The sequence below is a fragment of the Streptomyces sp. NPDC013317 genome, assembly GCF_055563155.1.
In genome coordinates, this window is record NZ_JBVHDX010000004.1 from 557,602 (window position 1) to 614,372 (window position 56,771).

The 56,771-nt window shown below is 71.9% G+C and carries 45 protein-coding genes, 8 tRNA genes, 2 pseudogenes and 1 riboswitch (2 of these 56 only partly in view); of the genes and pseudogenes, 34 read left to right on the plus strand and 21 right to left on the minus strand.

Going from position 1 to position 56,771, the window contains the following annotated elements; genetic code table 11:
- The 4 genes from ACZ3IJ_RS15300 to ACZ3IJ_RS15315 form a co-directional block, all read right to left on the minus strand.
- Positions 1 to 7, minus strand: partial view of an ABC transporter ATP-binding protein gene (locus tag ACZ3IJ_RS15300; protein WP_467468300.1) — the 5' end (the start) only. The gene continues 959 nt to the left of window position 1, outside the view; 7 of the gene's 966 nt are visible here — the first part of the coding sequence; the start codon lies at positions 5 to 7; its stop codon lies off the left edge, out of view.
- Between the two features lie 140 nt (positions 8 to 147).
- Positions 148 to 220: transfer RNA gene (locus tag ACZ3IJ_RS15305), tRNA-Gly, on the minus strand.
- A gap of 79 nt (positions 221 to 299) precedes the next feature.
- Positions 300 to 371: transfer RNA gene (locus ACZ3IJ_RS15310), tRNA-Gly, on the minus strand.
- Between the two features lie 112 nt (positions 372 to 483).
- Complete coding sequence (locus ACZ3IJ_RS15315) at positions 484 to 837, minus strand: histone-like nucleoid-structuring protein Lsr2 (RefSeq protein ID WP_352189735.1); 354 nt, start codon at positions 835 to 837, stop codon at positions 484 to 486.
- A gap of 324 nt (positions 838 to 1,161) precedes the next feature.
- Here ACZ3IJ_RS15315 and purS point away from each other — a divergent pair, with 324 nt between their 5' ends.
- The 4 genes and pseudogenes from purS to ACZ3IJ_RS15335 all read left to right on the plus strand — a co-directional run.
- The gene (gene purS, locus ACZ3IJ_RS15320) at positions 1,162 to 1,431 is read left to right on the plus strand and encodes a phosphoribosylformylglycinamidine synthase subunit PurS (RefSeq protein ID WP_352189734.1); all 270 of its coding nucleotides are present in this window, start codon (positions 1,162 to 1,164) and stop codon (positions 1,429 to 1,431) included.
- Positions 1,428 to 2,108 (plus strand): phosphoribosylformylglycinamidine synthase subunit PurQ, encoded by a 681-nt coding sequence (gene purQ, locus ACZ3IJ_RS15325; protein ID WP_467468304.1) that lies wholly within the window; start codon positions 1,428 to 1,430, stop codon positions 2,106 to 2,108. Before purS ends, purQ begins: the two co-directional genes overlap by 4 nt.
- Positions 2,108 to 4,357, plus strand: a complete 2,250-nt coding sequence (purL, locus tag ACZ3IJ_RS15330; protein ID WP_467468306.1) for a phosphoribosylformylglycinamidine synthase subunit PurL — start codon at positions 2,108 to 2,110, stop codon at positions 4,355 to 4,357. The genes purQ and purL overlap by 1 nt, the downstream gene beginning before the upstream one ends.
- 65 nt (positions 4,358 to 4,422) lie before the next feature.
- Positions 4,423 to 4,643, plus strand: a pseudogene (locus tag ACZ3IJ_RS15335) (peptidoglycan DD-metalloendopeptidase family protein); the annotation flags it as partial.
- Here ACZ3IJ_RS15335 and ACZ3IJ_RS15340 read toward each other — a convergent pair.
- The gene (locus ACZ3IJ_RS15340; protein ID WP_467468308.1) at positions 4,631 to 5,035 is read right to left on the minus strand and encodes a nuclear transport factor 2 family protein; all 405 of its coding nucleotides are present in this window, start codon (positions 5,033 to 5,035) and stop codon (positions 4,631 to 4,633) included. The pseudogene ACZ3IJ_RS15335 and the gene ACZ3IJ_RS15340 sit on opposite strands and share 13 nt — an antisense overlap.
- A gap of 86 nt (positions 5,036 to 5,121) precedes the next feature.
- Between ACZ3IJ_RS15340 and ACZ3IJ_RS15345 the strand changes: the two genes are divergently transcribed.
- The gene (locus tag ACZ3IJ_RS15345) at positions 5,122 to 5,910 is read left to right on the plus strand and encodes a maleylpyruvate isomerase family mycothiol-dependent enzyme (protein ID WP_467468310.1); all 789 of its coding nucleotides are present in this window, start codon (positions 5,122 to 5,124) and stop codon (positions 5,908 to 5,910) included.
- Between the two features lie 74 nt (positions 5,911 to 5,984).
- Entirely contained in the window at positions 5,985 to 6,815 is an 831-nt protein-coding gene (locus ACZ3IJ_RS15350) for an META domain-containing protein (RefSeq protein WP_467468312.1), read from the plus strand.
- A 19-nt stretch (positions 6,816 to 6,834) separates the two neighbouring features.
- Here the strand turns inward: ACZ3IJ_RS15350 and ACZ3IJ_RS15355 are convergent, their stop codons facing one another.
- Positions 6,835 to 8,295 (minus strand): sulfatase family protein, encoded by a 1,461-nt coding sequence (locus tag ACZ3IJ_RS15355; RefSeq protein WP_467468314.1) that lies wholly within the window; start codon positions 8,293 to 8,295, stop codon positions 6,835 to 6,837.
- A 214-nt stretch (positions 8,296 to 8,509) separates the two neighbouring features.
- A complete protein-coding gene (locus tag ACZ3IJ_RS15360; protein ID WP_352189727.1) occupies positions 8,510 to 8,602 on the minus strand; it encodes a putative leader peptide in 93 nt (30 codons plus the stop codon).
- Positions 8,603 to 8,911: 309 nt separating this feature from the next.
- Here ACZ3IJ_RS15360 and purF point away from each other — a divergent pair, with 309 nt between their 5' ends.
- Complete coding sequence (purF, locus tag ACZ3IJ_RS15365; protein WP_391799891.1) at positions 8,912 to 10,438, plus strand: amidophosphoribosyltransferase; 1,527 nt, start codon at positions 8,912 to 8,914, stop codon at positions 10,436 to 10,438.
- A 42-nt stretch (positions 10,439 to 10,480) separates the two neighbouring features.
- A complete protein-coding gene (gene purM / locus ACZ3IJ_RS15370; RefSeq protein ID WP_391799890.1) occupies positions 10,481 to 11,548 on the plus strand; it encodes a phosphoribosylformylglycinamidine cyclo-ligase in 1,068 nt (355 codons plus the stop codon).
- 114 nt (positions 11,549 to 11,662) lie between these two features.
- On the opposite strand, the gene ACZ3IJ_RS15375 is transcribed toward purM, so the two are convergent.
- Together ACZ3IJ_RS15375 and ACZ3IJ_RS15380 are read right to left on the minus strand one after the other, a co-directional pair.
- Complete coding sequence (locus tag ACZ3IJ_RS15375; protein ID WP_260230816.1) at positions 11,663 to 11,920, minus strand: DUF3073 domain-containing protein; 258 nt, start codon at positions 11,918 to 11,920, stop codon at positions 11,663 to 11,665.
- A 321-nt stretch (positions 11,921 to 12,241) separates the two neighbouring features.
- Complete coding sequence (locus ACZ3IJ_RS15380) at positions 12,242 to 13,336, minus strand: Leu/Phe/Val dehydrogenase (protein WP_467468318.1); 1,095 nt, start codon at positions 13,334 to 13,336, stop codon at positions 12,242 to 12,244.
- A 395-nt stretch (positions 13,337 to 13,731) separates the two neighbouring features.
- Here ACZ3IJ_RS15380 and ACZ3IJ_RS15385 point away from each other — a divergent pair, with 395 nt between their 5' ends.
- Positions 13,732 to 14,604 carry a DUF8083 family protein gene (locus ACZ3IJ_RS15385; protein WP_391799888.1) on the plus strand — a complete coding sequence of 291 codons (873 nt, stop codon included), beginning with the start codon at positions 13,732 to 13,734 and terminating at the stop codon, positions 14,602 to 14,604.
- A gap of 536 nt (positions 14,605 to 15,140) precedes the next feature.
- The gene (gene bldC, locus ACZ3IJ_RS15390; protein ID WP_003949541.1) at positions 15,141 to 15,347 is read left to right on the plus strand and encodes a developmental transcriptional regulator BldC; all 207 of its coding nucleotides are present in this window, start codon (positions 15,141 to 15,143) and stop codon (positions 15,345 to 15,347) included.
- Positions 15,348 to 15,671: 324 nt separating this feature from the next.
- Here the strand turns inward: bldC and ACZ3IJ_RS15395 are convergent.
- The 3 genes and pseudogenes from ACZ3IJ_RS15395 to hrpA form a co-directional block, all read right to left on the minus strand.
- A pseudogene (locus ACZ3IJ_RS15395) lies at positions 15,672 to 15,848 on the minus strand (DUF6274 family protein); the annotation flags it as partial.
- Positions 15,849 to 15,985: 137 nt separating this feature from the next.
- A tRNA-Asp gene (locus ACZ3IJ_RS15400) sits at positions 15,986 to 16,059 on the minus strand.
- Positions 16,060 to 16,146: 87 nt separating this feature from the next.
- The gene (gene hrpA / locus ACZ3IJ_RS15405; protein ID WP_467468320.1) at positions 16,147 to 20,085 is read right to left on the minus strand and encodes an ATP-dependent RNA helicase HrpA; all 3,939 of its coding nucleotides are present in this window, start codon (positions 20,083 to 20,085) and stop codon (positions 16,147 to 16,149) included.
- 100 nt (positions 20,086 to 20,185) lie between these two features.
- Here hrpA and ACZ3IJ_RS15410 point away from each other — a divergent pair, with 100 nt between their 5' ends.
- From ACZ3IJ_RS15410 to ACZ3IJ_RS15420, 3 genes are read left to right on the plus strand one after another with little or no spacing between them, the layout of a single operon-like run.
- A complete protein-coding gene (locus tag ACZ3IJ_RS15410) occupies positions 20,186 to 20,662 on the plus strand; it encodes a hypothetical protein (RefSeq protein ID WP_467468322.1) in 477 nt (158 codons plus the stop codon).
- A gap of 58 nt (positions 20,663 to 20,720) precedes the next feature.
- On the plus strand, positions 20,721 to 21,446 hold the full coding sequence (locus tag ACZ3IJ_RS15415) for a DsbA family protein (RefSeq protein ID WP_467468324.1): 726 nt from the start codon (positions 20,721 to 20,723) through the stop codon (positions 21,444 to 21,446).
- Positions 21,443 to 22,273 carry a cytochrome c biogenesis CcdA family protein gene (locus tag ACZ3IJ_RS15420; RefSeq protein WP_467468326.1) on the plus strand — a complete coding sequence of 277 codons (831 nt, stop codon included), beginning with the start codon at positions 21,443 to 21,445 and terminating at the stop codon, positions 22,271 to 22,273. Before ACZ3IJ_RS15415 ends, ACZ3IJ_RS15420 begins: the two co-directional genes overlap by 4 nt.
- A 159-nt stretch (positions 22,274 to 22,432) precedes the next feature.
- Here ACZ3IJ_RS15420 and ACZ3IJ_RS15425 read toward each other — a convergent pair.
- The 3 genes from ACZ3IJ_RS15425 to ACZ3IJ_RS15435 all read right to left on the minus strand — a co-directional run bounded on the left by ACZ3IJ_RS15425 (position 22,433) and on the right by ACZ3IJ_RS15435 (position 22,715).
- Positions 22,433 to 22,506 (minus strand) — tRNA-Phe (locus tag ACZ3IJ_RS15425).
- Positions 22,507 to 22,528: 22 nt separating this feature from the next.
- Positions 22,529 to 22,602 (minus strand) — tRNA-Asp (locus ACZ3IJ_RS15430).
- 40 nt (positions 22,603 to 22,642) lie between these two features.
- Positions 22,643 to 22,715, minus strand: a tRNA-Glu gene (locus ACZ3IJ_RS15435).
- 104 nt (positions 22,716 to 22,819) lie between these two features.
- Between ACZ3IJ_RS15435 and ACZ3IJ_RS15440 the strand changes: the two genes are divergently transcribed.
- The 14 genes from ACZ3IJ_RS15440 (at position 22,820) to ACZ3IJ_RS15505 (ending at position 40,586) form a co-directional block, all read left to right on the plus strand.
- Positions 22,820 to 23,170 carry a metallopeptidase family protein gene (locus ACZ3IJ_RS15440; protein WP_352189716.1) on the plus strand — a complete coding sequence of 117 codons (351 nt, stop codon included), beginning with the start codon at positions 22,820 to 22,822 and terminating at the stop codon, positions 23,168 to 23,170.
- 261 nt (positions 23,171 to 23,431) lie between these two features.
- Entirely contained in the window at positions 23,432 to 23,965 is a 534-nt protein-coding gene (locus ACZ3IJ_RS15445; RefSeq protein WP_467468328.1) for a hypothetical protein, read from the plus strand.
- 200 nt (positions 23,966 to 24,165) lie between these two features.
- Complete coding sequence (locus ACZ3IJ_RS15450; RefSeq protein WP_467468330.1) at positions 24,166 to 26,379, plus strand: DEAD/DEAH box helicase; 2,214 nt, start codon at positions 24,166 to 24,168, stop codon at positions 26,377 to 26,379.
- Between the two features lie 349 nt (positions 26,380 to 26,728).
- On the plus strand, positions 26,729 to 29,773 hold the full coding sequence (locus ACZ3IJ_RS15455) for an FG-GAP-like repeat-containing protein (protein WP_467468332.1): 3,045 nt from the start codon (positions 26,729 to 26,731) through the stop codon (positions 29,771 to 29,773).
- Between the two features lie 115 nt (positions 29,774 to 29,888).
- Positions 29,889 to 29,961 (plus strand) — tRNA-Lys (locus ACZ3IJ_RS15460).
- 709 nt (positions 29,962 to 30,670) lie between these two features.
- A complete protein-coding gene (locus ACZ3IJ_RS15465; protein ID WP_467468334.1) occupies positions 30,671 to 32,041 on the plus strand; it encodes a nitroreductase family protein in 1,371 nt (456 codons plus the stop codon).
- Positions 32,042 to 32,046: 5 nt separating this feature from the next.
- Positions 32,047 to 33,534: a class I adenylate-forming enzyme family protein gene (locus ACZ3IJ_RS15470; RefSeq protein WP_467468336.1), complete on the plus strand. Its 1,488-nt coding sequence runs from the start codon at positions 32,047 to 32,049 to the stop codon at positions 33,532 to 33,534.
- A gap of 28 nt (positions 33,535 to 33,562) precedes the next feature.
- On the plus strand, positions 33,563 to 33,826 hold the full coding sequence (locus tag ACZ3IJ_RS15475; RefSeq protein ID WP_391799878.1) for a phosphopantetheine-binding protein: 264 nt from the start codon (positions 33,563 to 33,565) through the stop codon (positions 33,824 to 33,826).
- Positions 33,819 to 34,535: a dihydrodipicolinate reductase C-terminal domain-containing protein gene (locus tag ACZ3IJ_RS15480; protein WP_467468339.1), complete on the plus strand. Its 717-nt coding sequence runs from the start codon at positions 33,819 to 33,821 to the stop codon at positions 34,533 to 34,535. Before ACZ3IJ_RS15475 ends, ACZ3IJ_RS15480 begins: the two co-directional genes overlap by 8 nt.
- Positions 34,532 to 35,281, plus strand: a complete 750-nt coding sequence (locus ACZ3IJ_RS15485) for a class II aldolase/adducin family protein (protein ID WP_467468341.1) — start codon at positions 34,532 to 34,534, stop codon at positions 35,279 to 35,281. The genes ACZ3IJ_RS15480 and ACZ3IJ_RS15485 overlap by 4 nt, the downstream gene beginning before the upstream one ends.
- Positions 35,282 to 35,455: 174 nt before the next feature.
- On the plus strand, positions 35,456 to 36,595 hold the full coding sequence (locus tag ACZ3IJ_RS15490) for an acyl-CoA dehydrogenase family protein (RefSeq protein ID WP_467468343.1): 1,140 nt from the start codon (positions 35,456 to 35,458) through the stop codon (positions 36,593 to 36,595).
- A gap of 167 nt (positions 36,596 to 36,762) precedes the next feature.
- A complete protein-coding gene (locus ACZ3IJ_RS15495) occupies positions 36,763 to 38,142 on the plus strand; it encodes a condensation domain-containing protein (protein WP_467468345.1) in 1,380 nt (459 codons plus the stop codon).
- Positions 38,139 to 39,194, plus strand: a complete 1,056-nt coding sequence (locus tag ACZ3IJ_RS15500) for a polysaccharide deacetylase family protein (protein ID WP_467468347.1) — start codon at positions 38,139 to 38,141, stop codon at positions 39,192 to 39,194. The genes ACZ3IJ_RS15495 and ACZ3IJ_RS15500 overlap by 4 nt, the downstream gene beginning before the upstream one ends.
- Before the next feature lie 102 nt (positions 39,195 to 39,296).
- A complete protein-coding gene (locus tag ACZ3IJ_RS15505; protein ID WP_467468349.1) occupies positions 39,297 to 40,586 on the plus strand; it encodes an MFS transporter in 1,290 nt (429 codons plus the stop codon).
- A gap of 57 nt (positions 40,587 to 40,643) precedes the next feature.
- Here the strand turns inward: ACZ3IJ_RS15505 and ACZ3IJ_RS15510 are convergent, their stop codons facing one another.
- Positions 40,644 to 41,312 (minus strand): 4'-phosphopantetheinyl transferase family protein, encoded by a 669-nt coding sequence (locus tag ACZ3IJ_RS15510; protein WP_467468351.1) that lies wholly within the window; start codon positions 41,310 to 41,312, stop codon positions 40,644 to 40,646.
- 48 nt (positions 41,313 to 41,360) lie between these two features.
- Positions 41,361 to 42,251, minus strand: coding sequence for an RNA polymerase sigma factor SigJ (gene sigJ / locus ACZ3IJ_RS15515; RefSeq protein WP_467468353.1), 891 nt, complete (start codon positions 42,249 to 42,251; stop codon positions 41,361 to 41,363).
- Between the two features lie 199 nt (positions 42,252 to 42,450).
- Here sigJ and ACZ3IJ_RS15520 point away from each other — a divergent pair, with 199 nt between their 5' ends.
- From ACZ3IJ_RS15520 to ACZ3IJ_RS15540, 5 genes are all read left to right on the plus strand, one after another.
- On the plus strand, positions 42,451 to 42,930 hold the full coding sequence (locus ACZ3IJ_RS15520) for a rhodanese-like domain-containing protein (protein ID WP_467468355.1): 480 nt from the start codon (positions 42,451 to 42,453) through the stop codon (positions 42,928 to 42,930).
- A 73-nt stretch (positions 42,931 to 43,003) separates the two neighbouring features.
- Positions 43,004 to 43,077: transfer RNA gene (locus tag ACZ3IJ_RS15525), tRNA-Met, on the plus strand.
- Between the two features lie 114 nt (positions 43,078 to 43,191).
- Positions 43,192 to 43,932 carry a MerR family transcriptional regulator gene (locus ACZ3IJ_RS15530; protein ID WP_391799868.1) on the plus strand — a complete coding sequence of 247 codons (741 nt, stop codon included), beginning with the start codon at positions 43,192 to 43,194 and terminating at the stop codon, positions 43,930 to 43,932.
- A gap of 452 nt (positions 43,933 to 44,384) precedes the next feature.
- The gene (locus ACZ3IJ_RS15535; RefSeq protein WP_467468357.1) at positions 44,385 to 45,437 is read left to right on the plus strand and encodes a PP2C family protein-serine/threonine phosphatase; all 1,053 of its coding nucleotides are present in this window, start codon (positions 44,385 to 44,387) and stop codon (positions 45,435 to 45,437) included.
- A 212-nt stretch (positions 45,438 to 45,649) separates the two neighbouring features.
- Positions 45,650 to 45,797: riboswitch (cyclic di-AMP (ydaO/yuaA leader) on the plus strand.
- Positions 45,798 to 45,808: 11 nt separating this feature from the next.
- A complete protein-coding gene (locus ACZ3IJ_RS15540; protein WP_467468359.1) occupies positions 45,809 to 46,894 on the plus strand; it encodes a M23 family metallopeptidase in 1,086 nt (361 codons plus the stop codon).
- A 183-nt stretch (positions 46,895 to 47,077) separates the two neighbouring features.
- Here the strand turns inward: ACZ3IJ_RS15540 and ACZ3IJ_RS15545 are convergent, their stop codons facing one another.
- The 4 genes from ACZ3IJ_RS15545 to ACZ3IJ_RS15560 form a co-directional block, all read right to left on the minus strand.
- Positions 47,078 to 48,394: a PrsW family intramembrane metalloprotease gene (locus ACZ3IJ_RS15545; protein ID WP_467468361.1), complete on the minus strand. Its 1,317-nt coding sequence runs from the start codon at positions 48,392 to 48,394 to the stop codon at positions 47,078 to 47,080.
- Positions 48,395 to 48,518: 124 nt separating this feature from the next.
- Entirely contained in the window at positions 48,519 to 49,301 is a 783-nt protein-coding gene (trmB, locus tag ACZ3IJ_RS15550) for a tRNA (guanosine(46)-N7)-methyltransferase TrmB (RefSeq protein ID WP_467468363.1), read from the minus strand.
- Between the two features lie 42 nt (positions 49,302 to 49,343).
- Entirely contained in the window at positions 49,344 to 50,540 is a 1,197-nt protein-coding gene (gene lhgO, locus ACZ3IJ_RS15555; RefSeq protein ID WP_467468365.1) for an L-2-hydroxyglutarate oxidase, read from the minus strand.
- A gap of 69 nt (positions 50,541 to 50,609) precedes the next feature.
- A complete protein-coding gene (locus tag ACZ3IJ_RS15560; RefSeq protein WP_467468367.1) occupies positions 50,610 to 52,052 on the minus strand; it encodes an MFS transporter in 1,443 nt (480 codons plus the stop codon).
- Between the two features lie 589 nt (positions 52,053 to 52,641).
- Between ACZ3IJ_RS15560 and ACZ3IJ_RS15565 the strand changes: the two genes are divergently transcribed.
- Positions 52,642 to 54,768, plus strand: a complete 2,127-nt coding sequence (locus ACZ3IJ_RS15565; RefSeq protein WP_467468369.1) for an asparagine synthase-related protein — start codon at positions 52,642 to 52,644, stop codon at positions 54,766 to 54,768.
- 87 nt (positions 54,769 to 54,855) lie between these two features.
- Positions 54,856 to 56,771: the 5' portion of a BTAD domain-containing putative transcriptional regulator gene (locus ACZ3IJ_RS15570; protein WP_467468371.1), read on the plus strand. Its footprint extends 1,828 nt past the window's final position; the window shows 1,916 of its 3,744 coding nt (coding positions 1-1,916); it begins with the start codon at positions 54,856 to 54,858; its stop codon lies beyond the right edge, outside the window.

A 56,771-nucleotide genomic window follows, 5' to 3' on the forward strand; every position in this document is an offset into this window, starting at 1 on the left:
TGGTCATGACCTCAGCCTCGCGGCGGACGGAGCCGGTCGGCAGTGCGCGCTGTCATCGCCGCGCATGACAAATGTCAGTACGGGGCCGCGGCATGGGCGGACATGCCGAAGGCCCCGGTTCCTGAGAACCGGGGCCTTCGCTTCCTGAGCGGACGACGAGATTCGAACTCGCGACCCTCACCTTGGCAAGGTGATGCTCTACCAACTGAGCCACGTCCGCATGCCTCCGACCAGCTCTCACTGGGCGGTGCGAGCACCACTCTACCTGATCCACAAGAGTGGTCGGTAATGCGATGCAGAGCGGGTGACAGGAATTGCACACTGCGCCTTCCCCCTGGAAGGGGGATGTTCTACTACTGAACTACACCCGCACGCTGCGTGAGGTCCGGACTTTCGGCCTCGCCCCTCGGCGTGATCCAGACTCTAGCCGATCAGCGGGGGTGCAGTGCAACTCCGTTCGTCGCGGCACGTCGGCCGACCCGGTCAACTGGCCTCGCGGAAGGCCTCGTAGACCCGCTTCGGGATCCGGCCCCGGGCCGGCACGTCCAGCTTGTTGGACTGCGCCCAGGCGCGGACCGCCGCCGGGTCGGGGGCGAGTGCGGTGTGCTTGTACGAAGCCACGGACGCGGGCGCGCCGCTCGCCCTCGCGGCGGCGGCCCGGCCGGTCAGCTTGCGGCCGGCCGCGAGGTAGGGCGCCAGCGCCTTGCGCAGTTTCTTTGCATTGGCGGGATTCAGGTCGATCTCGTACATCTTCCCGTCGAGGCCGAACGCCACCGTTTCCGCCGCTTCTCCGCCGTCGATGTCGTCGAAGAGAGTGACCACTACTCGCTGAGCCACGGATATCGGTCCTTTCGTGCGGTACCACCGTGGCCAGTTCGGCGCTTCGAGCGCCTCTGACGTGCGGCGACACCGGCTTTGCGGCTACTCCGGCGCAATGCTGCTTTCCTCTGTATTCCTTTGTACAGCGGTGGGCGTCGCATTGTGAAGCCCAGCCAATTGCATCCGCGTGTCCCGCCGCAATGGGTCGCGCAATATTTCACTTGAATTTTCCGTGGGGATCTTCGGGTGCGTTTGTAGGGTCCTCCAGTCCTCTACCCGCGTAGAATTTGGAGGCAGGTACGCTGAGGGAACCGCCCACGCAACACACCACCGGGAGTGCCAGTGGCACGCGTCGTAGTCGACGTCATGCTCAAGCCGGAGATCCTCGACCCTCAGGGGCAGGCGGTGCAGCGTGCACTGCCCCGCCTGGGATTCGACGGAATCGCCGACGTCCGCCAGGGAAAGCGCTTCGAGCTGGAGGTGGAGGGACCGGTCGACGAGGCCGCCCTCGCCCGCATCCATGAGATGGCCGAAACCTTCCTCGCCAACACCGTGATCGAGGACTTCACCGTCAAGGTCGAGTCCACGGAGACCGCCGGGGCCTCGTCGTGACCGCACGCATCGGCGTCGTCACCTTCCCCGGAACGCTCGACGACCAGGACGCGCTGCGCGCCGTCCGTCTCGCCGGAGCCGAGCCCGTCTCGCTCTGGCACCGCGACAAGGACCTCAAGCAGGTCGACGCCGTGGTCCTGGCCGGCGGCTTCTCCTACGGCGACTACCTGCGCGCCGGGGCCATCTCCCGGTTCTCGCCGGTGATGGAGCCGCTCATCGAGCAGGCCAGGGCGGGTATGCCCGTCCTCGGCATCTGCAACGGCTTCCAGATCCTCACCGAGGCCCATCTGCTGCCGGGCGCGATGCTGCGCAACAACCACCTGCACTTCATCTGCCGCGACCAGAAGCTGCGGGTGGAGAACGCGGACACCGCGTGGACGTCCGACTACGAGCAGGGCCAGGAGATCCAGGTCCCGCTCAAGAACATGGACGGCCGGTACGTCGCCGACGAGCGGACGCTCGACGAGCTGGAGGCCGAGGGGCGCGTGGCCTTCCGCTACGAGGACCTGAACCCCAACGGCTCGCTCCGCGACATCGCGGGCGTCACCAACGCCGCCGGGAACGTCGTCGGGCTCATGCCGCACCCCGAGCACGCCGTCGAGCCGCTGATCGGTACGGGCCGTACCGACGGCCTCGGTTTCTTCACCTCGATCCTCAAGAAGCTGGTCAACGCCTGATGAGCCTCGACACCGTCAAGCACGCCACCGAGACCCCGGACAGCGAGCAGCCCTGGAAGGAGCTCGGCCTCAAGGAGGACGAGTACGCGCGCATCCGCGAGATCCTCGGCCGCCGTCCCACCGGTGCCGAGCTCGCCATGTACTCCGTCATGTGGTCCGAGCACTGCTCGTACAAGAGCAGCAAGGTCCACCTGAAGCAGTTCGGCGAGAAGGTCCCGGCCAACGACGCCATGCTCGTCGGCATCGGCGAGAACGCGGGCGTCGTCGACGTCGGCCAGGGGTACGCGGTCACCTTCAAGGTCGAGTCGCACAACCACCCGTCGTACATCGAGCCCTACCAGGGCGCGGCCACCGGCGTCGGCGGCATCGTCCGCGACATCCTCGCCATGGGTGCCCGCCCGGTCGCCGTGGTCGACCCGCTGCGCTTCGGCGCGGCCGACCACCCCGACACCAAGCGCGTGCTCCCGGGAGTCGTCGCGGGCATCGGCGGCTACGGCAACTGCCTGGGCCTGCCGAACATCGGCGGCGAGGTCGTCTTCGACGAGTGCTACCAGGGCAACCCGCTGGTCAACGCAGGCTGCATCGGTGTCATGAAGCACGAGGACATCCACCTCGCCAAGGCTTCCGGCCCCGGCAACAAGGTGATCCTCTACGGCGCCCGCACGGGCGGCGACGGCATCGGCGGCGTCTCGGTCCTCGCGTCCGAGACCTTCGACGACACCAAGCCCACCAAGCGCCCCGCGGTCCAGGTCGGCGACCCCTTCCAGGAGAAGCTCCTCATCGAGTGCACCCTGGAGATCTTCAAGGAGAAGCTGGTCGCGGGCATCCAGGACCTGGGTGGCGCCGGACTCTCCTGCGCGACCTCCGAGCTGGCCTCCGCCGGCTCCGGCGGTATGCGGGTCGACCTCGACCGGGTCCACCTGCGCGACGCGACGCTCTCGCCCGAGGAGATCCTCATGAGCGAGTCGCAGGAGCGCATGTGCGCGATCGTCGAGCCCCAGCACGTCGACCGCTTCCTGGAGATCTGCGAGAAGTGGGACGTCATCGCGGTCGTCATCGGTGAGGTCACCGAGGGCGAGCGTCTGGAGATCTTCTGGCACGGCGAGCAGATCGTCGACGTGCCGCCGCGCACGGTCGCCCACGAGGGCCCGGTCTACCACCGGCCGTACGCCCGCCCGGAGTGGCAGGACGCGCTCCAGGCCGACGACGCGGGCAAGCTGCCCCGGCCGCAGAACGGCGAGGAGCTGAAGGACCAGGTCCTGAAGCTGGTCTCCTCCCCGAACCAGGCGTCGAAGTCCTGGATCACGGACCAGTACGACCGGTTCGTGCAGGGCAACACGGTCCTCGCGCAGCCCGAGGACGCGGGCATGGTCCGTATCGACGAGGAGACCAACCTCGGCGTGGCCATGGCCACCGACGGCAACGGCCGGTACGCGAAGCTCGACCCGTACACGGGCGCGCAGCTCGCGCTGGCCGAGGCGTACCGCAACGTCGCCGCCTCCGGTGCGAAGCCGCTGGCGATCTCGGACTGCCTGAACTTCGGTTCGCCCGAGGACCCGGCCGTGATGTGGCAGTTCGCCGAGGCCACCCGTGGTCTCGCGGACGGCTGCCTCCAGCTCGGCACCCCGGTGACCGGCGGCAACGTCTCGCTGTACAACCAGACCGGCGAGGTCGCCATCCACCCGACGCCGGTCGTGGCCGTGCTCGGTGTGATCGACGACGTCAACCGCCGCACGCCGATCGCCTTCGCGGAAGAGGGCCAGCTCCTCTACCTGCTGGGCGACACGCGTGAGGAGTTCGGCGGCTCGGCCTGGTCCGAGGTGATCCACAAGCACCTCGGCGGTCTGCCGCCGGCCGTGGACCTCGACCGGGAGAAGCTGCTCGGCGAGATCCTGATCTCGGCCTCCCGCGACGGCATGATCGACGCGGCGCACGACCTGTCCGACGGCGGTCTGGTCCAGGCGGTCGTCGAGTCCTGCCTGCGCGGCGGCACCGGCGCGCGTCTGGTCGTCCCGGACGGCCTGGACGCCTTCACCTTCCTCTTCAGCGAGTCGGCCGGCCGTGCGGTCGTCGCCGTCCCGCGCAGCGAGGAACTCCGCTTCACCGACATGTGCGGCGCCCGGGGTCTCCCGGCGACGCGGATCGGCGTCGTGGACGGCGAAGAGGTCGACGTGCAGGGCGAGTTCGCCATCTCCCTGGAGGAGCTGCGCGCCGCGCACGAGGCGACGATCCCGGGCCTGCTGGCCTGAGGCGGCGCCTGACACCTCGCACCACGGGAGCCCCCGTCCGGACCATCGGTTCCGGGCGGGGGCTCCGCGGTTCGCTCACCGTGCGGGCGGGCGACCGGGTGGCGGCGGGCCAGGAGCTGGCCCGGTGCGGCGACTTCGGCGACTCCACGGAGCCGCACGTGCACTTCCAGCTGATGGACGGCCCGGACCTGGACACGGCGCGGGCGTGCCGTTCACCTGGCGCGGGGTGGGCGTCCCCGGTAACGGGGAGACGTTCGAGGCGGAACCGGCGGGTTATCCGGCCTGACCCCAGAACGCGTCCGCCTCGTCGATGTCCTCGACGCACTCGTCGATGTCGGTGACCTTGCCGCCCATGATGGTGAAGAAGAGGCCGCCCCTCATCTCGATGCCCCGGTCGCCGCGGTCGCCGTGCCACTTGTGGACGGCCATCACATGACCCCGGCCGTCCGGGTACATGCCCTGCATCTCCACGGTGAACGTGTCGCCGGTCAGCTCCATGCACGTGGCGTACATGGCGAAGATGGCGTCACGGCCTTTGAAGTGGCCCGATATCTGGCTGTTTCCGGGCACGTGGTGCGTGCAGTCGGCGGTCATCATGCCGGCGAGCGCTTCCATGTCGCCTCTGGAGAACGCCTCGTAGCCCTTGCGTACGAGTGTCACATCAGGGTGTTCAGCCATGGTCCTTCGCCCCTCTCGGAAGCCCTCTTCCAGTCTCCGCCGGGGCCTACGGCCCTGCCACACGGCGACGGACTACCCTCGCCCCCATGCCACCGGCCAAGAAGCGCACCCGCAGCTACGACACCGCCAAGATCCGGGCCGCCGTGCTCGCCCAGTTCGGGAACGTGCGGGAGGCGGTGGAGGGGCTCACGCCCGAGCAGCTCGAGGGGCCGACCCGGCTGGGGGAGTGGACCGTACGGGAGCTGGCGGCGCATCTGACGATGGCGGTCGGCGCCGTCGCCCGCGGGCTCGGGGAGCCCGAGCCCGCCCGACAGGAAGTCGCCCTGCTGGACTGGCCGTCGGCGACGGCCACGGCCGCCGCGCGGATCGACGAGGACACCCGGGCGATCGACACGGCCGACCTGGCCGGCCTGTACGAGCGGACCGCCGCGCGGTACAAGGAGGCGATCGCGGGCGTCCCCGACGACCGGCTCGTCCCTATGCGCTTCGGCGCCATGCGCCTGGCCGACTTCCTGGTGACCCGCACCGTCGAACTCGTCGTCCACACCGACGACCTGAACCAGGCGACCGGCCTGGCCGTCCCGTACGACCGGCAGGCCCTGGCCGCCTGTACCCGCCTCCTCGCGGACGCGCTGGCGGTGAAGGCCCCGGGCGGCGCGGTCGAGGTCCGGGTCCCGCCGTTCGCCGTGGTCCAGTGCGTGGAGGGCCCCCGGCACACCCGGGGCACCCCGCCCAACGTCGTGGAGACCGACCCGCTCACCTGGATCCGGCTGGCCACCGGCCGGGCTCGGTGGGCGGAGGAACTGGACGAGGCACGGGTGGGCGCCAGCGGGGAGCGGGCGGACCTCGCCGCCCTGCTGCCCCTGCTGGGCTGAGCGGCCGCCTGGGCCGAGCGGACGCCCGGCGGAGGCGGGCGGAACCGTCCGTACCGTTCGCCCGTCCCATCCCCATGCTGAAGACACGTACCACCGCAGCCACCGCAGTCCTGGCCTCGCTCGTCGTGCTCTCGGCGTGCGGCACGCAGCAGTCCGGCTCGGACCCCGGCGCCGGCTCCGTCGCCCCCGACGTGCCCGTCGCCGGAGCCCACTGGGCGTTCGACACGGTGACGGTGGCGGGCAAGGAGACCAGGGCGCCCGACGGCGCCCACGTCGAGATCGCCGCGGACGGCAAGGCCTCGGGGAACAGCGGATGCAACGGCTTCGGCGCCGAGGTGTCGGTGCGGGGCGACACGGTCACCGTGAAGCAGGGGCAGGGCACCGAGATGGCGTGCCCCGGTGAGCGGGGTGCCTTCGAGGCGGTCCTCCAGAAGGCCTTCACCGGCTCGCTGAAGGCGAAGGTCGAGGGAGACCGGCTCACTCTGACCTCGCCCGACGGCAAGAACGTCCTCGCCCTCACCTCCGAACCGGCCGCCCCGCTGACCGGTACCACCTGGACCGTCGACTCCCTCCTCTCCGGCGACACGGCCTCCTCGCCGCCCAAGGGCAGCGAGGGCAAGGCCACCTTCGTCATCGACAAGGAGGGTGCGGTCCGGGGCAACCTGGGCTGCAACCGGTTCACGGCCACCGCGAAGGTCACCGAGAAGACCCTCACCGTGACCGGACCGGTCGCGACCACCCGCATGATCTGCTCGGGCCCGCAGATGCAGCTGGAGACGAAGCTGTACGACCTCCTCGACGGACCCCTCACGTACGAGGTGCGCCACCGCAGCCTGACCCTCACCGGCGCCGACGGCGAAGGCTTCGCCGCCACGGCGAAGCCGGCCGCGAGCGCGACGCCGTAGGCGTCAGGACCCGTAGGCGTCAGGACGGGTAGGGCAGGAGCCCGGCGTCGGTCCGCTCCCACGCCGCCCGGAGCGCGGCGAGCCGCTCCGGTTCGAACGGGGCACGGTCCGCCTGTTCGCGGGCGTCCCCGGCCAGGTCGAAGAGCTGGTCGCGGCCGCTCTTGCCCCGGTAGTACTTCCAGTCGCCCCGGCGCAGCGCCCGCTCGCCCCGCACCCGCCAGAACAGGTCACGCTCGGCGACCTGCTCGCCGCGCAGCAGATACCCGGCGAGGCTCGTTCCGTCGAGCGGGTAGGCGGGGTGGGGGCGGGCGCCGCCCAGTTCGAGCAGGGTCGCCGTCCAGTCGGGGGTGTACACCGGCAGGTCGCTGACCTGCCCGCCGTCGATCCGGGCGGGCCAGCGCAGGACGGACGGCACCCGGATGCCGCCCTCCTGGAGCGAGCCCTTGTTGCCGGCGAGCGGCCAGTTGTACGAGAACCGCTCGCCGCCGTTGTCGCTGGCGAAGAAGACGAGCGTGTCCTCCTCCCGGCCCGAGCGCTTCAGCGCCCGCAGGACCTCGCCCACCGACCGGTCGAGGTCCTCGACCATCTCCTTGTACTTCTCGATCGAGCCGCCGTCCTGGTGCCAGAGGGCGGAGCGGTCCCCGGCCTTGATCCGTCGGACGATCTCGGCGCTCGTCCCCGTGTCGCCTTCGGCGATCCACGGCCAGTGGGGGGTGGTGAAGTTGAGGTTGAGCAGCCAGGGCTTTCCGTGGTCGCGGGCCACGTACTCGCTCGCCCGCTCGGTCAGGATCCGGGTGTAGTAGCGCAGGTCCTTGTACGCGGCGTCGCCCTCGTAGAGGTCGTACTCGCCGCCGAGGCCGAGCTTGGAGTAGTACTCCAGTGCGCCGCCGAAGTTGCCGAAGAACTCGTCCCAGCCCGAGCGCGTGGGGGAGTAGTCGGGCAGGTAGCCGCAGTGCCACTTGCCGATGAGTGCGGTGGTGTAGCCGGCCTCGCGCAGCCGGGAGGCGAGCGTGGGGTGGGTCGGTTCCAGGCCGACGGACCGGTCGGCGATCGGCTCGGCGAGCCCGCCCTTCGTACGGCCGGGGAAGCGGCCCGTGTAGAGGCTGAAGCGGGTGGGGGAGCAGGTCGCGGAGCCGGAGTAGGCGTCCGTGAACCGGACGCCCTGGCGGGCGAGGCGGTCCAGGTGCGGGGTCCGGATGTGCGGGGAGCCGTAGGAGGAGAGGTCGGCCCAGCCGAGGTCGTCCCCCAGGATGAAGAGGATGTTCGGCCGCCGGGAGTGGCGGCCGCGAGCGGCACGGAACGGGCGCTCCCCGGTCTGCGCGGAACCGCTGTGCGCGGAACCGGTCTGCTCGGAACCGGTGTGCGCGGCGCCCGCCTGCGCGGTCCCGGAACCGGCACCGAGCGCACCGACGGCGGCGGCGGCCCCTACGGCTGCCCCGCCGAGGGCGCGTCGGGACAGGGGGATCTTGGGCGTGGGCATGTGGAGGCTCCTTGGATGGTGCGGGGAAGTCCGGGCGGGCGGCAGAGGACGGCGCGGGGCGGCGCGCGCGGCGGGACGGCCCGGAAAACGGGCCGTCGCTCAGGAGAAGGCGCCCCGGACGGCAGCCGGGCGGACGCCGGGCAGGCGCGGGCCGGGCAGGCGCGGGCCGCGAGGGTCCGAAGGGACTCCCGCGATCAGGGGCGCGTGGCTGTGATCAGGCGCAGCGACAGATCGCGCTGGCCACACGGACGAGGTCCACGTGTCGGCGCGCGACGAGGGTGACCGCACGGTCACGCACAGGCTGCATGCCGGGGAGCCTTGCCCAGAGCGCGTACACCTGTCAACGGGCGTCCCACTCCCCGGAACACGCGCCCCTCCGGGCACCCGTCCGCGTGGGCCGGCGTCGCGCGGTGCGACTCCCGTCACACTCCGGACCCTCCGCGGGCACCGTACGAGCGTCCGCTTGGGTGCGACCGGTCGGGCGGAAGTCCCTTCCCGCCTAGGCGAGAGCGTGTCTACGCACGTCAATCGATCACTTTGTGGGATCGCACCACTCGGAGGGACCCCGGATTTCCCCAATTCGGACCAGTGGTCGACCTCCCCTACACTCGGAGGCGTGCCACGTGGTGACGGTCGACTCAATCACGATCTGCTCCCCGGCGAGAAAGGCCCCCAGGACGCGTGTGGCGTCTTCGGTGTCTGGGCTCCGGGTGAAGAGGTCGCAAAGCTCACGTACTTCGGGCTCTACGCCCTCCAGCATCGGGGCCAGGAATCCGCGGGTATCGCGGTCAGCAACGGCTCCCAGATCCTCGTCTTCAAGGACATGGGCCTCGTGTCCCAGGTCTTCGACGAGACCTCTCTCGGTTCACTCCAGGGTCATATCGCGGTCGGTCACGCCCGCTACTCGACCACCGGGGCCTCCGTGTGGGAGAACGCGCAGCCGACGTTCCGGGCGACAGCCCACGGCTCCATCGCGCTCGGCCACAACGGCAACCTGGTGAACACGGCCCAGCTCGCGGAGATGGTCGCCGACCTGCCGAAGCAGGAAGGCCGTACCACCCGTGTCGCGGCCACCAACGACACCGATCTGCTGACGGCGCTCCTCGCCGCCCAGACCGACGACGACGGCAAGCCGCTCACCATCGAGGAAGGTGCCGCCAAGGTCCTCCCCGATGTCCGCGGCGCCTTCTCCCTGGTCTTCATGGACGAGCACACGCTCTACGCGGCCCGTGACCCGCAGGGCATCCGCCCCCTGGTCCTCGGCCGTCTCGAGCGCGGCTGGGTCGTCGCCTCCGAGTCCGCCGCCCTCGACATCTGCGGCGCCAGCTTCGTCCGCGAGGTCGAGCCGGGCGAGATGATCGCGATCGACGAGAACGGCATCCGCACCTCGCGATTCGCGGAAGCGAAGCCCAAGGGCTGTGTCTTCGAGTACGTGTACCTGGCCCGCCCGGACACCGACATCGCCGGCCGGAACGTCTACCTCTCCCGTGTGGAGATGGGCCGTCGCCTCGCCAAGGAGGCCCCGGTCGAGGCGGACCTCGTCATAGCGACGCCGGAGTCCGGCACCCCGGCCGCCATCGGCTACGCGGAGGCCAGCGGCATCCCCTTCGGCGCGGGCCTGGTGAAGAACGCCTACGTGGGCCGCACCTTCATCCAGCCCTCCCAGACCATCCGCCAGCTCGGCATCCGGCTGAAGCTGAACCCCCTCAGGGACGTCATCAAGGGCAAGCGCCTGGTGGTCGTCGACGACTCGATCGTCCGCGGCAACACCCAGCGCGCCCTGGTCAAGATGCTCCGTGAGGCCGGCGCGGCCGAGATCCACATCCGGATCTCCTCCCCGCCGGTGAAGTGGCCCTGCTTCTTCGGGATCGACTTCGCCACCCGCGCGGAGCTGATCGCCAACGGCATGACGATCGAGGAGATCGGCACGTCGCTCGGCGCGGACTCGCTCTCGTACATCTCCATCGACGGGATGATCGAGGCGACCACCATCCAGAAGCCGAACCTCTGCCGCGCCTGCTTCGACGGCGAGTACCCGATGGAGCTTCCGGACCCCGAGCTGCTCGGCAAGCAGCTCCTGGAGAACGAGCTGGCCGCCGGCCCCGCCGCCACCGCGGCCGCCGACGCCCTCCGCCGGCCGTAAGACCCCCGCAGTACCGCAGTAACGACACGAAAGCTCTCACCTATGTCTGAGACCACCGGTGCCTCCTACGCGTCCGCGGGCGTCGACATCGAGGCGGGTGACCGCGCCGTCGAGCTCATGAAGGAATGGGTGAAGAAGACGCAGCGCCCCGAGGTCCTCGGTGGCCTCGGCGGCTTCGCCGGCCTCTTCGACGCCTCCGCCCTCAAGCGCTACGAGCGTCCGCTGCTCGCCTCCGCCACCGACGGTGTCGGCACGAAGGTCGACATCGCCCGGCAGATGGGCGTGTACGACACCATCGGCCACGACCTGGTCGCGATGGTCATGGACGACATCGTCGTCTGCGGCGCCGAGCCGCTCTTCATGACCGACTACATCTGCGTCGGCAAGGTCCACCCCGAGCGGGTCGCCGCGATCGTCAAGGGCATCGCCGAGGGCTGTGTCCTCGCCGGCACCGCGCTCGTCGGCGGCGAGACCGCCGAGCACCCCGGCCTGCTCGGCCCGGACGACTTCGACGTCGCCGGCGCCGGTACGGGTGTGGTGGAGGCGGACCGTCTGCTCGGCCCCGATCGCATCCGTACGGGTGACGCCGTGATCGCGATGGAATCCTCCGGCCTTCACTCCAACGGGTACTCGCTCGTCCGGCACGTGGTCTTCGACCGCGCGGGCATGAGCCTCGACCAGCACGTCGAGGAGCTCGGCCGGACCCTGGGCGAGGAGCTCCTGGAGCCGACGAAGATCTACTCGCTGGACTGCCTGGCGCTCACCCGGACCGCCGAGGTGCACGCCTTCAGCCACATCACGGGCGGCGGGCTGGCCGCCAACCTGGCGCGGGTGATCCCGGACGGGCTGCACGCCACGGTCGACCGTTCCACCTGGGCGCCCGGCGCGATCTTCGACCTGGTCGGCAAGGCCGGCAAGGTCGAGCGCCTGGAGCTGGAGAAGACCCTGAACATGGGCGTGGGCATGATGGCCGTCGTCCCCGCCGAGTCCGTGGAGGTGGCCCTGGCCACCCTGGAGGACCGGGGCGTCGAGGCCTGGGTCGCGGGCGAGATCACCGAGCGCGGCGAGCACGCGACCGGTGCGGAGCTGGTCGGCGACTACGCGGTCTGATCAGGCACGGTGGGTGGGCACCGCCCCACCCGCCGTCCCGCTCACGCGAACGCACAGAAACCCGGTCCGGGTATCCGGACCGGGTTCGGTGTTGAGCAGCGCTCTTCTACGAGGTCAAGCGCGACGCCGGGACGACGCGTCGGGACCGGACTCGTCGTCCTCGTCCTCGTCGTCCGTGTTGTAGAGATCCGCGTACTGCGCGTACGGGTCGTCTTCCTCGTCGTCGTCCTCGAACGGCTCGCCATTCGGCGGCTGGCTCGAAGTCGAAGCGCCCAGCTCGTTGGCCAGACGCGACAGGTCAGTCCCGCCGCTGCTGTACTTCAGCTGGCGGGCGACCTTCGTCTGCTTGGCCTTTGCCCGGCCGCGCCCCATGGCTCGACCCCCTCGGTGACGGGGCTCGACGGCCCCAGAGTCTTGACACGCGTTCATGATTCGGAACGGGCTCTCGATGGAGAGACCGGTCCGTAGGGCTTCAACGGTACCTGCTTCCGTGGCCATACGGTACGCCGCACGCATCACATGCCTCGGTACAGAACCATCGAGGTGCCCTGTCCTCGCTGGTCAATCGCGATTTTAACCTCTTCTTGAGGGCCGACCCGCCGACCGGGGTGAGTCATCTCTCGATTGGGGTGAACCTACAAAGTTCACCCCGGGCGAGCGCGCGGCGGGTCGGCCCCTCAGGATCCGGCCGGATCAGGCGCGGCGGGCGTCGGCCATCCGCTGCTCGGCGATCCGGTCGGCGGCCGCGGCCGGCGGAATGCCGTCCGCCTTCGCACGCGCGAAGATCTCGAGGGTGGTGTCGAAGATCTTCGTGGCCTTCGCCTTGCACCGGTCGAAGTCGAAGCCGTGCAGCTCGTCGGCGACCTGGATCACGCCACCGGCGTTGACCACGTAGTCGGGCGCGTAGAGGATCCCGCGCTCCACGAGGTCCTTCTCGATGCCCGGGTGGGCGAGCTGGTTGTTGGCGGCGCCGCAGACGATGCTCGCGGTGAGGAACGGAACGGTCTCCTCGCTCAGGACCCCACCCAGCGCGCACGGCGCGTAGATGTCCAGGCCCTCGACGCGGATCAGCGCGTCGGTGTCCGCGACGACCTTGACCTGCGGGAACTTGTCCGTGATCCGGCGCACCGACTCCTCGCGGACATCGGTGACGTAGACCTCGGCGCCGTCCTCCAGGAGGTGCTCGACCAGGAAGTGGCCGACCTTGCCGACGCCCGCGACGCCGACCTTGCGGTCGCGCAGCGTGGGGTCGCCCCACAGGGTCTGCGCGGAGGCGCGCATGCCCTGGAAGACGCCGAAGGCGGTGAGGACCGACGAGTCGCCGGCGCCGCCGTTCTCGGGAGAACGGCCGGTGGTCCACCGGTTGGTGCGGGCGACGACGTCCATGTCGGCGACGTAGGTGCCGACGTCGCACGCCGTCACGTAGCGGCCGCCGAGCGAGGCGACCATACGGCCGTAGGCGAGCAGCAGCTCGTCCGACTTGATCTTCTCCGGGTCGCCGATGATCACGGCCTTGCCGCCGCCGTGGTCGAGCCCGGCCATGGCGTTCTTGTACGACATGCCTCGCGAGAGGTTCAGCGCGTCGGCGACGGCCTCGGCCTCCGAGGCGTACGGGTAGAACCGGGTGCCGCCGAGGGCGGGGCCCAGGGCGGTGGAGTGGAGGGCGATGACGGCCTTGAGGCCGGAGGCGCGGTCCTGGCAGAGCACGACTTGCTCGTGGCCACCCTGCTCCGTGTGGAACAGAGTGTGCAGTACGTCAGCAGCAGGAACGCCGGTCACATCGGTCACGGTGGTGACTCCCAAGTACGAAGCGGCGGTTATCCCGGTCCCCCCATGCGGGTGGTGGCGGGACCGGTTCGGCAAGAGAGTAAGCCCTACCTGGGCGTAGATCCGGCGCAGTGCGCAGGATCACCGTTTCGGAGGCTGAGCGGAAGCGGGTCCTGCAGCGAGGCCCCGTGCTCAGCCGCGTGCCCCGGACGGGTCGGGCACGCTGGTCGCCCGCGTTCGCTCCACGCTCGGGCAGCACGCAACCCCTCACGGCCGCTACGTCCGCTTCGAACAGGTCAACGATCACGGGCGGCAAAGGTCACACGTTCCCTGCCCGAACGCCGGACCGCATCGAAGGAGCGTGGAGATCTGCGCTCAACGACCCTCCCGGAGTAGCTCCGTGGAAGGATCGCGACATGTCGGTCGCCTCTTCGGTCCTCGTTCCGTACGCCTCCTATCTGCGGGTCTACGAGCCGCTCGGGGCCTTTCCGGAGCCGGAGCGGGGGCACTGGGCGCGGTATGCGGGGCGGGCGGAGACGCCCACGGCTCAGGACGAGCTGCGTCGCTCGCTGGCGGACCTGCTGCCGACCCCGCCGGTTCCCGTGCCGGTCCATGAGAGCGGGGACGCCTTCGTGGCGCATGTCGACGGGGTGGTCGTGGTCTGTCCGTGGCGGACCAGGCTGCGGGGCTGGCTGGCCCTGGAGGAGCTGGGGCGGGCCAGGGACGCCGACCCGGGGCGTGCGCTGCCGGGGCCGGTGCTCGACGCGATGCTGCCGCCGGTGGTGCGCGCCCAGGTGGCGGCGGACCACGAGCGCTGGCGGGAGCGGAACCCGGACGCCCGCCCGTGGATCCGTACGGCGGTCTGGCAGGTGCCCGTGCGCTGGTTCACCCTCTTCGCGGACGAGGAGCGGGAGTACGAGCCGGGGGACCCGGAGCGGGGCGAGGCGCCGGTCCTGCGGTACCGGACGCCGATGGTGCAGGCGCGGCGGCGGCTGGCGCGGGCGCTGAAGACGCTGCGGGAGTCGATCGACGAGGGGCCGATGACGGAGGGGCTCGTCGAGATCGGCCGGTGGCTGGAGGAGTTCCACCCGAGGGCGCTGGTGGAGCTGGACTACGGGGGTCTGGTGCACGTGCTGTCGCCGGAGCGGCTCGCGGCGGACCGGTCGGCCGCCGACGCGGCCGAGGGGGTCGCGGCGCTGCGGGACGGTGACGGGGAGGGTGCGGGGGAGGCGTACGGCCGGCTCGCCGAGCGATGGCGTGCCGTCCGCAACCTGCAGTTCGCCAACTGACCATCGACAGGACACGTCCGGCTGATGTAAATGATCATTGAGCGTCTTGGGGCTGCGGTGTGCCGGCGTGGGGATGTCGGTGAGTTCGCGACGGGACGTAGGTCCCGATCCGGGCCTTTGGCTCAAGCGTGACGGATCGCACTTACTGCGCCCTTGCGCCCATCGCCCACCCTCGTGCCAAAATAGGACAAGGAGTCCGGGGAGGGTTCCTTCCGTCCAACTTTGGGCGGAACGCTCAGCATTGCACTCTATGGGGGGTCTGAGGACTCCTGATCGCTCTGTGACTGATCGTCACAGTGGCGTGACTGTCCGTTATGGCATGGTCCATCGACTTCCGCCGCTGATGAACACCTGCGAGGGCAATTCCATCGGTTTGGCCGACGTGGCTGGACGGATGGTGTAGTTGTAGTGCCGAGGACAAGCCGTTCGTCCTATAACCGACTCGGCCCGCTTCTGCCATTTCGGGCAACGCGGGTCAAGGTGCAGAATTTAGAGGAAAGAACCGAGAAGGTTCGGTTCTCCCGAGGAGGCCGCTCATGACCGCTCGCACCCCTGATGCCGAGCCGCTGCTGACCCCCGCCGAGGTTGCCACGATGTTCCGTGTGGACCCGAAGACGGTGACCCGTTGGGCGAAGGCAGGCAAGCTCACGTCCATCCGCACCCTGGGTGGACACCGCCGCTACCGCGAGGCTGAGGTCCGCGCCCTGCTCGCGGGCATTCCGCAGCAGCGCAGCGAGGCCTGAGGTACGCGCAACACCCAGTAACACCGGGCAATTCCGGGTCCCCCAACCTGGACCGCCCACCTGAGCTCTGCCGACGGGCGCCTGCCCCAACAGGCTCTTCGTCATCGATCGCGCTGGACTCCGCCGGGTCCAGCGCGATCTTTTTTGTGCCGGCTCGCACGCCTAGAAGAGTGGTGCAATTGCACATATTAAATGGGGCCGGTGTAGGGAGGGTGTAAAAGCGGGGGGTGATGAAACTCGTTCGGTGACTCCCGTCACACCGGCGAAGTCTTGCCAAGGAACAGCCTGCCACTCCCGCGGAAGCCCTCAACCCGCCGTTGGTCATGGGCTGGTGGGACTTTCGTCCTCGTCGCGCTCCAGCTCGATGGCGAGTGCCAGGAGGCGGTGACAGACCGAACAGTGCCGGGTGAGGTGCCCCAAGCGCGACGCGGCCGCCAGATGGGCGCGCAGCAGGGCTCGTATCTCGTGTCTCGACTCACGTGCTGCGGATGCCGCGGCCATGCGCGACCACCTCCTGTGGGCCCCCGATTCCCTGATGTCTGGGGTACCGGCGGCCGACGCCCGGCGTCAATACACCGGACGGCAACGGCGGAGACACGCGAAAGGCCCGCACCGACCGGTGCGGGCCTTTCTGAAAGCGATCCTGACGGGACTTGAACCCGCGACCTCCACCTTGACAGGGTGGCGAGCTAACCAACTGCTCCACAGGACCATGCTCGCAGCCCTTCGTGGGGCTGCGATGAAGACTGTACAGCAGGTCAGAGGGTCTGGTCGAACCGGCGCAAGGCGACACTCCCCGCTAGGGCGCGAGAGCGTCGATCGCCTTCACGATCCGCTTGTCCGAGACGGGGTACGCCGTGCCGAGCGCGTGCGCGAAGTAGCTGACCCGGAGCTCCTCGATCATCCAGCGGACGTCGGTGACCTCCTTCGCCACGGGCCGCCCCTTCGGGAGCTGTTCGAGCAGCCAGGCGTACTCGTCCTGCATCTCGTGGACCTTCTGCATACGGGTGGTGTCCCGCTGCACGCCCGTCGGCATCTGCTGGAGCCGGCGGTCCACGGCCACCAGGTAGCGCATCAGGTCCGGCAGCCGCCGCAGGCCCGTCCTGGTGACGAAGCCCGCCGGCATCAGCCACGCCAGCTGCTCGCGCACGTCCGTGAGGTTCTCGATGAGCGCCAGGCTGTTCGTGGCCTTCAGACGGCGCTCACAGGCCTGCCAGGCGGCCAGGATCTGCTGGACCTGGCCCACCGTGCGGACGGTCGTGTCGACGAGGTCGGCGCGGACCTTGTCGTACAGCTTCCGGAAGGACTCCTCGTCCCAGACCGGCCCGCCGTGGTCGGCGATCAGCTTGTCCGCGGCGGCGGTCGCGCAGTCGTCGAAGAGCGCCTGGATCGAACCGTGCGGGTTACGGGAGAGGGCGAGCTTCTGCTGGTTGGTGAGCTTGTCCGAGGCGAACTTCGCCGGGTTCACCGGGATGTTCAGCAGGATCAGCTTCCGCGTTCCCTGCCACATCGCCTGCGCCTGCTCGGCCTCCGTGTCGAAGAGCCGTACGGCGACGGTGTCGCCGGCGTCCACGAGCGCCGGGTACGCCTTGACCGGCTGGCCCGCCCGCCGGGTCTCGAAGACCTTCGTGAGCGGGCCGATCGTCCACTGCGTGAGCCCCGTGCGCTCCAGGGACTGCCCGGAGCCGTCGGGGCCGCTCGTGGCGGCCGCGGCCGCCTTGGAGAGGGCCTGGCGGGCCTTGGGGCGCAGCTTCAGCTTCAGCGCCTCCAGGTCCTTGTCCTCGGCCAGCTTGCGGCGCCGCTCGTCGACGATGCGGAAGGTGATCTTCAGGTGTTCGCCGATCCGGGACAGGTCGAAGTCCTCCGGCGAGACCGGGACGCCGACCATCCGGTGCAGCTCACGGGCGAGCGTCACCGTCAGCGGCTCCTGGAGGGGCACGGCCGAGTCCAGGAAGCGGGTCGCGAAGTTCGGCGCCGGCACGTAGTTGCGGCGGATCGGCTTCGGCAGCGAACGGATCAGCTCGGTGACGATCTCCTCGCGCAGGCCCGGGATCTGCCAGTCGAAGCCCTCGTCCGTGACCTGGTTGAGCACCTGGAGCGGGATGTGGACGGTGACACCGTCGGCGTCCGCGCCCGGCTCGAACTGGTACGTCACCCGGAACTTCAGCGGCCCCTGCCGCCAGGAGTCCGGATAGTCGTCCTTGGTGACCCCGGCGGCCTTCTCGTTGATGAGCATCTCGCGCTCGAAGTCGAGGAACTCCGGCTCCTCGTGCCGCTTGTGCTTCCACCAGGAGTCGAAGTGCGCGCCGGAGACGACGTGTTCGGGGACACGCTTGTCGTAGAAGTCGAAGAGCGTCTCGTCGTCGACGAGGATGTCCCGGCGCCGTGCGCGGTGCTCCAGCTCCTCGACCTCGGTGAGCAGCTTGCGGTTGTCGGCGAAGAACTTGTGGTGCGTGCGCCAGTCGCCCTCGACGAGCGCGTTGCGGATGAACAGGTCGCGGGAGGTCTCGGGGTCGATCCGCCCGTAGTTCACCTTGCGGTCGGTGACGATCGGCACGCCGTAGAGCGTCACCTTCTCGATCGCCATGACCGCCGCCTGGTCCTTCTCCCAGTGCGGCTCGCTGTACGTCTTCTTGATCAGGTGCTGGGCGAGCGGCTCGATCCACTCCGGCTCGATCTTCGCGTTGACCCGGGCCCACAGCCGCGAGGTCTCCACCAGCTCGGCCGACATGATGAAGCGCGGGGGCTTCTTGAAGAGCGCCGAGCCCGGGAAGACCGCGAACTTGGCGCTGCGGGCGCCCAGGTACTCGTTCTTCGCGCCCTCCTTCACGTCCTTCATACCGATGTGGCTCAGCAGGCCGGCGAGGAGCGAGGTGTGCACGGACTGCTCGGGGGCGTCCTCCTCGTTGAGGTGGATGCCCATCTGCTTGGCGACCGTCCGCAGCTGCGCGTAGATGTCCTGCCACTCGCGGATGCGCAGGAAGTTCAGGTACTCCTGCTTGCACATCCGGCGGAACGAGCTGGAGCCGCGCTCCTTCTGCTGCTCGCGGACGTAGCGCCAGAGGTTGAGGAAGGCGAGGAAGTCGCTGGTCTCGTCCTTGAAGCGGGCGTGCTGCTGGTCGGCCTGGGCCTGCTTCTCGGCGGGCCGCTCGCGCGGGTCCTGGATGGAGAGCGCGGCCGCGATCACCATGACCTCCCGTACGCAGCCGTTCCGGTCGGCCTCCAGGACCATCCGGGCCAGCCGGGGGTCGACGGGGAGCTGGGACAGCTTCCGGCCCTGCTGCGTGAGCCGCTTCTTCGGGTCCTTCTCGGCGGGATCGAGGGCTCCCAGCTCCTGCAGGAGCTGAACGCCGTCGCGGATGTTGCGGTGGTCCGGCGGGTCGATGAAGGGGAACTTCTCGATCTCGCCGAGACCGGCCGCGGTCATCTGGAGGATGACGGAGGCCAGGTTCGTGCGGAGGATCTCGGCGTCCGTGAACTCCGGGCGGCTGAGGAAGTCGTCCTCGGCGTAGAGGCGGATGCAGATGCCGTCGGACGTACGGCCGCAGCGGCCCTTGCGCTGGTTGGCGCTGGCCTGGCTGATCCGCTCGATCGGGAGGCGCTGGACCTTGGTCCGGTGGGAGTAGCGGGAGATGCGGGCGGTGCCCGGATCGATCACGTACTTGATGCCGGGGACGGTCAGCGAGGTCTCGGCCACGTTGGTGGCGAGGACGATCCGTCGGCCGCTGTGCGCCTGGAAGACGCGGTGCTGCTCGGCGTGGGAGAGGCGGGCGTAGAGGGGGAGCACCTCGGTGTTGCGGAGCTGCTTCTTCAGCAGCGCGTCCGCGGTGTCGCGGATCTCCCGCTCGCCGGAGAGGAAGACGAGGATGTCGCCGGGGCCCTCGGACTGGAGTTCGTCGACGGCGTCGCAGATGGCGGTGATCTGGTCCCGGTCGCTCTCCTCCGAGTCCTCTTCGAGGAGAGGCCGGTAGCGGACCTCCACCGGATACGTCCGCCCGCTGACCTCGACGATCGGCGCCTCGCCGAAGTGGCGGGAGAAGCGCTCGGGGTCGATGGTCGCGGAGGTGATGACGACCTTGAGGTCGGGGCGCTTGGGCAGCAGCTGGGCCAGATAGCCGAGCAGGAAGTCGATGTTGAGGGACCGCTCGTGGGCCTCGTCGATGATGATCGTGTCGTAGGCGCGCAGCTCGCGGTCCGTCTGGATCTCGGCGAGCAGGATGCCGTCGGTCATCAGCTTCACGAAGGTCGCGTCGGGGTTCACCTGGTCGGTGAAGCGGACCTTCCAGCCGACCGCCTCGCCCAGCGGGGTCTTCAGCTCGTCCGCGACGCGCTCGGCGACCGTGCGGGCGGCGATCCGGCGGGGCTGGGTGTGGCCGATCATGCCGCGCACGCCCCGGCCGAGCTCCAGACAGATCTTGGGGATCTGCGTCGTCTTGCCGGAGCCGGTCTCACCGGCGACGATCACGACCTGGTGGTCGCGTATCGCCTCCAGGATCGCGTCCTTCTTCTGCGAGACGGGCAGCTGCTCGGGGTACGTGACCGCGGGCACGCGGGAGGCCCGCCCGTCGACGCGCTCCTTGGCCTTGCCGGCCTCGGCGGCGATCTCGTCCAGGACGGCCTCACGGGCCTCGGGCTTGCGGATGCGGCGGGCGCCCTCGAGGCGGCGGCCGAGCCGGTGGGCGTCCCGCAGCGAGACCTCGGCCAGGACGGACTGGAGGGCGGCGAAGGAAGTAGACATACGGAATCCAGGATCGCACCCCGGGCCGAGTGCGGGCGAACCGATTTCCGCGTGGGTGCGGCCCGTAATATTTCGGGCACGTCGAGCCGAGAGGTACCCCGTGTCCAGCACCGCCCGCACCGTCCGCGCGCTCGCGGCGCTCGCCGCGCTGGCGGGCGTGGTGATCGGGCTCCTGGTGTGCGGGGCGGGCACGGGGACGGCCGGAACGGGGACGGCGAGCACCGCGGTCGCCGGTCCGGCTGCGGGTGGGACGGAGGCGGCCGTTCCCGACGGGGTGACGGCCGCCGGCATGCCGCCCGGGGCCGCGCAGGCGGTGGCCGCGGAGGCCGGGGCTCCAGGGTCCGGGGCCGGGCGGGTGCCCGGGTGCGGCGAGGGCCATACCTCCGACGGGGCGGCCCGGCCCGCCACGCCGCCCCGCCCGAACGGCTTCGGAGAGCTGCTGCCCACGCTCGCCGGGGAGCGGGCGGCCGGCGGGTTCTGCGGCGCCGACCAGGTGGTCCGCGAGCTGCTGCCGGGGCCCGAGCCGCCGGAGCTCGTACCGCCGTCACCGATGGAGCTGTCGATCCTGCGCGTCTAGAGGGCCGGACCGTCCCGCCGTCCGTCCCCATCTCCCGCACGTTCAGGAGCCCTTCCGCATGTCCAAGTCCAAGCCGATCATGATCGTCTCCGGGGTGGCCCTCGCCGCCGCGCTCCTCGGAGTCGTCTCGTACACCGCCACCAAGCCCGCCTCCGGGGGCGCCTCGGGTTCGTCGGCCGTCGCCGACGTCACCGCCGCCCCGGGCGACGGCGTCTACCCCGAGCTGGAGGCCTACGCCCGCCGCGACGCCTCCGACAAGCTGGCCCAGGGGCGGGCCGACGCGCCCGTGGTGCTGATCGAGTACGCCGACTTCAAGTGCGGCTACTGCGGGAAGTTCGCCCGTGACACCGAGCCCGAGCTGGTCAGGAAGTACGTCGAGAACGGCACCCTGCGCATCGAGTGGCGGAACTTCCCGATCTTCGGCGAGGAGTCGGAGGCGGCGGCCCGCGCGTCCTGGGCGGCGGGGCAGCAGGGCCGGTTCTGGGAGTTCCACAAGGCGGCGTACGCCGAAGGGGCCAAGGAGAAGGGCTTCGCAACCGAGCGGCTGAACGCCCTCGCGAAGGAGGCCGGCGTCCCTGACCTGGCGCGGTTCGCGAAGGACACCGACGGCGCGGAGGCCCGGGCGGCGGTGAGCAGGGACCAGGAGCAGGCGTACTCGCTGGGCGCGACCTCGACCCCGTCGTTCCTCGTCAACGGCCGGCCGATCGCGGGCGCGCAGCCGAAGGAGACCTTCACGGAGGCGATCGAAGCCGCGGCGAGGACGGCGAAGGCGGCCGGGCGGTGACCTCCGACATCGGCTACCTGGCCGCGTTCCTCGGTGGTCTCCTCGCCCTGCTGAGCCCGTGCAGCGCGCTGCTGCTCCCCGCCTTCTTCGCGTACTCGATCGACTCGACGAGCCGGCTGCTCGCCCGTACCGGAGTCTTCTACGCGGGTCTGGCCACCACGCTCGTCCCGCTCGGCGCGGCCGGGTCGTTCGCCGGGCGGCTCTTCTACGGCAACCGGGATCTGCTCGTGGCGCTGGGCGGCTGGACGATCATCGTCCTCGGCGTCCTGCAGATCCTCGGGATGGGGTTCGCCTCGCGCCGTGTCGCCGAGGTCAGTGGCCGGATCCGCCCCACGACGGCGGTCTCCGTCTACGCCCTCGGCCTGGTCTACGGTCTCGCCGGCTTCTGCGCGGGTCCGATCCTCGGCAGCGTCCTGACGGTCGCGGCACTGAGCGGCAGCCCGGCGTACGGCGGTCTGCTGCTCGCCGTCTACGCGCTGGGGATGGCGGTGCCGCTCTTCCTGCTCGCGCTGCTCTGGGAGCGGTACGAGCTGGGCCGGCGCCGCTGGCTGCGCGGGCGCACGGTCCGGGTGGGCCGCTTCGCGCTGCACACGACGTCGCTCCTGTCGGGGCTGTTCTTCGTGCTGCTCGGCACGCTCTTCCTCGCCTTCGACGGCACGACGGCGCTGCCGGGGCTCCTCTCGGTGGACGAGTCGTTCGCTGTGGAGGAGCGGGTGGCGTCGCTGGGCCGTTCGGTGCCGGACTGGGCGCTGCTGGTGGTCGTCGTCGCGGTGGTGGCGGTGGTGCTCGCGGTGCGGGGGTGGCGCGGCAGGCGCAGCGCGGCGTGAGGGGGCGGGGCGCGGTGCCCGGTGCCGGTCGAGTGACCGGCACCGGGCACCGTCCCGCCGCCCTCGCCCTGGCCCTCGCCGTCTGCGTCGCCGTCTGCGGCGTCCAGCCTCCCGCGACACGAAGAAGGCCCCGTTCTCTCGAACGGGGCCTTCTTTTTGTGGCTGGGGCCGGGGTCGAACCGGCGACCTATCGCTTTTCAGGCGATCGCTCGTACCAACTGAGCTACCCAGCCACGAAGCTGTTTCCAGCTTCAGCGACTCTGACGGGACTTGAACCCGCGACCTCCACCTTGACAGGGTGGCGAGCTAACCAACTGCTCCACAGAGCCAAGCTTGTGCGCGATCACTAGTCTCGCACACGGTACTGCGTGCCCCCAACGGGATTCGAACCCGTGCTACCGCCTTGAAAGGGCGGCGTCCTGGGCCACTAGACGATGAGGGCTAGGGGCTCACCTGCGCGCTTCTCAGCGCGTCGGGGACGTGAGAAGCATATGGGATACCGGCCGCTATCGCCAAAACGGTTTCCCCTGGGGGGACAATGGCCGGGTGCTGGAGATGACGCGTGAGGAGTTCGAGGAGCTTGTCGCCGAAGCCCTGGACCGGATCCCGCCGGAGCTGACGCGGCTGATGGACAACGTCGCGGTGTTCGTCGAGGACGAGCCCGCACCGGACGACCCGGAGCTTCTCGGTCTGTACGAGGGGACTCCGCTGACGGACCGGGGTGAGTGGTACGCGGGGGTGCTGCCGGACCGGATCACGATCTACCGGGGGCCGACGCTGCGGATGTGCGAGTCGCGCGAGGACGTGGTCGAGGAGACCGAGATCACCGTCGTGCACGAGATCGCCCATCACTTCGGCATCGACGACGAGCGGCTGCACGCGCTGGGCTACGGCTGACAAAACCGGCGGCGTAGAGCCGAAGGGTGACGTCTGGCGGCCCGGGACCATGGGCCGGCGGCCGACAGGTGGTTGGCGTGCGGGCGTGTCCCTTGCGGCGCAAAGGGAGTTGGGAAGGCAGGCACGTTCTTCCGCCTGCCCTTCCCCGCCGTTCCCGCCCTTTGTGTCCTGGAGGTGCCCTCCGTGCGCCATTTGCCCCACCGTGTGAGATGGGCCGCCACCGCGCTGGCGGTCGCCGCCTGTGCCGGTCTGAGCGGCTGCATGAGTGTGAGTGACGAGGGCGCGAAGCCGGCGCCGAGCAAGTCCGCCGGGAAGCAGGACGGTGTGGCGGCCGAGTCCGGCGGTGGTCTCGGGGTGTCCTCGGGCGGGCGCGGCGGGACCGGCCGGAGCGCGGCCGGGGTGAGCGGTCCCGACGCGGACGGTGCGGGCGAGGAGTCGCCGGTGCCGAGCGGCTCGCCGTCGGTCTCCGGGAAGCCGCCCGTCGACCCGCCGGCGGGCGGCGGTGGCGGGAGCGTGCCCAAGCCGGGCGGTCAGGTGCCCGGCGGGCCGGGCGGGGGCGCGGGCGGGCCGAGCGCGCCCGCCGGCGAGCCCAGTCCGCCGGTGGACCCGCCGGACCCCTCTCCCACGCAGCCCGAGGAGCCGAGCCCGAGTCCGAGCCCGGAACCCACGCCCGACCCCTCCGACTCGCCGACTGCGAGCCCCGGGGCCGACACCCACATGGGTGCGATGAAGGCGGCGGACGGGCCGGGAGGCCCGGTGGAGCCGGAGGCATCCCCGCAGGTCGGACCGGTGTGACGCAGTCCGGTTTGCCATAGGTGGGGGAGGGTGCGTATGGTGGTAGATCGTTTGATCCCATTGCCCGGCGCCGACACAGAAGAGCGCCGCGTGGCGCGTACTCTCCCTAGCCGTGGCTGGACCGCATTGAGGCGGTCGATTTGCGAATTTCACGGAGTTGACGGGCGCGTGCCGAGACTCCGGAAGGTTTCGCATTTCGCATGTCCATTTTCAGTTCTGACCACGCCGTCATGCCCGAGAACGACGAGATCGTCGAGGCCGTCGAGGCCACCGAGATCGTCGAGACCGAGGCGTCCGACGTCACCGAGGCCGCCGAGGCCGAGTCCTCCGAGCCCACCATCACCTTCGCCGACCTGGGCCTGCCCGAGGGCGTCGTGCGCAAGCTCGCGCAGAACGGCGTGACCACCCCCTTCCCGATCCAGGCGGCGACCATCCCGGACGCCCTGGCCGGCAAGGACATCCTCGGCCGCGGCCGTACCGGCTCCGGCAAGACCCTCTCCTTCGGCCTGCCGACGCTGGCCCAGCTGGCCGGCGGCCACACCGAGAAGAAGAAGCCCCGCGCGGTCATCCTCACCCCGACCCGTGAGCTCGCGATGCAGGTCGCGGACGCCCTCCAGCCGTACGGCGACGTGCTTGGCCTGAAGATCAAGGTCGTCTGCGGCGGTACGTCCATGGGCAACCAGATCTACGCCCTCGAGCGCGGCGTCGACATCCTCGTCGCCACCCCTGGTCGTCTGCGCGACATCATCAACCGCGGCGCCTGCTCCCTGGAGAACGTCCAGGTCTCGGTCCTCGACGAGGCCGACCAGATGTCCGACCTGGGCTTCCTGCCCGAGGTCACCGAGCTGCTCGACCAGGTCCCCGAGGGCGGCCAGCGCATGCTCTTCTCCGCCACCATGGAGAACGAGATCGGCACCCTGGTCAAGCGCTACCTGAACAACCCGGTCAGCCACGAGGTCGACAGCGCCCAGGGCAACGTCACGACCATGTCGCACCACGTCCTCGTCGTGAAGCCGAAGGACAAGGCGCCGGTCACGGCCGCCATCGCCGCCCGCAAGGGCCGCACGATCATCTTCGTCCGCACCCAGCTGGGCGCCGACCGCATCGCCGAGCAGCTCGTCGAGGCCGGCGTGAAGGCGGACGCGCTGCACGGCGGCATGACGCAGGGTGCCCGTACCCGCGTCCTCGCCGACTTCAAGGACGGCTACGTCAACGCGCTCGTCGCCACCGACGTCGCCGCCCGCGGCATCCACGTCGACGGCATCGACCTGGTCCTGAACGTGGACCCGGCCGGCGACCACAAGGACTACCTGCACCGCTCGGGCCGTACCGCCCGTGCCGGCCGTTCGGGCGTCGTGGTCTCCCTGGCCCTGCCGCACCAGCGCCGTCAGATCTTCCGCCTGATGGAGGACGCGGGCGTCGACGCCTCGCGTCACATCGTGGGCGGCGCGGGCGCGTTCGACCCGGAGGTCGCCGAGATCACCGGTGCGCGTTCGCTCACCGAGGTCCAGGCCGACTCCGCGAACAACGCCGCCAAGCAGGCGGAGCGCGAGGTCGCCGACCTCACCAAGCAGCTGGAGCGTCTGACGCGCCGCGCCGCCGAGCTCCGCGAGGAGGCCGACCGTCTGGTCGCCCGTTCCGCGCGTGAGCGGGGCGAGGACCCGGAGGCCGCCGTCGCCGAGGTGACGGAGGCCGCCGAGGCCGAGGTCGCCGCGGCCGTGGTCGCGTCCGAGCCGGTCCAGGAGCGCCGCGAGGAGCAGCGCCCGGCGTTCCGCGACGAGCGGGGCAACTACGAGCGCCGTGACCGCGGCGGCGACCGTGGCGGCTTCCGTCGCGACGACCGCCGTGACGACCGCGGTGGCTTCCGCCGCGACGACAACCGTGGTGGCGGCTTCCGTCGCGACGACCGTCCGTCGGGTGGCTTCCGCCGGGACAACGACCGTCGTGACGACCGTGGCGGCTTCCGTCGCGAGGACCGTCCCTCGGGCGGCTTCAACCGCGACGACCGTGGCGGCCGTTCCTTCGAGCGTCGTGACAACGACCGTCCGTCCGGCGGTTTCCGCCGGGACAACGACCGTGGCGACCGTGGCGGCTTCCGCCGTGACGACCGTCCCTCGGGCGGCTTCAACCGCGACGACCGTCCGTCGGGTGGCTTCCGCCGGGACAACGAGCGTCGTGACGACCGTGGCGGCTTCCGCCGTGACGACCGTCCCTCGGGCGGCCACCGTGGCAGCGACCGTCCGTTCAACCGCGACCGTCGTGACGACCGTCCCTCGGGCGGCTTCCGCTCGGGCGGCGACCGCCCGTACGGCCGCCGTGACGACCACCGCGGCGGCGACCACCGCGGCACCGGCTCGACGGGCGGCTCCTTCGGCCGCCGCGACGACAAGCCGCGCTGGAAGCGCAACGGCTGACCTGGCGTAGCTCGCTGAGAGAAACGCCGAGCAGGGCCCGTACGACACTTCGGTGACGTACGGGCCCTGCTTCTTTGAACGGGTTCGAACGTGCCTGCCGTGCCCGCGAGCACGGCGATCCACGGCTGTTAGGATCCGCTCACCTGAGTGGGGGGCACCGGGCAGCAGGACAGGTGGGGGCTTCGTCCGTTAGACCGTCCGGTCGCGGGATCAGCAACCCGCCCACCTCGTCGCGCGCCACGTCCGTCCGGTCGTCGTCCGCGCACGCTGTCCGCCGCATGCCGCCGTGCGTCCCCGTCCTCCGGTGCATGAGAGCCAGAAGCGGCTGGCGTTTCCGATGAGGAGAAGCGTGTACGACAAGAGACCCCTGGGCGGCTTCGTCGCCGTCGCGGTCGCGTTGGGAGCGGCGTTCGTCGTCGGTCCGGAGTTCCCCACCGCACAGGCGCAGTCGCCCGCCACGGTGGTCATCCCCGGGGTGACCACCGAGGTGCCCGTCCACAGCGACGTGGTGAACGCCGGGCCTCACGGATATCTGCGCGTCGAGGAAGGGCGAGGCGCGATCTGGCGTTCGTACGGGGGCAGCACGGAGGTCGAGGTCGACCCGACGAGCACGGTCGGCCCGTCGCACGGATGGCGCACCGGGGCGTCGGACGTGATCGCGCACCATGTGGAGTCGACGGACACCGTCTCCCTGCGCGACATGGTCACGGGACGAACCGCGACCGTGAAGCTGCCGGCCGGGCACAGTTTCATGAAGGCGTTCGGCTGGAACGTGCTGACCCGGAGCGGGCCCGTGGCCGAGACCCGCCTCCATGTGCTGGACGTCCAGGACGGGCAGCTGCGTGACCGCCCCGTCGAGGGGCTGCCCGAGGGCGACGGCGGGGTCGGCGTCGGAGTCGGCGACGCCGAGGGGGCGGTGCTCGGCTGGAGGGGCGCGTATTACTGGCTGGACGTGACGCGGCAGCGTGTGTCCCCCATCGGCGTCGACACGTCGTCGATCGTCGGCGATATGTTCCTGACGCCGGACCGCCTGCTGGTCGGCGGGTACGGCAAGGTGACCGTGTTCCGGCGGGACGACCTGACGAAGCCCGAGCGCGTGCTGCCGCTCGAGGGCGACCTGGAGACCCGGGTGCTGGGCATGGTCGGCCAGGAGCTGATCGTCGCCCGGCACGACCCGGCGCTCGGAGCGCGTGCCATGGACCTGCCCAACTGGCGTGTGGACGCCGAGCCGCTGGACGGCGGACCTGTCCGCACCGTCCTGGCCCGGTCGATGGACCCCGCGATGGCGACCCCGGACGGCGGTCTGCTGGTCCACGGCGGTTCGACCGTCTCCGAGTGGGGCGTCCAGCTGATCCGGGCGGACGGCGGCGGACGGGCCTTCGCCACGCGCGACACCCGCGTGGCGACCCGGACCGTGCCGAACACGGTGAACCGGCTCTCGTACCGCCAGGGGCGTCTCACCAGCCTGGAGAGCGTCGCGGCGGTCGGCCGTACGGGCATGTACACACGCACGGCCGAGCCCGGGGGTGACACGTTCGTCCACGGCGAGCGCGTGGACCGGGGCTGGCTGGAGTGCGCCCTCGGCTGCCCGGAGATCGACGAGACCGGCGACGGCCGCATCGTCTACGCCGGCCCTCTGGGCAGTGGACCGAGCCCGGGCGTCCTGCCGGTCCACCGCCTGGCCGAGGGTGAGCGACTGCCCGGCACCACGATCGACGTCGGTACCTACGCGCAGCGCGTGATCGGAAACTGGGGCCGCTGGAGCGTCGTATACGCGATGCTTCCCGGCGGTTCGCCGGAGACCCGGATCATCGACACCGACACCGGGCGGGTGGTCCGGAAACTCCCCGTCCAGGCGCTGTCCCTCTCGGGGACGACGCTGTGGGCCAGGGGCGAGGGCCACGGCTCGATCGTCGGCTACGACGTCCGGACGGGCGCCCGCGTCGACGAGGTGTACCTCTCAGGCTGCTTCGTCGAGGGTGCCGAGTCGGTCGGCCGCTGGCTGCACTGGATCTGTTCCGGAGCGCGGGACGACGAGGGCGTGCTGGACCTGGAGACGGACGCCGTCACCCCCCTCGGGATCGGCTACGGGAGGCGTGCCAAGCTCGGCGACGGACTCATCGCGTACCCGCAGGACGACAAGCTCAAGGTGAAGGACCTGCGCAACGGCGGCACGGTCCACGAGATCGACGCCGATCTGGACGCCAGCGACGCGGCGTGGGACGTCGACCCGGCGACGAACACGATCGCCTGGGCCGGGGCGAAGGGTGCGCTCCACCTCGCGGGCAGTGGTGTCGCCACGTCCGGCATCACGGTTGCGGATGCCGTGACGGCCCCTGCCGCGAACGTCAGGAACGACTCCTGGAAACCGCGTTGGTGGCTCACCGAACCCGCTGCCTCCTGGACGCTGACTCTGCGGAGCCACACGACCGGTGCCGTGGTGCGCACGCTCTCGGGAGGAAAGGCGCGCGGCTACGTGAGCACCTCGTGGGACGGCAAGGACGCGGCCGGGAAGCCGGTCGCGAACGGCGCGTACGCGTGGACGCTGTCGGCGAAGCCGGCCGACGGCCGGGCCACGGAGGCGAAGGCCACGGGCACGGTCGGGGTGAGCGGTGCCGCGGCGGTGCGCCGAGACCTCATGGGCGACGACGGGTTCGGCGATCTGCTGGCGATGGACACGACCGGTCTGGTGTCGCTGTACAAGGGCACCGGCACGGGCGGCTTGTCGTCGCGGATGGCGGGTACCGGCGGGAAGTTCGCCTCGTCGTCGGCGCTCGTGCCCTTCGGCGATGTCAACGGCGACCGCTGCAACGACGTGCTGGTGCGCGTCGGTGACCAGTTGCGGGCGTACCGGCCGGGCTGCGGCGCGATCGTGTCGGCGTCGTCGCCGTACACGGTGATCGGTTCGGGCTGGGGCCAGTACGACGTGCTGACGTCGTCCGGTGACGTGAACGGTGACGGCCGGACGGATCTGATCGCGCGCCAGGCGTCCACCGGCGACATGTACTTCTACGCCGGGACGGCCGATCACCGGCTCGGTTCCCGGGTGAAGATCGGTACGAACTGGAAGCTGTACGGGAAGATCACGGGCGCCGGTGACCTGAACGGTGACGGGCGGGGCGATCTGCTCGGCCTGGACGCCTCGGGTGTGCTGTGGCGCTACTACGGCACCGCTTCGGGTGGCGTGACCGCGCGGGTGAAGGTCGGCGGCGGCTGGGGCGCGTACACCTCCCTCGTCGGCGTCGGCGACCTCACCGGCGACGCGCGGGGGGATCTCGTCGCCCGTGACACGTCCGGGAAGCTGTGGCGCTACAGCAACCAGGGCAACGGCCTGTACGCGGCGCGTGTGCTGATCGGGACCGGCGGCTGGGGCGCCTTCAAGGGCCTGTACTGACCCGCCCCCTGGGGCCCGCCCGCCATCCCGGGCGGGCCCCGCGGAGACGGGGCCGTGTCGGATACCCGATCGGCTCCGGCGATCGATGCGGCTATGCTCGGGTGTGTTGTGCCGAGGGCCGTTAGCTCAATTGGCAGAGCAGCGGACTTTTAATCCGTTGGTTGTGGGTTCGAGTCCCACACGGCCTACGTACGACAGGGGAGGGGAGACCCTCCGGCCTGCAGGAAGCGCCCCGCCCGGTCTCGACCGGGCGGGGCGCTTCGTCGTGTGCGGGGGCGGACGGGTCGGCACCGCGGCACCCGAAGGTGTCGGACGATCCCAGCTGCGGTGGCCGCGGGGTGTGCCGGAGCTGAAGACCCCTGTCCGATCTATCGTCCTCCCCGGGGGCGTCCGGATTTATTCAACAGCCTTGCTTTTCTAATGGTCTTGACCAATACCGAGCGGCTTGGCAGGCTGGAATGGCCGTAACCGATCACGCGTTCTCGTCCGCGAGGCGTTCCATCGGATACGTGTCATATTCCGAGACAGGGGGCCGGATGGGAAAGCGCTCGCCGCGGTCGGCGCAGCAGTGTGGGTGCCAGTAGGTCGCAGCACCCTTCTCGCGATCCGAGAACGCATCAGTGCCTGGTCGGAGGCGCTTCAAGTCCTGCAGGGGTTCCGTGGGGGATCGTTGCGCACCCATGAGCCGGTGCGCCCCTGCATTTCTTCGTCATGCATGAGTTCCGCATGAATTCGTTGCGGGCTGTGCTGCCTTGCCATGCATTTTTCCGTGGGCTGTCAGAGAATAGGAGGCTTGCGTCAGACGTGCAAGGAAAACAGATCTCACACAAAGCCGTCTCCGTCGCATACGCACCCGAGCCCGAATCATCGGGCCGTATCAATGATCTATGGGCGCGGGTGGCCCTGCCGGCGGCCGCGCCCGAGCCGGCCGCCGAGCCCGTGGTGACACCCGGTCTGCGCCTTGCCCTGTCGCTGCTGGAGGAGGGCGTGCTGACCAGTCGCGCCAACCGCTCCTGCGGCTCGTACGTGGCGCGGGCGGTCCCGTCGGCCGGAGCGGTGTACCCGTACGAGTTCGCCGTCCTCGTCCTGGAGAACGGTGTGCCGACCGCCTTCCGGATCGACACCGACCGCCGTACCTGCGCCCGGCTGGCCGTCGGCGCGCGCGTCACCACCGCGCTGGACGCCTCCCTGCTCGCCGTTCCGGAGGACGGCGGCGCGCTGGTGGTCACGCTCACCCGGCCCTGGCTCTCGATGCGCAAGTACGGCGACCGCGGCTACCTGTACACCCAGCTCGACGCGGGACACGCGGCCGGGAACCTCTTACTCGCCGCTGCCGGCCGGGGTGCCAAGGGGGCGCTTCGGCTGCGCTTCCCGAGGGAGTCGCTCTCGGAGCTGCTGGAGGCGGGCGAGAACTGCCGCGAGATCCACTCCGCGACCCTGGTGCCCGCCGGCCCGGCGGGCGAGGCGTGGACCCGCTGGACCGTGCACGACGAGACCGACCGGGAGCTGCGCGGCTCGACCTGGCGGTCGTGGCTGGAGACCACCTGCTGGGACTCCGTCGCCGCCTGGCCCGAACACTCCGGCTCCCCGAGCCTCCACTCCGTACCCGCACCACTCACCCGGATCCGCACCGACCGGCAACCGTCCGACGGGCAGCACGGCTTGGGTGACCCGTCCGGATGGCCGGAACTGATCGCGACCCGCTCCTCCAGCAAGGCGTTCACGGGCGAACCCGTCGCCGCCGACGCCGTCTGGCAGGCCGTCTCCGCACTCTCGACGCCGCTGGCGACCGACCTCCCCGAGGTCTCCCCGCTCTCCGCGACCCTGGTCCTGCGGTCCACCACGGACCCCGAGCGGGACGCCGTGTACCGGCTGCGGACCGGTGAGCGGCGACCGGAACGGCTGCCGTCCACCGACGAGGTGGCACGGGCCTGCATGCAGCAGCGCGCCCTCGCCGGCGCCTCCGCCGTCCTCCTGCTCCATGTGCCGCGCACCTCGCTCGCCGGGGCCGACTCGGCCGCCGGGGCCGAGAACCTCCGTGAACTCGGCTTCCGCTGTGGCGCCTTGGGGCAGCTCCTCTATCTCGGGGCGAACGGCGCGAAGCTCGGGGTGACCGCGATCGGCGGCTTCGACACACCGCTCTGGCGCACGCTGACCGGTCTGCCGGAGGACGACGAGATCCTGTACGCCCTGCTGCTCGGCTGCCCGGACGACTCGGGCATCAAGTTCGACCGGCTTGCCATGGCGCACGCCCAGAACGAGCGGTGAGCCCGATGACCGCCGTACTTCCCGGCCTCTTCACCGACGTCCTCGCCCGCCACGGCGAGCGGGTCGCGGTCACCGACGCCGACGGATCGCTCGGATACGCCGAACTCGCCGACCGGGCCCGTGTCGCCGCGGACCGGCTCGCCCGGTACGACGGGCCTGGCGGCGCGCCGGGCGACGGGCGGGGCGCCGCGCATGGCGGCGCGCCTGGCGAGCGGCTTCGCGTGGGGCTCTACGCCACCAACTCCGTCGACTACGTGGTCGCTCTTCTCGCCACGCTCTTCGCCGGCGGGGTGCCCTTCCTGGCCGACGCGGCCTTCGGCCCGTACGACCTCCAGCGGATCGCCGAGGACTGCGGCCTCGATCTGCTGGTCCACGCCCCGGGCGCCGACGTCTCCACCGTCGTGACGGAGAGCGTCGACGTCGACGGCGCGTTCGGCGGCCTCGCGGTCGGCCGGGTGCGCCGGTCCGACGCTCCCCGGCCCCGGCTCCTCGACGACACCGAGGTGTGCCGTTTCACGTCCGGCTCCACCGGGCGGCCCAACTGCATCGAGTTCTCCGGCGCGGCCGTGTCCGCGGCGGCGGCCAACTGGGTGAAGGGCACCGGGCTTTCGGCCGACGACCGGATCGCCTGCTTCGCCGCGCTCTCCAACGGTCTGGCGTTCAACACGTCCCTGCTCGCGGCCTTCCTGCCGGGGGCCTCGCTGCACCTGTCGACGGGTCTGCCGACCGCCTCCCGGGTCGTACGTCTCCTGGAGAGCACCGAGGCGACGCGACTGGTGGCGTTCCCGGCCCTGTACGAGTCGATCGTGCGCCGCGCCCCCGAGACGGGCTTCGGGGCCGTCCGTACCGCGATCTCCTCCGGCGCCCCGCTGCGCGAGACCGTACGCCAGGAGTTCACGCGGCTCACCGGCGTACCGATCCACAACTACTACGGCGTCGCCGAGACCGGTCCGCTGACCTACGCCCCCGACGGGGCGGGCAGCGGGCTCGGGGGGCCGCTGCCGGGTGTGCGGCTGCTCGCGGAGGAGCAGGGCATCCGGGTCAGGAGCGAGTCGATGGGCTCGCGGTACCTCAACGCTCCCGGCGTGTTCGAGGAGCGTGTCGACGCCGAGGGGTACTACCGCACCGGCGACCAGGGCCATCTGCTGGACGGCGCGCTGCACCTGACCGGCCGGACGAGCCGGATGGTCAACGTGGGCGGGCGCAAGATCGACCCGATCGAGGTCGCCGACGTGCTGCGTACGGCCGCCGGAGTGCTGGACGCGGTCGCCTTCGAGGCCGAGAACCAGCACGGCGAGCCGACCCTGGCGGCCGTCGTCGCCGTCGAAACCGGTGTGACCGCCCAGTCCCTGCGCACCCACTGCGCGGCGACGCTCCCCTCGTTCAAGGTGCCCGGACTCCTTCGGCTGGTGGACCGCATCCCGGCGAACTCGATCGGCAAGCCGTCCGTCGAGCGCCTGCGGCGCCTGTTCGCCGAGCCCCAGAGCAACTGAATCCCTCTTCGAGACACAGGAACTCCCCATGGACAGCACCGCGCTCCGCACCAAGATCATCGACCTGGCCGTCGCCGCCGGGGACGGCAGCGTCTCCGCAGCCGAACTCGCCGCCGCGAACTACTCGCTGCGCGACGTCGGCTACTCCTCGCTCTCGTACATGCGCCTGATCGACAGCATCGAGAACGAGGTCGGTGTCTACCTCGACCCGGAGGCCGACATCGAGCACTACGAGAGCATCGACTCCGTCACGGCCCTGGTGGTCGCGAGCGGGGTGGGCGCCGATGCCTGACGTGGCGGTGAGCGGCGGGCCCACGATCGGGATCGTCGGCCTCGGGCGGCTCGGCTCGGCCCTGCGGGCGGTCTGCGAGGCCGACGGTACGAGGGTCTCCCTCACCGCCTCCCGCCGCGGCGGCTGGTCGGCCGAGGCGGTGCCCGACGTGCTCGTCGACGCCAGCGCCCCCGAGGCGCACGCCGACGTCCTGGATTTCTGCGCCGGCCATCGCGTACCGCTCGTCGCCTGCGTCTCCAACCTCACGGACACCCAGTGGAAGGGGCTGGAGGAGCTGGCGGACGTCGTGCCGGTGGTCCGGGCCACCAACCTCTCCTTCGCCCACTACCTCCAGGTCCGCATCGCCGAGTTCACCGCCGGCCTGGCCACCGGTCGCTTCGCCACGACCACCACCGTCCGGGAGCGGCACCCGCTCGGCAAGGCGCACCGTCCGAGCGCCACCGCGCTGGCGCTCGCGGACACCTGGACCGGGGCGAGCGGCCGGCCGGTGGCCGACATCGCCGACGAGCGGGCCGGGCTGCCCGTCAGCGAACACGAGTTGACCCACACCTGGGACGGCGAGGCGCTGCACGTCCGGCACCACGTAGGCAGCTGGACCGTGCCGGCCCGGGGCGCGCTGGCCGCCGCGGACTGGGCCCGGGCCGCGACTCCCGGCCTGGTCACCATGCGCAACGTCTACGACGACCTGACAGCGAGGAACACGACATGACCACCGATGAACCGCGGCCGCTGAACCCGGCCGAGAGCCGCCTCGTCCTCCAGGTGGCGATCGGCGCCCGGATGCTGTCCCTCGACGGGCACGACGACTTCAACCAGGGCCAGATCTCGGCCCGGATACCGGGCCGGGACGAGTTCTTCATCAAGGGCGCGCTGGTCGGCTTCGACGAGGCCGCCCCGGCGGACGTGGTCCGCTGCCCGGTGGACCACACCCTGCCCGCGCCGCCGCTGGCGCCGCCGGAGCTGCCGCTGCACCAGGCCATCTACCGGGCCCGCCCGGACGTCAACGGCATCGTCCACAGCCACGCGCCGTACACCCTGCTGTTCGGTGCGACGGATCTGCCGATGCGGCCCGTCTCGCACGACGGCGCCTACTTCCGCGACCGGATCGGTCTCTTCACCGAGACCAGCAACACGGTCCTGGACATCGAGACCGGTGAGCACATCGCGAAGGACCTCGACGACCACCCGGCGGTCCTGCTGCGCAACCACGGCGGAGTGATCGTCGGCAAGAGCGTGCGGCACGCTTCCGTCTTCGCGCAGGTGCTGGAGCGGGCCTGCCGTCTCCAGCTGACCGCCGAGAGCACCGGCGTCCCGTACACGTGGTCCACCGAGCAGGACGTGGCCGCCAAGCAGGACTTCATCTACGCCGACCTCTCCGTCCGCTCGTACTGGGACTACGCCGTCCGCCGGGTCGGCCGGCACTGGCCGGAGACCCTCGACTGGGGCCGTCACTGACCGCCCGCAGTCACCGTCACGTCCCGCCCTTAGCCACCGTCCCGTCCGCCGTCACCGAGCCCGCCGTCACCGGCCCGTCCGCCGTCACGTCCCGCAGCCCTCACCGCCCCGCAAGCCGTCACCGACCCGCCCGGCGACGTCGCTCACCACACCCGACATCACGGAGGTCGTCCGATGAAGGTCCAGCGCATCCTGCCCACGGAGGAGGCGGCCGATCTGCTCGGCCTGGTCCGGGAGATCGCCGCCGCCGAACTCGCGCCCAACGTGGCGGAGTTCGAGGCCGCCCACGAGTTCCCCCGGGAGATCGTGCGCACCCTGGGCAAGGCCGGGCTGCTGAGCCTGCCGTACCCCGAGGAGTACGGCGGCGGGGGACAGCCGTACGAGGTCTACCTCCAGGCGCTGGAGGAGATCGCGTACCACTGGTTCGGAGTGGCCGAGGCGGTCAACGTGCACAACCTCGCCTGCTTCGGCACCGCCACGTACGGCACCCAGGCCCAGCGCGACGAGCTGCTGCCGGACATGCTGAGCGGCGAACTGCTCGGCGCGTACTGCCTGTCGGAGGCGGAGGCCGGTTCGGACGCGGCCTCGCTCACCACCCGTGCGGTACGGGAGGACGACGCGTACCGCGTCACCGGCACCAAGGCCTGGGTCACCCACGCGGGTCACGCGGACTTCTACAACGTGTTCAGCCGCACCGGCGGTCCGGGGGCCCGGGGGCTGTCCTGTCTGGTGGTCCCCGGGGACACGCCGGGCATGGTCGTGCACGAGCCGGAGCGGAAGCTCGGCGTCTGGTCCAACCCCACGGCCCAGGTCGGCTTCGAGGGCGTGCGCGTCCCGGCCGGGCGCCTGATCGGACGTGAGGGCAAGGGCTTCCTGATCGCCATGGGCGCGCTGGACTGCGGGCGCCTCGGCATCGCGGCCTGCGCGGTCGGCATCGCCCAGGCCGCCGCCGACTACGCCGTGCGGTACGCGAAGGAGCGGCGCCAGTTCGGGCTGCGGATCGCCTCCTTCCAGGGCGTCGGCTTCCTGCTGGCCGACATGGCCACCCAGATCGCGGCGGCCCGCGCGCTGACCCTGGCGGCCGCCCGCCTCAAGGATGCCGGGCTGCCTTACTCCCTGGAGGCGGCGAAGGCCAAGCTCTTCGCCACCGACATGGCGATGAAGGTGACCACGGACGCGGTGCAGGTGCTCGGAGGCGCCGGCTACGTCTCCGACCATCCCGTGGAGCGCTGGATGCGCGAGGCCAAGCTGCTGCAGATCGTCGAGGGCACCAACCAGATCCAACGCATGGTCATTTCGCAGGGCCTGGACTAGCGGCTCCGGCGCAGGGCGGCCGGGCCGGTGTCGGCAGGCGGCAGGCGTCGTACGAGGCGACCGATACGAGTCAACCGAAGGGAAGGTCGGGAAACACGGTGACCACGGTGACCACAAGCAGCACTCGGGGTACGGACGGCACTGGCGCTACGGCCGGCAGGAACGGCATGTCCCGTACGGCGCAGGAGCGGACCATCAGGCTGGAGTCCGCGCGCGCCGGTACCGGCCCGGCCACCTGGGGGCAGCGAGCGATCTGGGGTGTCGTCACCCGGCTCGGCGACGACGCCCCCCGGTACAACCTGCGGCTCGACCTGCCGCTCACCCCGCCCCGCCCCGCCGCCCGCGTACTCGCGGACCTGACGGAGCTGCTCCGGATGCACGACAGCCTGCGCACCAGGCTCCTGCCGGACGGCGTGGACGGTCTGGACCAGGTCGTGGACGGCTCCGGCGAGCTTCCGGTGGAGGTCAGGGAGTGCGGGGAGGCGGATGCCCCCGCGGCCGGTGAGGCCCTGATGGAGGAGCTGGCGGGGCGCGCCTTCGACCACGCGCGGGAGTGGCCCTTCCGGGTCGGTCTCGTGGAGTGCGAGGGCCTGGTCCACCGGCTGGTCCTCGCGGCCTCGCACACCGCGATGGACCTCTGGGGCGAGGGCCGGATGCTCCGCGACCTGGCGCTGATCGAGGAGGGGGAGTCCGCCGAGGCCCTGCTCCTGGCCCGCCCCGCGCTCCAGCCCCTGGAGGCGGCGGAGATCCAGGCCTCGCCGCTCGGCCGGCGCCGGGACGAGGGTGCCCGGCGCTACTGGTGCGAGCGGCTCACCGCCGGCCCGAAGAGGATCTTCCTGAACCCGGCGGATCCGGATCGGGCGGCGACCGATCCGGGCCGCATGTTCCCCAACGCGCTGCTGCGCTCGCCCGCCCTCGCGGTCGCCGTCGAGCGGGTGGCCGGGAAGCTGGGGGTGAGCGACGCCGCGGTGCTGCTCGGCGCGGCCTCCCACCAGCTCGCCCGCATGTCGGGGAGCAGCGACGTGCTGTTCCAGGTGGTGGTGAGCAACCGTTTCCAGCCGGCCGCCGCCGAGTCGGTCAGCACGATGGCGCAGGAGGCGGTGTTCCTCCTCACGGACGCGGACAAGGACTTCGAGGACGCGGTACGGCGGACCCGGTCCGTCTCGTTCAGCGCGTTCCGTCACGCCGGGTACGACAAGTGGGCGTTGGACCGGGAGGTGGCGCGGCTGGTCGAGCGGGGCGAGGCGGCCGACCACTCCTGCTGGTGGAACGACACCCGGGACCCGGCCGACGGGCCGTTCGACACCGTCGAGCGGCCGGACGCCCCGCTGGGCGAGCTGGCCGGCCGGACCGAGTTCAGCTGGCCCACGGAGTTCCTGCCGCGGGTGAACGTGTCGGTGGCGGTGGACGTGCTGACGGCCCCCGGCGCCCTGGAGCTCTGCATGACGGCCGACCCGGCGGTGCTCTCCCGTGAGGGGATGGAGCGCTTCCTGCGCGGGGTCGAGGAATCGGTGATCGCCGAGGCGACCGCCCTGGGGGACGAATGAGCAAGCGTTACGCGGGAATCGCCTGGACCGGAGCGGGTTACGAGGTCGAGGTCCTCGACACGGCCGGGCGCAGGGTGACGGAGCCGAGCAGTTGGGGCGCCGACCAGGTGGCCGCACTCGTCGAGCGGCTCCGGGAGCTGGGTGAGGAGGAGCCGCTGGCCGCGGTGTTCGAGAGCACCAACGGACTGCTCGACGGACCGATGACGGCGGCCGGTCTGGAGGTCTACCGCGCCGATCCGTGGCTGCTGCCGCCCCGGCCGGGGTTCGGCTCCGTCCCGGCCGCGCGGCTGGCGGAGCAGGCGCGGAGCGAGCCGGACGCGCTGGCCAGGGTGACGGCCGAAGGGGGAAGCCTGTCCGGCCGTGCCGAGGAGTACTTCGAGGGCGTACGGCGCAGCGAGCCGATCCAGGCCGGGCTGACGGCCGTCGGGCGCTGCATCGAGCACGGCAGCCGGGACACGCCGAGGGTGGCGCTCACCTTCGACGACGGCCCGGATCCGGTGCACACCCGCCGGATCCTGGAGATCCTGGACCGCTACGGCGTCCGGGCCACGTTCTTCTGCGTCGGCCACCATGTCGCGGCGCTGCCCGACGAGGTGCGCCGCATCGCCGCGGCGGGGCACGAGATCGGCAACCACTCCTGGTCGCACCCGTTCCTGCCCGACCTGACACCGGTTCAGCTGCACGAGCAGATCGACCGGACGACGGAGGCGGTGGCGCGGCTGACCGGCGAGGCCCCGACGCTCTTCCGGCCGCCGTACGGCGCGCTGACCCCGGAGGTGCTGGCCGCCCTGGCGGACCATCCCACCACCATGACGATGTGGGACGTCGACTCCCGCGACTGGTCGCGGCCGGGGCCGGAGCAGATCGCCGAGACCGTCCTCGGCGCCGCGGGGCCGGGCTCGGTGGTGCTCATGCACGAGGGCGCCGGCGACCGGGGCCAGACCGTCCGGGCGCTGCCCTCGATCATCGAGGGCCTGCTCGGCCGCGGCCTGGAGCCGGTCACCGTGGGGGAGTTGCGGCCGGCCTCCGTCCCGGCCGAGTCGGCCCGCTGACCGCATCGCCCGCCCGTCCGTTCGCGGCACGCGCGGGCGCCCCGCCCGCCCCGAACCGTACGACCGCAAGCCCACCCTCACCGCTGGAGTAGTGAAGAAGACATGAACGATCACTCGGCAGACCCCTCTGCGGCGGTCGCGGCCGCACCGGTCGAGGACCGGCCCGCCGAGGCGCCGTCGGCGGCGGCCGGGGAACCGGCGATCTGGACCCGCAACTTCCAGTACTACTTCACCGCCCGGAGCGCGGGCCTGCTCGGCTGGGCCATGCTGCCCGTCGCGGTCTCGGCCGGACTGCTCAGCGCCGGGTACGGCCTGAGCACCGCCGGGTACGCGATGGCCTTCCTGGTGGGCCCGTTCGCGGGGCTCGTGCTGTTCGGCGGGGTGCTCGCCGACCGGTTCACCGCCCGCCGGATGATGATCATGGCCGACCTGGCCAACCTCACCGCCCATGTGCTGCTCGCCTTCCTCTTCATCCGGGGCATCGACCAGCTCTGGCACCTGTACGGGGTGCTGATGGTGGTCGGCACCGCCAACGCGATGTTCCAGCCGGGCGCCTCCTCGACCGTCCCGCTGGTGGCCCGGGACGTACAGGGCGCCAACGGGGTGCTGCGCATATCCGAGGCGTTCACGGCGCTGGGCGGCCCGGCGCTGGCCGGTGTGCTCGTCGGTGTCGGCGCCACCGGCTGGGTGATGGTGATCTCCGCCGTCGCCTACGGCATCAGCGCGGTCTGCCTGTTCGCGCTCCGGCTCGGGGTGGTGCCCGCCCCGCCGGCCGGCGAGAGCCTGGTGCGCAACCTGGTGGTCGGCTGGTACGAGTTCCGCTCCCGGAGCTGGCTCTGGGGCGTGATCGTGATCTGGATGTTCTTCGCGATGCTCTCCTGGGGGCCGCAGCTGACGCTCGCCGCCGGCGTGATCGTGCCCACGCACGGCGCCACCGCGTTCGGCCTGCTCAACTGCGCGTTCGGCGCGGGCACGGTGGCCGGCGGGGTGCTGGCGATGCGCTACAAGCCCGCACGGCCGCTGGCCGCGGGCGCGGTGGCGCTGCTGGCCTTCCCGCTCTACCCGCTCGGCATCGTCCTCGACTGGCCGGTCTGGCTGCTCGCCGTGGCCCAGGTCGTGGTCGGCGTCGGCATCACCTTCTGGGGTGTCATGTGGGCCACCAGCGTGCAGACCCAGGTGCCGGGCGAGGTCCTCAACCGCGTCCACGCCTACGAGGTCGCGGGCTCCGTCGGCATGTTCCCGATCGGCAGCGCGCTGGCCGGTCCCGCGGTCGGTGCGGTCGGCACGGACAAGGTGCTCCTGGTGGGCGTCCTGGTCGCGCTCCTCACCGCCGTCGCCCTGCTGTCGACGCGGCCCATCCGGACCCTGGGCCGGGTCCCGGACCGCGTCTGACCGGCCCTCCCACCCCGTCCGACCGGGCCTCCTGGGAGGCGGCCGTCCGCCCGCCTCCTAGGGGGCGGGCGGACGGCGGACGGTCACGGCGGAGAAGACCAGGCCGCCGTGGACGTACCAGCGCCCGGTCATCCGGGTGAGTGGATGCCCCGCCTCCGCCGGTCCCGGCCGGCGGAGCGCGGCGGTGAAGACGTCGGACGCGGGATCGAAGTCCAGTTCCGTCTCCCGGAAGCCGAGCGTGCCGCCGGCCAGCGGGTACCAGGCCTTGTAGACGGCCTCCTTGGCGCTGAAGAGCAGGGTGTCCCAGTGCACTTCGGGGTTCGCGGCGGTGAGTTCCGCCAGCCGGGGCACCTCGGCGGGGTGGGCGATCTTGGCGAGGACGCCCCGGGGGAGCGGTGCGTGCCGCTCGGCGTCGATGCCGAGCGAGGCGTGCCGGTCGTCGAGGCTCAGCGCGGCGGCCCGGTACCCGAGGCAGTGAGTCATGCTCCCCACCACCCCCGAGGGCCACAGCGGCTCGTGCCGGGCACCGGACAGGACGGCGACGGCCGGCAGCCCCAGATCCGCCATCGCGCGCCGGGCCAGGTGCCGCACGGTGGTGTACTCGCGACGGCGTTCGTCGACGGCGGTGCGGACCGCCGCCTCCTCCCCCGGAAACAGCCGGGCATCCGGGAGATCGCCGAAGGCCTCGGCGACGGCGACCCCCTCCGGCATGAGCGCAGCGATCATGCACCCAGCCTAGGGCCGCCCCGTGGATCAGGGCGTGACCGCGTCGGCTCAGTCCTCCAGGGCCGGCACGCCGAGGGCCGCCATGCGGTCCGGGTCCGCGATGATCTGGATCTGCACGATTCGCTCGTCCACGACCGTGAAGGCCATGAGCCCGAACAGCCGGCCGTCCACGTACGAGACGATGCCCGGCGCGCCGTTGACCAGCACCTTGCGGTAGTCGCGGCGGAAGCGGGCGTACGTGAGCGCCTGGCTGACGACCGCCTCGGCGCCACGGACCAGGCCGGAGGCCGCCGCGAGCGCCTTGCCGCCGTCCACCCGCAGGACCACGTCCGGGTCGAGGACCGCGAGCAGCCCCTCGAAGTCACCGCCGTGCGAGGCCGCCATGAAGGCGTCGACGACCTGCCGCTGCCGGGCGATGTCGGGCGCCGGGGCCGGGGCGGCGCCCTGGACACGGCGGCGGGCGCGGCTCGCGAGCTGGCGGGTCGCGGCCGGGGTGCGGTCCACGATCGGGGCGATCTCGTCGAACGAGACGGCGAACATGTCGTGCAGGACGAAGGCGAGCCGTTCGGCCGGACCCAGCGTCTCCAGGACCACGAGCAGCGCCAGCCCCACCGAGTCGGCGAGCAGCGCCTCCTCCTCGGGGTCGCGGGTGGTGCCCTCCGCGCCCCGGACCAGCGGATCGGGGACGAAGTACTCCAGCGGGTCCTCGCGGCGGGAGGCGCGCGAGCGCAGCATGTCGAGGCAGACCCGTCCGACCACCGTCGTCAGCCAGCCGCTCAGGTTCCGCACGTCGTCGATGTCGGAGCGACTGAGCTTGATCCACGCTTCCTGGACGGCGTCCTCGGCCTCGCTCAGCGACCCCAGCATCCGGTACGCGACCGCCTTCAGGTGCGTGCGGTCGGCCTGGAAGCGCTCGGCCAGGAGGTCCTTCTCGTCCATCGGTGTCTCCCTCGTTGATGACCGTCATCGAGATGACGGACGGCACCGGCGAAACGTGACGGGTCCGCGCCCTCGAACCGTCCGCTGCGTGAGATCCCCTGCCGTCCCCCGCCGAAGGCCCGGAAATCCCCGGCCGATCGGCCTCCGTGCCGGGGATCGCCACTTCAGTGTCGTGATCTTCGACCGTAGATTTTCATGCATGACGACAACCGCGCAGGTCAACGCCGTACTTCGTACCCCGCCCGCCTCCCCCTCGGCCGCGGCCGCGTACTTCTCCGCCAGCCTCGCCTTCCACGCCGACGTCTCCGACGTCGCGGGCGCCCTCGCCGCCGACGGCGACCCGGGCTTCGTGGTCCTCGACTCCCGCTCCACCGCCTCCTGGGACCAGGGCCACGTCCCCGGCGCGGTCCACCTGCCGACCGCGCTCATCCCCGAGCAGGCCGAGCAGCTGCTCGACCGGTCGGTGCCGGTGGTCACGTACTGCTGGGGTCCCGGCTGCAACGGCGCCACGCGCGCCGCGCTCGCCCTGGCGCAGCTGGGCTACCAGGTGAAGGAGATGCTCGGCGGCTTCGAGTACTGGGTCCGCGAGGGCTTCCCCTACGAGACGTGGGAGGGCACCGGCAGGAAGGACGCGGACCCGCTGACGGCCCCGGTCGACGCGGAGGACTGCGGCTGCTGAGAGCGCCGCAGAGGAGGTCGCCGGAAACCGATTAGGGGATCGGCGCACCATGCCGTAAGGTCATATTCACCGACGCGGGGTGGAGCAGCTCGGTAGCTCGCTGGGCTCATAACCCAGAGGTCGCAGGTTCAAATCCTGTCCCCGCTACTCAGTAGCAACGAAGGCCCGGATCCAGTCACTGGATCCGGGCCTTCGTCGTGTCCGGGCGGTGCGCGAGCCGGGCTTGACCTTTACGCGACGTCAAGATTTAGCGTCATCCCCATGGAGTGGTCGATCCAGGAGATCGCCAGGAAGGCCGGCACCACCAGCCGCACTCTCCGGCACTACGGAGAGCGCGGACTGCTGGAGCCGAGCCGGATCGGCGCCAACGGTTACCGGTACTACGACCAGGCGGCGCTCGTGCGGCTGCAGCGCATCCTGCTGCTGCGCGAGCTCGGGCTCTCGCTGCCCGCGATCGCCGAGGTCCTGGAGGGTCAGCGGGACACGCCCGCCGCCCTGCGCACCCACCTGCTGCTGCTCGAACAGGAGCGGGAACGGATCGGGCGGCAGATCGAGGCGGTGCGGACCACTCTCCGGAAGACGGAGAAAGGAGAGGAACTCATGGCGGAAGAAGTGTTCGACGGATTCGATCACACGCAGTACGAGGCGGAGGTCACCGAGCGCTGGGGACGCGACGCGTACGAGAAGGGCGACCGCTGGTGGCGCTCCCTCGGCGCCGAGGAGAAGCAGGCGTTCATGGACGAGCAGGCCGGCATCGCCCGTGACTTCGGGAAGGCGGCCCGGGACGGCCTCGCCGCCGACAGCGACGAGGTCCAGGCGATCGCGCGGCGCCACGTCGCGTGGCTGTCGACGACCACGACGCCGACGAAGGAGTACGTGATCGGCCTCGGCCAGATGTACGTCGACGATCCGCGCTTCGGCCGGAACTACGACAAGCACGGCGAGGGCACCGTCCTCCTCGTCCGCGACGCGATGACGGTCTACGCGGAGCGCAACCTCTAGGTCGAGGTAACCCACTTGGGCGAGCGGAGGTCGCCGCACGGCGCGGCGCCCGGCACCCTGGGGAGGGCGCGGTACCGTCCGTCGCCGTGTACGGACCGGGCAGGAGACCACAGGTGGGGCAGGGGCAGGGGAACGGGACCGACGGAAAAGGGACCGGCCACGGGCAGGGAACCGGGGGCGGGAACGGTCAAGGGAACGGTCACGGGAACGGTCACGGGAACGGGAACGGTCACGGGAACGGGACAGGACGCGGGACCGGAACCGGGAACGGGACAGGACGCGGGACCGGAACCGGGAACGGGACAGGACGCGGGACCGGAACCGGGGACGGGACAGGACGCGGGACCGGGAACGGGCAGGCGAGCGGGAACGGGAACGGGCGGCCTCGGCGGCGGGCCGAGCGGACCCGCCGGTTCCTCCGCGCCCTGCCCCCGCTGCTGATCCTCGGTGGTGTGGTCTTCGACCTCTCCACCCCGCCCGCCTACACGGCCGCGCCGATGTTCTCGGCCGCGCCGCTCCTCGCCGCCCCGTTCTTCTCCATGCTCACGACGCTGCTCACGGGCATCGCCGCGGTCCTCGCGAGCGTGGGGCTGCACGTCTACAACGGCACCGCCGGCGAGGTCCCCTCCCTCACGGAGACGCTGACCGTCGTCACCGTCTCCGCCCTCGCCCTGCTGGTGAACCAGGTCGTGCTGCGCAGCGGCGAGCGGCTCGCCTCTGCGCGCGTGATCGCGGAGACCGCGCAGAAGGCCGTCCTGCCGACGCCCGCCGACCGGATCGGCGGGCTCCAGGTCGCCGCCCGGTACGAGGCGGCGCAGGCGGACGCGTTCATCGGCGGCGACCTCTTCGCCGTTCAGGACACGCCGTACGGGGTACGGCTCGTGGTCGGTGACGTCCGGGGCAAGGGGCTCGACGCCGTCGAGGCGGTCGCCGTCGTGATCGGGGCCTTCCGGGAGGCGGCCGAACAGGAGGCCACCCTGGAGGGGGTCGCCCAGCGGCTGGAGCGGGCGCTGGCCCGGGAGGGCACGCGCCGGTCCAGTCTCGACGCCTTCGAGGGGTTCACCACCGCCGTCCTCGCCGAGATCCCGCGTGGCGACGGGCGCGTACGGATGGTGAACCGAGGCCACCCCGAGCCGCTGCTGCTGTACGCGGACGGCGGCCTGGCCCACCTCGAACCGACCGAGCCCGCGCTGCCGCTCGGCATGGGCGAGCTGGCCGCCTGGCCGGACCGGGCCGACGAGGCCCCCTATCCACCGGGCGCCACGCTGCTCCTCTACACCGACGGGCTCTCCGAGGCGCGCGACGCCTCGGGGGCCTTCTACGATCCGGCCGAGCGGCTGGCCGGGCGGATCTTCCCGGGGCCGGACGAGCTGCTCGACGCGCTGGTCGACGACGTCCGCCGGTACACGGGCGGCGGCTCCACGGACGACATGGCGCTGCTCGCGGTGAGCCGTCCGGCGGCGGGCCAGCCGGAGCGGCGCAGGACGATGCCCGTGGTGCCGTGACCATGCGTAGTGGCGAGGTGTCACTGAGATAACAGTTGACGAACCGTCAGTTCAGGAGCCCCGTCATTGGTCCGTACTGAAGCGGGATCAAATCGGTCTGTACCAGCTTAATCGCGCTAATGATCAACGGGAACGGCTTGGAATCCGGCCCTCGTGTCTATTAACGTTCGATAACGCAGCGCGGTCGTCCCAGCCGTCGCCAGAGACGGCACCGTGCGCACGCGCCGAATCCTGAAAAGGAACCGGGGAACCACTACTTGGGGTGAATCGGGCACCGTCGCACCCGTGCGACACCGTCCGTAGGAGACCTTCCTGCTCCGAACCCGTCAGCTAACCCGGTAGGCGAGAAGGAAGGAAAGGAGTACGCCTCCGTGGCGTCCAACACCCCTGCTCCCGAGGGTCTTTCTGACGGGTTCAACGCGTTCGGCGCCCCGGGCGCCGCCGGGACGGACGACGACACGACCACGTGGGGGGAGTGGAACCCCACCGAGGACTCCCTTCGCCAGCAGGCCCGTTCGGGCGGCCGTCACCGTGTCGTGAAGCAGCGCTCCGGCTTCGCCCGCTCCTCCACCGTCCTCGGCGTCGGTGTCATCGCGGCCGTCGGCGCGGGTGGCATGGCGACCGCCAAGGACAGGCCGCCGGTCTCGATATCCCTCCCCGACCTCAACCTGCCGGACGCCTCCGAGCTGCCCGGTGTCGGCGAGCTCATCTCGGGCGAGGACGGCACGGACTCCGGGACGAACAACCCGCAGCCGCTCACGGCCACCCTCGCCCTCCCGGCCGACAGCGCCGAGAAGGCCGCCGGCTCGCCCGCCGCCTCGACGGCGGACGCCGGTGAGGCGCTGCGCGCCCGCATCATGCAGCAGGCCGAGCAGCAGCAGGCCTCCGCCGACGCCGACAAGAAGGCCGCGGCGGAGAAGGCGGCGGCCGAGAAGGCGGCGGCCGAGGCGGCGGCGAAGGCGGACGCGGCGGAGAAGGCCGCGGCCGAGGAGAAGCGGAAGGCCGAGGCGGCCGCCGCCGCGAAGGCCGAGGCGGAGCGCCTGGCCAAGCTCGCCGCGAGCTACGCGCTGCCCACGTCCTCGTACACCCTCACCTCCACGTACGGCCAGTCCGGCTCCATGTGGTCCTCCGGCTACCACACCGGTCTCGACTTCGCGGCGCCCACCGGCACCCCGGTCAAGGCGGTGCACGGCGGCACGATCAAGTCGGCGGGCTGGTCCGGCTCGTACGGCTACCGGATCGTCCTGGAGCTGGAGGACGGTACCGAGGTCTGGTACGCCCACCTGTCCTCGATGACGGCGAGCGTCGGCCAGACCGTGGGCACCGGCGACACCATCGGCCGCGTCGGAGCGACCGGCAACGTGACCGGCCCGCACCTGCACCTCGAGGTCCACACCCCGGGCGGCGCGGGCGTCGACCCGGCGGCCTGGCTGGCGGGCAAGGGCATCTCCGTCTGACCCCGGACGTCCACACGGCTCCGGCGGTCCTGGCGACGTCCCCCCGACGCCAGGGCTGCCGGGACCCCCGGCCCCGGGACCCCCGGGCCCCGGCCCGTCCCCGCAGGTTCCGTCCGTGTGACGGCGCCGGATCCTTCTGAGAGCCCGGCGGCGGCTCCGTCCGTGTACTCGGCGCCGCCCGCCCTAGCTCCGGTACGGGTTGTAGCCGCTGTAGTCGAGGTACTGAGGCGGGGCCCACGCCCGGCCCGTCGCCCGGGCCGCGTAGGTCAGGGCGGGGGAGGCGACCGCCTTGCGCTGCCAGAGGTGGTGGAGCAGCTCCTGCTCGCGCGCGCTGAACTCCGGCCCCGCCGCGCCGCGCTGGGCGCGATGGCGCAGAAAGGCGAGGGTCGTCGCGAACGCCTCGTACTCCCCGACGACCGCCGCGGCCGGCTTGCCGTACGTACGGCGGGCGAAGTCGCGGGCCACCGAGCGGGCCCGCATCGAGGAGAGCGCGAGCGGTTCGGCGGGCGAGAGCCACCCGGCCGCCGCGTACGCCGGGAGCTGCCCGGATATCGTGCGCAGCTCGCGCTGCCTGCTCCATATCGCCAGCCAGGTGAGCAGGGCGAGCGTGGGCACCATGAACATGCCGTAGACCAGGATGAAGCCCAGCGGCCCGAGGATCGTCGCGGAGCCGTTCCACAGGGCGTGCATGCCCATGGCGAGGACAAGGCCCGCGAGCGGCAGCAGGATCCGCCGCAGCCGCAGGAACCTGCGCCGGGAGGTGGCGAGGGCGGCGAAGGCGAAGCCGAGGCCGGTGAAGACGGTGAAGAGTGGATGCGCGAACGGCGACATCACGACCCGTACGAAGAACGTGCCCGCGGTCGTGGCGCCGAGGCCGCCGGAGCCGATGTCCTGGTCCTCGCCGAAGGCGTTGCCGAGATAGAGGATGTTCTCGGTGAAGGCGAAGCCGGTGGCGGTGAAGCCGGCGACCACCACGCCGTCGACGAGTCCGGTGAAGTGCCGTCTGCGGAAGAGGAAGATCAGCAGGATCGCCGCCGCCTTGGCGCTCTCCTCGACGACCGGCGCGACGACCGTGGCGCCGAGGGACTCGGCGGAGGCGGGGTCGGCGGTGGCGGTCGCGATCCAGCGGACCGCGAAGGAGTTGGCGAGGATCGCGACGAGCGTCGCGGCGAAGGCTCCCCAGACGAAGGCGAAGATCAGGTTGCGCCACGGGCCCGGTTCGACCCGGTCCAGCCAGCGGAACGCGGCCAGCAGCAGCGGAACGGGCAGGACGGCCAGCGCGAGCCCGACGAGGAAGCCCTCCGTCCCGGTCTGCTCCCGCACGATGGCCAGGATCACCAGCGCGCAGAGCGCGAGCACGGTGATCACGGCGACCGCCCGGACCACCCTGCTGCGCCAGAAGGCGCGGCGAGGCCTGTAGCGCCACTGGGCGCGGTCCGGGACGGCCGGGAAGTCCGGCTCTTCGGTGTCCCGAGTGGGGACGGGGACGCGGTTCGACACGTCAGCGACCCTAACCAGCGGGACCGACACTCGCGACGGGGTTCTCCGTCTTCGGCCGCTTCCTGCGGAAAAGCGCCGCTCCTTCCTGCGCAGGAGCGGCACTCCTGCCTGTGGAGAAGCGGCCCTACTTCCGGCGGAACAGCAGGTCGTGCACGATGTGGCCCTTGTCCAGGCCCTGCCCCTCGAAGCGGGTGAGGGGCCGGAACGCCGGGCGGGGCGCGTAGCCGCCGTCCGGCTGCGTGTTCTCGAAGTCGGGGTGGGCGGAGAGCACCTCGAGCATCTGCTCGGCGTACTCCTCCCAGTCCGTCGCGCAGTGCAGGACGGCGCCGGGCTTCATCCGCGTCGCGAGCAGCGTGAGGAACTCGGGCTGGATCAGCCGCCGCTTGTGGTGACGCTTCTTGGGCCAGGGGTCCGGGAAGTAGACGCGGCAGCCGTCGAGCGCGTCGGCGTCGAGCATCTCGCGGAGCAGGATGATCGCGTCGCCGTTGGCGACCCGGACGTTCTCCATGCCGCCCCGGTCGGCGAGACCGAGGAGGTTGCCCTGGCCGGGGGTGTGGACGTCCACGGCGAGGATGCCGGTGCCGGGGTCGGCGGCGGCCATCTTCGCCGTCGCCTCGCCCATGCCGAAGCCGATCTCCAGGACGACCGGCAGGCCCCCGAACATGTCGTCCAGGTCCAGGGTCCGCTTGCCGTCGATGTCGAGACCCCAGTCGGGCCAGCGCTTCAGCAGCGCCTCGGCCTGACCGGCGGTGACGCGGCTGCGGCGGGGCTGGAAGCTGCGGATCCGCCGCTCGTGGTGGGACCCGGCGGGATCGGGCAGCGGCCCTTCCCCGGCGGCGAACCTCTGACTGCCCCGCTGGAAGACGACGGGCTCGGTACGGGTGGCGGTTTCACGGGTCTCAGACACAATGCGCCCAATTCTACGGGGCGCGTCCGAAAGGCCGGCCGGCTACAGCAGGGCCAGGGCCCGGCGGGCCACCTCGCGGCCGATCGGCAGGGACGCCGTCGCCGCGGGCGACGGCGCGTTGAGGACGTGGACCGTCCGCGGCGCCTCGCGGATCAGGAAGTCGTCCACCAGCGTCCCGTCCCGCAGCACCGCCTGCGCCCGCACCCCCGCCGGAGCCCGGCGCAGATCCGTTTCCTCCACCGAGGGGAGCAGCCGGCGCACCGCCTCCGTGAAGGCCCGCTTCGACAGCGACCGGCGCAGCTCACCCGCTCCGTACCGCCAGTGGTCCCGCGCGATCTGCCACGACCCGGGCCACGCCAGCGTCCCCGCCAGGTCACCGGGGCGTACGACCGACCAGTCGTATCCCTCCCGGGCCAGCGCCGGCACCGCGTTCGGCCCCACGTGCACCCCGCCGTCGACACCGCGGGTGAGATGCACCCCGAGGAAGGGGAAGGCCGGGTCGGGGACCGGATAGACCAGGCCCCGGATCAGGGAGGGGTCCGCCAGCTCGTAGTACTCGCCCCGGAAGGGCACGATCCGCATGCCCGGCTCGTCGCCGGCGAGCAGCGCCACCCGGTCGCAGTGCAGCCCCGCGCAGTTCACCAGGACCCGGCCGCGCACGACCGTCCCGGCCGCCGTGCGGACGGCGACGCCCCAGGGCCGCCGGTCGACGGCGGTGACCTCGGAGCCGTACAGGATCCGGGCGCCGGAGGCCTCGGCGAGCTGGGCCGCCACCGCCCCGTAGTCACAGATGCCGGTCGTGCCGACATGGATCGCGGCGAGGCCTCGCACGCTCGGTTCGTACGCGGTGATCTGCGCCGGGCCCAGCTCCCGCACCGGGATGCCGTTCTCCCGGCCGCGCTGCACGAGCGCGTGGAGGCGGGGCAGCTCGTCCCGCCCGGTGGCGACGATCAGCTTTCCGGTGACCTCGTGGGCCAGGCCGTACTCCGCGCAGAACTTGACCATCTCGGCCGCGCCCGCGACGGCGAACCGCGCCTTCAGGGAGCCCGGACGGTAGTAGATCCCGCTGTGGATCACTCCGCTGTTCCGCCCGGTCTGGTGGCGGGCCGGGCCGTGCTCCTTCTCCAGGACCGTGACACGGGTGCCCGGCGCGGCGCGGGTCAGGGCGTACGCCGTCGACAGACCGACGATCCCGCCGCCGATCACGAGCACGTCGCAGTCGACGTCGTGCGTGGACACCTGCACCACCTCCCACCCCGATAGTGCACTGGCCCACTGACAAAGCCGCTAAACCCCGTGGGACACGCCTCACGCCGGGGCCATCAGGAGGGGCCGGGCCCGCTCCCGGAGTTCCATGACCCTCGGCTCGTCCCCGTACGGCTCGAGGCGGTGCAGCAGATCCCGTACGTACTCGGTGGTGCGGGCGGACGAGATACGGCCCGCCACCTCCACCGCGCGCGTGCCCGCCGCGCAGGCCGCGTCCAGATTGCCCGACTCCAGCTCCGCGACGGCCGAGACCACGAGCCGCAGCCCGTGCGAGCGGACGAACTCCTCCGTCGGCCGGGACAGCGCCTGCTCGGTGAAGCGGCGGACCTCACGCGGCGCCTTCAGGTCCCGGTAGCACTCGGCGGCGTCCGCGCAGAACCGGTCGTACGAGTAGAAGCCCAGCCACGACGGATCGGCGTCGCCCTCCCGCGAGCGCTCCAGCCAGCCCTCGGCCGCCTTGAGCGCGGCCGCCGCGGCCGTCCCGTCGTTGGCCTTCGCGTGGGCCCGGGCCTCGACCAGCCGGAAGAAGGACATGGTGCGGGCGGTCGCGAGCCCGCGGTTGCGCTCCAGGGCGGCCTGGGCGAGGTCCACGCCCTCGTCGGCGAAGCCCCGGTAGGTGGCCTGGAGCGACATGGAGGCGAGGACGTAGCCGCCCAGGGGCACGTCGGCGGCGGCGCGGGCGAGGCGCAGCGCCTGGATGTAGTAGCGCTGGGCGGCCTCCTGCTGGCCGGTGTCGAAGGCCATCCAGCCGGCCAGCCGGGTCAGCTCGGCGGTCGCCCCGAACAGGGCCCGGCCGACCTCGTCCGAGTACGAGCCGAGCAGCAGCGGCGCCGCGTCGACGCGTAAGCACTCGGGGACCATCGAGGAACGCCAGTCCCCGCCGCCGTACTTGGAGTCCCAGCGGCGCGCGTCCTCGGCCGCCTCGCGGAGCTTGGCGACGTCGCTGTGGCCCACGCGCGCGTGGGCGCCGGTCTCGGGCTCCTCGGCCGGCCCCTCGAGGGGCCCGACCATCCGCTCCACGGAGGAGTCGGCGGGCGTGATCAGCCAGCGGGAGGCCGGCGTCGCGTAGGCGCTCACCGCGAACGAGCCGGCCAGGGACTGCCAGATGCCGCCTCCGCCGGCCCGGCGGCCGGCGAGATCGAGCCGGTACAGCTCGGTCGCCGAGCGGACCGCCTCCCCGACGTCACGCGGGAAGGCGAGACCCACCTCGGGCGCGGGATCGGCGTCCGCGAGCCCGATCTCGTGCAGCGGCACGGGACGGCCGAGCTTCTGGCCGATCGCGGCGGCGATCAGATGCGGCGCCGCCCCCTGCGGCACCATGCCCTTCGACACCCACCGGGCCACCGACGTCTTGTCGTAGCGAAGCGTCAGACCGCGCTGCGCGCCGAGGTCGTTGACCCGCCGGGCGAGGCCGGCGTTGCTGATTCCCGCGAGGGCGAGAACCGTGCCGAGCTTTTCGTTCGGCCCGCGTTGCTCCCTGGACATGACGCCACCCCTCGACCCCAGACGGCCGCCACGACGCCGGGCATAGGCGTGCGGCATTCGTAAACACAGCGTAGTTCGCCGCATCCCTACCGTTAAGGGGCGGAGTTCCGTATGGCGGGATTGTTGTGGGAACAGACGGATGGCCGACAGATGGCGTAGTGGCGTCGGCCGGTCCGGTACCCGGCGGCGGTCGCGGGGGCGCTCGCGGAGCGCCTCGGGGCGCGTGCCCCGGTCGTGTGGCCGTGCGCCCGGCCGTGCGCTCTCGCCCGGTCGGGTGGGGGAGCGCTTCCATGAGTCCTGCGTGGGTCGGCCCACTCGGCTGTGGACCGGTGGGCTGGGGGATACCGTCGCCCCATTCCCCGCGGGCGGCGGACGGTTCCGGGAGGCGAAGAGCGCCTCCCGGACTGCCGAAGATCCGCTGCGCCGCATCCGCGCCATCGAGAATGGCCGAATGACGACGGTCGGTGAATCGGTCACAACTGGCTCATGCCAGGGGCGCATTCGCGTTTGCGCGCGCGACCCCGGAGCCCCCTCCACGCGCGGTTGTCGTGGCAGCATGTTCCTCCACTGAACCGACGTGGAGGCGCCGATGCGATGGCTGGTGGGCTGGAGCAGTGTCGCCGCGAGCTTCGGACCGACGGGCACGGCCGGCGCCGTCGGCGGCCCGACCGCCGAGGGGCGCACCGTGCACCCGGTGGGCGCACAACTGCTCTGGGGTGACCCCGATCCGCTCTGGGCGGTCGGCGACTGGCGCCCCGACGAGGTCCGCGTGATCGGCATCGACGCGCACACCCGCCTCGCCGTACTGGGCTGTTGCGCCGCGAGCGACGAGCAGCTGAGGGTCGGGCTGCTCACCGCGCGTGGGGGCGCGCTGCGCCATCTCACCTCCTGGGCCGGCAGCTACACGGCCGTGGTCCAGGTCGGCCGCCGGATCACCGTGACCGGCGATCTGGCCGGCGCGCGGCCGGTGTTCCACACCCCGTGGGCGGGCGGCACGGCGTACGCGACGGCCGCCCTGCCCCTCGCGGACCTCATCGAGGCCCAGCTCGACATCGGACACCTGGCGGCGCTGCTCGCCTGCCCGGAGACCCCCGAGGCGCTGCGCGACTCCACACCGTACGAAGGGGTGAAGCGGGTGCCGCCCGGGCACGCCCTGATCCTGCGCGAGGGCTCCCGCGAGATCACCGGGTACGAAGCGGTGGCCTCGCTCGCCGTCGCAGCGGCGGAGATCGAGCCGCGCCGGGCGGTGGAGGGAGTGCGGGACGCGCTGATCGACGCCGTACGGGCCCGGCTCACCGCGCCCCGGCACGCACCCGAGTCGCCCCTTCCGGACCCGGGGCCCGTACCCGGCATGGGACCGGCCGAACGACGGGCGGCCCGGGGCGGCGGCCCGGCACCCGGCATCGGGGCGGACCTGTCGGGCGGCAGCGCCTCGGGAACGCTCGCGCTGCTCGCGGCCGGTCTGCCGGGTGTGCCCGGGACGATCCTCGGGCACGGCACGGGCGCGGGCGAGCGGCTGCTCGCCGTCACCTTCAACGACCTCACCGCGCCGGGAGGACCGGACCGGGAGGACGAACTGGAACGGGCCCGGACCATCGCGTCCAACCCGCGGCTGCACCACGTGGTCGTGGCGGCGGGCGAGGAAGCGCTGCCGTACGCGGAGCTGGACGGGCCGCTGACCGACGAGCCCGGCCCCTCTCTGGTCGTCGCCGACCGCCACCGGCGGCGGCTCGCGGGCGGCAGCGCCGACCACTTCACGGGCCTGGGAGCCCGGCAGGTCCTGGACGCGCACCCGGCGCGCCTCGCCGACCTGCTGATGGACCGGCGGCGCAGATCGCTGCTCCGCCCGGTCACGGCGCTCGCCAAGGCCACGGGCCCGTCCGCGGGTTCGCTGCTCGTCCCGCTGACCATGTACCGCGCGGCGCGCCGGCTCGCCCGCACTCCGTACCGCGCCGGCATCGAGGAGGCCGCGACGCGGCTCCTGGAGGCGAACCGGCCCGGACCGGGCTCCTTCGTCGGCCCGGTGGAGGCGTCCCTGTCCGCGCTGACCTGGTCGCGTCCGGGCCCGGCGGCGCGATGGCTGACGGGAGAGGCGCTGGCCGAAGTATCGGTTCGCCTGACCCGGGCGGCGACCCTGCCGACGTCGGTGCAGCGACCGGGCGAGGCGCGCGCGCGTGCGGCGCTCGCCCGGGCGGCGGCCGACCACCGGGTCCTGGAACAGGCCGCCGAGATCCGCGGCCAGCGGCTGCACGCCCCGTTCCTCGACAACCAGGTCGTACGGGCCTCCCGCGACCTCCCCGAATCGCTCCGGGTCCAGCCCGGCGCCCGGGCATCGGTCCTGCGCACGGTCCTCGCGGGTGCGGGCGTCCACGACCTCCCGCCCGGCTGGGGCACACCGAACCCGGCGGTACCCGCCGTGGCCACCCGCGCGGGCCTGCGCGCCGCGCTCCCGCACCTGATGGCCCTCTTCGACGCCCCGCTCCTCGCCGACGCGGGCCTGATCGAGGCCCGCGTGGTCCGCAAGGCCCTCCACGCGGCCGCCGACGGCGACCCGGTGCCGCTGGACGGCCTCGCCGACCTGGTCTCCACCGAACTCTGGCTCCACCGCCTCCTCGCCCGCCGCGGCACCTGCTGGACGGGCACGGCGGCCCCCCGCCGCCGCCAGGCCGTGGTCGGACCACTGGTCCCGGAGAGCAGGCGATCCCTGCCGGCGTGAGGCGGAGGGGCAGGGCATGAGACTCCTCGCGCCGCGCCCGGGGAAACCCCGAGGCGTACCGCACCGCCCCCGGGGACAATGGCGCGCGTGCGGTATCTGATCCTCGGCTCCACCCTCGCGCTCGACGCCCACGGCACGCCCCTCCCCCTGGGCGGAGCCCGGCTGCGCGCCCTGCTCGCCGCGCTCGCGTCACGGGCCGGGCGGGCCGCCACCGTCCCCGAACTCGTCGACGACGTCTACGGCGACGAGCCCCCGCACGACGCCCCCGCCGCCCTCCAGGCCCTCGTCGGCCGACTGCGCCGGGTACTGGGCAAGGAGGCCGTCGAGTCCATGCCCGGTCCCGGGTACCGCCTCGCCGCGAGACCGGACGACATCGACCTGTACGTCTTCGAGCAGCACGTCCGGGACGCGGGCGCCCGCCTCGACGCCGGCGACCCCGAGAGCGCCGCCGAACTCCTCCGTACCGCCCTCGCCCTCTTCCGCGGGCCCGCCCTCGCCGACCTGCCCGCCCCCGCGCGCGTGCGCCCCGAGGCGCAGCGGCTCGCCGCCGTACGGCAGCGCGTGGAGGCCGACCTGAGGCGCGGCGCCGTCGAGGGACTCGTACCGGAGCTGTCCGAACTCACCGGCACGTACCCGTATGACGAGGGCTTCCGCGCCCAACTCGTGCGCGCCCTGCGGGCCGAGGGCCGACAGGCCGACGCCCTCGCCGCGTACGAGGACGCCCGCCGCACGCTCGCCGAGGACCTCGGCGCAGACCCGGGCGCCGAACTCGCCGCGCTCCACCGGGAGCTGCTCCGGCCGACCGCACCCCCGCCGCCCGCGCAGGAGACCGGGAACATCCGCCGCCGCCTGACCTCCTTCGTCGGCCGGGAACCCGAACTCGCCGCCCTCCGCGCCGACCTCGCCCGCTCCCGCCTCGTCACGCTCACCGGACCGGGCGGTTCCGGCAAGACCCGCCTGGCCGAGGAGGTCGCACTCACCCTGCAGACCGGGACGCCCACGCCGACACCCGACATGCAGGCCCGGACGGCGCGGGGTGCGCAGGCGTCGGGGTCGCCGGGCGTGCATGCCTCGACGGGGCCGGGTGCTCCGGCCGGGACGGCGCCGGGCGGGCAGGCGTCGATGGCGCCGGGCGTGCATGCCTCGACGGGGCCGGGTGCGCAGGCTCCGATGGCGCCGGGCGTGCATGCCTCGACGGGGCCGGGTGCTCCGGCCGGGACGGCGCCGGGCGGGCAGGCTCCGGCGGCGCCGGGTGCCGCCCACGCCGGGACCGTCACCCCGGATCCGACGGCCTCGGGCTCGAGGCCGACGGCCGTTCCGGACCCGATGAGCGCTCCGGGCCCGACGGGCCCGACAGGCCCGACAGGCCTGACGGGCCCGGCGACCCCGGCCCCCGCGGCCCCGCTGGCCCCCGCGACCCCGGCCCCCGCGGCCCCGACGGCCCCGGTGGGACCGCCGGGGCCGTCGGAGGGCCCCGGCACCCCCCGCGCCGCATGGCTCGTCGAACTCGCGCCGCTCGACGACCCCACCGCCGTGCCCGGAGCCGTCCTCTCCGCCCTCCGGCTCCGCGAGACCAACCTGATCACCCGCGAGGGGCAGCCCCTCCACGACGACCCCACCGACCGTCTCGTCGAACACCTCGCGCCCCGCTCGCTCCTCCTCGTCCTCGACAACTGCGAGCACGTCGTCGACGCCGCCGCCACCCTCGCCGAGACCCTCCTCACCCACTGCCCCCACCTGCGCGTCCTCGCCACCAGCCGCGAGCCCCTCGGCGTCCCCGGTGAAACGGTCCGCCCGGTCGAACCCCTGCCGCCCGACCCGGCCCACCGCCTCTTCGCCGAGCGCGCCCGCGCCGTACGCCCCGACCTCGACCTCACCGACACCAACACCGACACCAACACCACGGGAAGCGACACCGGCACCTCCGGCGAAGGACTGCGCGCCGTGGACGAGATCTGCCGCCGCCTCGACGGCCTCCCCCTCGCCATCGAACTCGCCGCCGC

Bases quoted from the DNA above. Each gene is read 5' to 3' on its own strand.
- purL (WP_467468306.1), top strand. From the start codon at position 2,108: ATGAGCCTCGACACCGTCAAGCACGCCACCGAGACCCCGGACAGCGAG.
- ACZ3IJ_RS15340 (WP_467468308.1), bottom strand. From the start codon at position 5,035: ATGGCTGAACACCCTGATGTGACACTCGTACGCAAGGGCTACGAGGCG.
- ACZ3IJ_RS15345 (WP_467468310.1), top strand. From the start codon at position 5,122: ATGCCACCGGCCAAGAAGCGCACCCGCAGCTACGACACCGCCAAGATC.
- ACZ3IJ_RS15350 (WP_467468312.1), top strand. From the start codon at position 5,985: ATGCTGAAGACACGTACCACCGCAGCCACCGCAGTCCTGGCCTCGCTC.
- ACZ3IJ_RS15355 (WP_467468314.1), bottom strand. From the start codon at position 8,295: ATGCCCACGCCCAAGATCCCCCTGTCCCGACGCGCCCTCGGCGGGGCA.
- ACZ3IJ_RS15360 (WP_352189727.1), bottom strand. From the start codon at position 8,602: ATGCAGCCTGTGCGTGACCGTGCGGTCACCCTCGTCGCGCGCCGACAC.
- purM (WP_391799890.1), top strand. From the start codon at position 10,481: ATGTCTGAGACCACCGGTGCCTCCTACGCGTCCGCGGGCGTCGACATC.
- ACZ3IJ_RS15375 (WP_260230816.1), bottom strand. From the start codon at position 11,920: ATGGGGCGCGGCCGGGCAAAGGCCAAGCAGACGAAGGTCGCCCGCCAG.
- ACZ3IJ_RS15385 (WP_391799888.1), top strand. From the start codon at position 13,732: ATGTCGGTCGCCTCTTCGGTCCTCGTTCCGTACGCCTCCTATCTGCGG.
- bldC (WP_003949541.1), top strand. From the start codon at position 15,141: ATGACCGCTCGCACCCCTGATGCCGAGCCGCTGCTGACCCCCGCCGAG.
- hrpA (WP_467468320.1), bottom strand. From the start codon at position 20,085: ATGTCTACTTCCTTCGCCGCCCTCCAGTCCGTCCTGGCCGAGGTCTCG.
- ACZ3IJ_RS15415 (WP_467468324.1), top strand. From the start codon at position 20,721: ATGTCCAAGTCCAAGCCGATCATGATCGTCTCCGGGGTGGCCCTCGCC.
- ACZ3IJ_RS15445 (WP_467468328.1), top strand. From the start codon at position 23,432: ATGAGTGTGAGTGACGAGGGCGCGAAGCCGGCGCCGAGCAAGTCCGCC.
- ACZ3IJ_RS15450 (WP_467468330.1), top strand. From the start codon at position 24,166: ATGTCCATTTTCAGTTCTGACCACGCCGTCATGCCCGAGAACGACGAG.
- ACZ3IJ_RS15470 (WP_467468336.1), top strand. From the start codon at position 32,047: ATGACCGCCGTACTTCCCGGCCTCTTCACCGACGTCCTCGCCCGCCAC.
- ACZ3IJ_RS15475 (WP_391799878.1), top strand. From the start codon at position 33,563: ATGGACAGCACCGCGCTCCGCACCAAGATCATCGACCTGGCCGTCGCC.
- ACZ3IJ_RS15480 (WP_467468339.1), top strand. From the start codon at position 33,819: ATGCCTGACGTGGCGGTGAGCGGCGGGCCCACGATCGGGATCGTCGGC.
- ACZ3IJ_RS15485 (WP_467468341.1), top strand. From the start codon at position 34,532: ATGACCACCGATGAACCGCGGCCGCTGAACCCGGCCGAGAGCCGCCTC.
- ACZ3IJ_RS15490 (WP_467468343.1), top strand. From the start codon at position 35,456: ATGAAGGTCCAGCGCATCCTGCCCACGGAGGAGGCGGCCGATCTGCTC.
- ACZ3IJ_RS15495 (WP_467468345.1), top strand. From the start codon at position 36,763: ATGTCCCGTACGGCGCAGGAGCGGACCATCAGGCTGGAGTCCGCGCGC.
- ACZ3IJ_RS15500 (WP_467468347.1), top strand. From the start codon at position 38,139: ATGAGCAAGCGTTACGCGGGAATCGCCTGGACCGGAGCGGGTTACGAG.
- ACZ3IJ_RS15505 (WP_467468349.1), top strand. From the start codon at position 39,297: ATGAACGATCACTCGGCAGACCCCTCTGCGGCGGTCGCGGCCGCACCG.
- ACZ3IJ_RS15510 (WP_467468351.1), bottom strand. From the start codon at position 41,312: ATGATCGCTGCGCTCATGCCGGAGGGGGTCGCCGTCGCCGAGGCCTTC.
- sigJ (WP_467468353.1), bottom strand. From the start codon at position 42,251: ATGGACGAGAAGGACCTCCTGGCCGAGCGCTTCCAGGCCGACCGCACG.
- ACZ3IJ_RS15520 (WP_467468355.1), top strand. From the start codon at position 42,451: ATGACGACAACCGCGCAGGTCAACGCCGTACTTCGTACCCCGCCCGCC.
- ACZ3IJ_RS15530 (WP_391799868.1), top strand. From the start codon at position 43,192: ATGGAGTGGTCGATCCAGGAGATCGCCAGGAAGGCCGGCACCACCAGC.
- ACZ3IJ_RS15560 (WP_467468367.1), bottom strand. From the start codon at position 52,052: ATGTCCAGGGAGCAACGCGGGCCGAACGAAAAGCTCGGCACGGTTCTC.
- ACZ3IJ_RS15565 (WP_467468369.1), top strand. From the start codon at position 52,642: ATGCGATGGCTGGTGGGCTGGAGCAGTGTCGCCGCGAGCTTCGGACCG.